Consider the following 55,422-nt stretch of genomic DNA (forward strand, 5'->3'; position numbering starts at 1 on the left):
ACCTCGGTGATGGTGGTGTAGCGCGCCTCGGTGATGCCGGTGCACAGACCCAGCGACGTCACCGGGTACTCGATCACGCCTTCGGCGACGACCGGCGAACCGATGATCTCCCCCTGCGCATCGGCCGGCGCGATATGCGTCACCGCAGCGACGGCGGCGATCACCGCCCGCTGGAAATCCGGCTGCCGACGCTCGCTGTCGTCCACCAGGTAGAAGCCGTCCGGAATCTCGCCGGGCTCGTACGGCTTGCCGTCGCGCGCCGCCAGCGCGGGACGGAACTCGCTCTCGTCGCTGTCGGTGGTCTCGTGCAGGTCGATGTGCATCAGCACACGGTCCTTCAGCGGCGCGACCAGCGCGATCAACGCCGCGGATTCCTGTGCGGGGCTGTCGGCACGGAACGAGCGGTTCGGGTCCAGCGCATCGGCGTTCCAGCGGTGGATGCGTTCATAACCCCACGGGCTGACGCACGGCGCGACCAGCAGATTGGCCTTGCCCGCGTAGTCGCCGGCGCGTTGTTCGAGGAACTGCAGGGCGCCGTGCACGCCGCTGGTCTCGTAGCCGTGCACACCGCCGGTCACCAGCATCGTGGGCAGCGCCTCGTCCCAGCCGCGACTGCGCACGGCGAACAGCGGATAGGTCTCGCCGGGGCCGTAATCGAGGGTGCCGTATGGTTGTACGTCGAAACGCTCACGCAGCGCGTCGATCGCGACGACGACATCGTCCACGTACCGGCGGCGCACGCGCTGCTGCGCGCGCCACTGCGCCTTTTCCGCCGCGCTCCAGGGCTGGCCCGGGGTGCCGATGGGATGGAAGCGGTCGAACGTGGTCATGGCAATCGCGGCAGCAGAACAAGGGGTCCGCACTATACCAGTGGGGTCCACAGCGCCCACTGGACTGTCTTCTGCGCACCAACGCGGCGAAAATGCCGGGACATTCCCTGCACGAACGCCCGATGCCCCGCTACACCGGTCCCCTGCTCACCCGCGATACCGCCACTGCCCTGCTCGCCGCCCGCGAGCGCGGGGAGGAACGCTGGACGGGCTCGCTCGATCTCGGCCGTTCGCAGGGCGACGCACGCCTGGAAGCCGACCGCTGGGACTGGGGCGGCGTCGCCTATCCGTATCCCGGCAAGCTCAAGGACCGCACGCTGTACTGGTGGGACGGCGAGGACTTCGAACCGGTATCGCGCTACCAGGGTTCGCTGATCAAGCTGGTGCCGACCGAATGGGGCGTACCCACCTTCGAGATCGACGGCATCAAGATGCTGCCGACCTCGAAGGAATCCCCGCTCGACGACGCGAAGCGCAAGGTCGCGCTGGTCGAGCCGCGCGGCAAGACCGTGCTGGATACCTGCGGCGGGCTGGGCTACTTCGCCGCCTGCTGTCTCGATGCCGGTGCCGCCCGCATCGTGTCGTTCGAGAAGAACGCCGACGTGCTGTGGCTACGCACGGTGAATCCCTGGTCGCCGGATCCGGACAGCGCCGACGCCGGCGGCCGGCTGCAGCTCATCCATGCCGACGTGTCGCAGGCGATCGCAGGGATACCGACGGCATCCGTCGACGCGCTGCTGCACGACCCGCCGCGCTTCGGCATCGCCGGCGAGCTGTACTCGCAGGCGTTCTACGACCAGCTCGCACGCGTCCTCCGCCGGGGCGGCACCCTGTTCCACTACACCGGCAGCCCCAACAAGCTGACCACCGGACGCGACGTGCCCGGCGAGGTAGCCAAACGTCTGGAGAAGGCCGGTTTCAAGGCGCAACGGGCGCTGGATGGCGTGGTGGCCGTGCGCCGCTGACCGCGTAGAGGCCGCCTTCACGCCACCTGAGCGCGGACGGGCGCACAACGTCGCCACCGACACCCTGGGAAGGAGGCGTTCCATGCACCGCACGACCCTGTTGTCCGTTGTTGTTTCGGTAGGACTGCTGGCGGCCTCGGCCGCTTGCGCACAGGACAAGAAAGCCCCGGCGATGACGCCCGAGATGCAGGCGCAGATGGAGGCCTACCAGAAGGCCGGTACGCCCGGCATCGAACACGGCAAGCTGGCCGCGATGGCGGGCAACTACGATCTGACGGTGAAGAGCTGGTATGCACCCGGTGCGCCGCCGAGCAGCGATCCCGGCACGGCGACGCGTCGCATGATCCTGGGCAACCGCGTGCTGGTGGAGGAAGTGACCTCGTCGATGATGGGCCAGCCATTCACCGGCCAGGGCCTGCACGGCTTCGACAACGTCACCGGCAAGTACTGGGCGACCTGGAACGACAGCATGAGCACCGGCGTCATGCTCAGCGAGGGCACCTGCGACGCGCAGCTGGCCTGTACCTACACCGGCGCGCACCACGATCCGGTGACGAAGAAGCCGCAGACCAGCCGCATGACCAGCCGCTGGACCGACAAGAGCACCGAGGTGTTCGAGATGTACGGTCCCGGCCCGGACGGCAAGGAGGTCAAGATGATGGAGATCACCTACAAGAAGCGGCCATAGACCCGCCTCTAGGCGTGCGCGGCCTGTCCCGTATCGGCCAGGCTGCGTCGCCATGCCGCGGGCGGCTGGCCGTATTCGCGCCGGAACGCGCGACTGAACGAGGTGTCGTTCTGGTAGCCGACTTCTTCGGCCACACGCGACAGCGGGGCATTGCTGCGACGAAGCAGGTTGGCCGCCATCACCATCCGCCACTGCGTGAGGTACTGCATGGGCGAGGTGCCGACCAGCTGCTGGAAGCGTTCGGCGAGCACCGAGCGCGACGTACCTGCCGCGCGTGCGAGGTCCGCCAGCGTCCAGTCGTGCGCAGGACGCGCGTGCATCGCATTGAGTGCGCCACCGACGACGCGGTCGCCCAGTCCGGCCAGCCAGCCGGCATGGCCCTCGCTCTGCTGGACGTGCTGGCGCAGCATCTCGATGAACAGCAGTTCGGCCAGCTTCGCGAGCAGGCCGTTGCCGCCCGGCCGAGGCGACGTCGATTCGGCCAACGCATAGCGCACCGACGACTCCAGCCAAGGACCGGCATGCGTGTCGCGCAGGTTCACGCGCACGACCGGTGGCAAGCCATCCAGCAACAGGCGCGCGAGTCGCGTATCGCAGGCCAGGTAGCCGCAGACGATGCGGGTCGGGGCGCCACCGCCGCCGTAGGCCAGCTTTCGTGGCCGGCTGGAGAACAGCTTCTTCAGGTTGGCGGCGGTGCGCGGCGGGGGCAGGCCCGGTGCGGACGCCATGCGGTGCGCGCAGCCGTTCGGAAACATCACCACATCGCCTGCGCGTACCGCGACCGGCGCGGCGCCTTCCATTTCGATCAGGCATTCGCCTTCGGTGATCAGATGGAAGATCACGACCTGTTCGGCTGACGGATCCAGCCACGGCGCGGCCAGCGCCGCCTTCGGCGACTGGTAGCACCAGGGCGCGCTGAAGCGCGCGTTGACGAAGAACGCCCCGGACATCTGCACCACACGCAGGATCTCCGACAGCGCGTCCATCTCAGGCCGTCCCTGCTTCGTCGACACTGACGGCCACCGTCATCGTCGGCTGGCCGGCGATCGCACCCTGCATCGGCGAACGGCGCAGGGCTTCTTGCACCAGCGCATGCAGGCGACCGGACGGCACGCCGGCCGCGGCCACGTTGACCTGCACCTGCACCGACACCGGCCCTGCCTGTACGGCGCCACCTTCGACATCGCGCATGCCCAGCAATCCGCGCGTGTCGGTGCGACTGCCGACCTCGACGTCGAGCCGATCGAGGACGATGTCCTGCTCGGCGGCCACCATCGCGATCGCGGTCGTTGCGCAGGCGGCGATGCCCGCGCGGAAATACCAACCCGGCGATGGGAGTTCGCCGCCGCCGCCGAGTTCGGCCGGCATGTCGGTACCGATCTGCAGGCCCGACGCGTGCGTAGCGGTGACGCACATGCCGCCCTTCCAGCACGCGCGGGCGCTGACATCGTCGTGCAGGCCCTTGTCGGGTCGGCGGGTGAAGACGGCAACGGCGCGCTGCAGGGCCGCGTTGATGTCGTGGTGCGTGTTCATGGCGGGAGGTTGATTCACGGTCTGCGGTACAGAGGCGGATTCTGCTCCCGATAACGCCACCCGCCGCCTGCCGAGGCCAGCCGTCGGACGCACGGCAAGGAATCCAGGCCGCCGGGAATGTCCGGAATCGGCCAAGGACGCGCGGCCAGTTCAGGCAGACGCGGCGTCAGGACGCCGCAGCGAGCGGACGGCAATCTGCGCCTCCCCAACCGGAGTGCCCCTGATGAACGCTGTTCCCGCTTCCCTCCCCGCTTCCCCCGACCTGGCCTCGATCAAGCAGCGCCAGCAGGCCGCCTGGTCCAGCGGTAACTACGCCGTGGTCGGCACCACTTTGCAGATCGTCGGCGAGCAATTGGCCGAGGCTGTCGACCTGCGCTGGGACGAACGCGTCCTCGACGTCGCTGCCGGCAACGGCAACGCCACGCTGGCAGCCGCCCGCCGCGGCGGGCACGTGGTCTCCACCGACTACGTGCCCGCCCTGCTCGACCTGGGCCGTGCCCGCGCCGACGCGGAGCAGTTGCAGGTCGAGTTCCTGCCGGCGGATGCCGAAGCGCTGCCCTTCGCGGACGACCAGTTTGACGTGGTGCTGTCCACGTTCGGCGTGATGTTCACCCCCGACCATGCGCAGGCCGCAAACGAACTGCTGCGCGTCTGCCGTCCCGGTGGCCGCATCGGCCTGGCCAACTGGACGCCGGACGGCTTCATCGGCCAGATGTTCAAGGTGCTCGGCCGTCACCTGCCGCCGCCGGCCGGCGTGCAGCCGCCTTCGCTGTGGGGCACGCATGCGCACCTGCATGCGCTGTTCGGCGACCGCGTCAGCGCCATCTCGGCCACGCCACGCCTGTTCAACTTCCGCTACCGCTCGGCCGCGCATATGGTCGATGTGTTCCGCACCTGGTACGGCCCGGTGCAGAAAGCCTTCCTCGCGCTGCCGCCAGAGCGCGCTGCGGAACTGGAAAACGACCTGATCGCGCTGATGGAGCGCATGCGCACGGGAAGTGGCGATGGCCTGGTCGTGCCCAGCGAATACCTGGAAATCGTGGTCACGCGCCGGTGAACATGCAGGCGAAACTGCAGCGGCGCATCCAGCGTTACGGCTGGGACCTGGCCGCGAGCCGCTATGAGGTGTTGTGGGAAGCCTCGCTTTCGGAGGCGCATCGCCGCCTGCTGGACCTTGCCGCGCCGGCGCGCGGCGAGGCCGTGCTCGACGTGGCGTGCGGCACCGGCGTGATCGCCCTGGCGGCCGCGCGCAAGGTCGGTCCCACCGGCCGCGTGCTCGGCACCGACATCTCCGAGCGCATGGTGGAACAGGCCACGCAACGTGCATGGGAGCAGGACGTGGCCAACGCCACGTTTGCCCGCATGGACGGCGAGCAACTCGACGCGCCAGCCGGCAGCTTCGATGTGGCGTATTGCGCGCTCGGACTGATGTACATGCCCGATCCCGGGCAGGCGATGCGCGAAATCCACCGGCTGCTGCGTCCCGGCGGCCGTGTGGCGATCGCCGTGTGGGGCCAGCGTGCCCGTTGCGGCTGGTCGTCGATCTTCCCGATCGTCGACGAGGAAGTCGCCAGCGAGGTCTGTCCGATGTTCTTCCAGCTCGGCCACGCCGGCATGCTGGATGACCTGTGCGCACGTACGGGTTTCGTCGACGTGCAGGAGCAGCGCGTCGACGCCGTGCTGAGCTACGCCAGCGGCGAGGAAGCCTGCGATGCCGCCTTCGTCGGTGGTCCCGTGGCGATGGCCTGGTCGCGCTTCGACGCGCCCACGCGCCGGCGCGTGCAGGCACGCTACCTGCGCGCGATCGCGCCCTGGCGCTGCGGCACGGGCTATCGCATGCCGGGGGAATTCGTGGTGGCCGTGGCGCGCAAGCCGCTGCGGTGACGCCGGGCTTCCGGCATCACGGCGGCGGCAGGATCTTCCAGAACATGCCGGTGCCCAGCTTCACCGACTGCAGCGGTTTGCGCTGCGCGGCGGGCTGGTTGGCGCGGAACATCTCGCGGATGTCGCCCATCACCTTGTCCGACTCCATGAAATAGGAATGGGCCAGCATGCTCTGGTCAACGCCGGATACGTCGATGGTGTCGACGCCGCCGACCAGCACCACGCCCTCGCTGGTGTCGCCGGCCCGCGGCCCGCGGTTCACCTGCTTGGACGCCTTCAGCGCCATGTCTTCGGACGAGGCGTACAGCGTCACCCGGCCACTGGCCGCACTCAGCGCCGGCGCCAGCTCGGTGCGGAATACCTTGGCGTCGATGTCAGGCGCCGCCAGGATGATGCCGCGGAAGCGCCCGCGCAGTTCGGGCCGCTTCGTCACCAGGTTGCGGATGGCCTGGGTGACGCCACGCGTGCCCATGCTGTGGCCGATGACGTACAGGTTCTGCGCGCCGGAGCGGTCCGCCATGTCGGCCAGGAACCCTTCGATCAGCGGCACCGAGCGCGCGATGCTCTGCTCGTCGGTGAAGTAGCCTGCCAGCGCCGCCTGCGACGGCCAGCTGTAGAACACCGGCGCACCATCGAAACGCAGGTCGTACGCCAGCTGCGCGGTGCGCCGCGCCGCGTCGCGGAAGCCGACGTTGTAGCCGTGCACGAACACGAAGGCATTGCTGCCGCGCGACTCGTCCACGCGTCCCCGCAGGCGGGCGAAGAACGGTGCCCGGTCCAGCCGCGCCACGTCCTGCAGGATGACGTGCTGCTTCGGATCTTCCTTGAACTCCAGCAGGTACCAGCGCGGGGATTCCAGTTCGCCCGCCACGTGCACCTTGGGAATGCTGATGCGCGCGGTGCCGTAGGTCAGCTCGCGCGCGACACCGGCGGTGAAGCGGTCGCCCGGCGCGGCGGTCGCGAAGGCGGTCGCAGGCATGCGGTTGGTGGCGTAGAACACATCGACGTTGACGAAGTCCGCCTTGGGCGGCGGCGTTACTCGCGGGGTCGGCGGCGGCGTACCGGTCGGCGGCGGCGGAGGTGGTGGTGGCGGCGGAGGGGGTGGCGGCAACGCCGGTACATCGTCCGGCGGAGGCGGCGGCATTTCCCTTACCTTCTTCGAACAGCCGGCCAGCAGCAACGCCACCATTACCAGGCAAAGAATCCGCCGCATCGATCACCCCGTGGAAGACGCCATGGACGCCCTTTCCCCGGGACGCCCGACGCCCGCGATGGTAGCGCAGCGCCCGCACCGTCCACGAGCGTCGCCCACCGCGCCGAAAGGCCCCAGCAGCCGGCGTCACGCAGGGTCGGCAGCACCCGGACACACCCGGAAAGCCGCTCATGGGCGACGTGCCGCAGGACACCCGCGTGGAAGCCGGCTATCGTGTAGGCCTTGGCGCCCGGCCTTTTCCGGCGCCCACCCCTCATTACAGGACCCCCCAGCATGGCCAAACCCAATTATTCGTTCGAGAAGCGCCAGCGCGAGCTGGCCAAGAAGAAGAAGAAGGACGAGAAGGACGCCAGGAAGCGTGCCGAACGCGACGCCGGCCGCGCCGACGGTGCCCCCGAGGCACCGGAATCCGAGTCCGACACCGCACCGGAATGACAGACGGTGGGGCCCCCGCCACCCAGGTCTGGGTGGATGCCGATGCCTGCCCCGCGCCGGTGAAGGACATCCTGTTCCGCGCCGCCGAGCGCGCCCGGGTGCAGGTCACGCTGGTCGCCAACCAGTGGCTGCGCACCCCTCCCTCACGCTTCATCCGCGCCCTGCAGGTCCAGGGTGGCTACGACGTGGCCGACGACGCCATCGTCGAACGCGCGCAGGCCGGCGACCTGGTGGTCACCCAGGACATCCCGCTGGCGGCGCGCGTGCTGGCCAAGGGCGCGCAGGCGATCAATCCGCGCGGCGACCGGTTCACCCCCGACAACATCGCCGAGCGCCTGTCGATGCGGAACTTCATGGACGAACTGCGCGGCGCAGGCGTGCAGACCGGCGGCCCGGCCGCGTTCAACGCGCGCGACCGCCAGGCCTTCGCCAACCAGCTCGACCGCTGGCTGGCCACGCACCCCTGAATCCGTCGTGCCCGATTTCGAGATCCGCGCCCCGCTCCACCTGCTGCTGCACGTCATCGTGCCGCTCGTGGTGGCGCGGCTGTGCTGGCCGAAGGACTGGAAGCGGGCGGCGCTGTGGATGCTGGCGGCATGGGTGATCGATCTCGACCACCTGCTCGCCGATCCCATCTACGCGCCCGGACGCTGCAGCATCGGTTTCCATCCATTGCACACGTGGCCGGCGGTCGTGGTCTACGCCGGACTCGCGCTGCCGAGGAAGACCCGCTGGTTCGGTATCGGCCTGCTGATCCACATCGCGCTGGACGGGATCGATTGCCTGCTGATGTAGGGCGGTGCCGGCATGACCCAGGTCAAGGCATGGCAGCGACGGACGCCGCATCCTCTCCGCCGTCCTCCCCGGAGCACCGTATGTCCACTCCAGTCCTCGACATCGAAGGCGCGCTGGTCGCGCGAGCCCTGTCGCTGGACGTGACCGACTTCCGTCGCCTGATGGACACCGGCAAGGTCACCGTGCTGTGCGAACGCGGCACCGGCGACGACAGCGGCTGCTACCGCGCGAGCTTCTACCATGCCGGCCAGCGGGCGCGCTTCGTACGCGGTCGCAGCGGCCAGTGGCGACCCGCCTGATCGCAGGTACTTCCCGCGCACCGATACGCGCTGCCTGACCGGGCCGTTCAGTTCGGGCCGCGTTCGTGCGCCCGATCACGTAGGATGGCCCCGCTTCACCGTCCTGCGTCCCGTCCGACCGCTCTCCTGTCGCCCGCTGCGCTGTTCTCCACGCGTCCCTCCCGGGGCGCCTCGCCAGGAGCGCTCCATGCCGGCTCGTCGGTCCCGCCCCTTCCACGACATTCCTGTGCCGCCATCCCGGCCGCTGTGCTGCGGAACGGTCGCGTGAACGCCGTCGCCGTCCCGCTGTGCGAACGCTGCGATGCCGTGTGCTGCCGGCTGACCGTGGTGCTGCAGCCCGAAGACCGCATTCCCTCGCACCTGACCACGCATACCGATGCCGGTCTGCACGTGATGGCCCGCGACGAGGAAGGCTGGTGCGTGGCCATCGACGCGGCACGCATGTGCTGCTCCATCTACGAGACACGGCCGGAGACCTGCCGTCGCTTCGTCATGTCCGGTCCTTACTGCCGCGATGTGCGCGCCGATTACATCGACCGCACGTCGCGCGGCATTCCGCTGACGCTGTACTGACACGACATCGCGTGGTATCAGCCACCCGGCATCCTCACGAACAGCGGCACGGCACCCACGTCCTGGAAGCCGCGGGCGGCCAGCACACCGGCGAGGTGCTCGCTGGCGCCATGCAGGCAGATGACCGCGGACGGTTGCGCGATGGACAGCAACGGCGTGACCGCGGCGATGGCGGCTTCGTCGTGGTCGTCCCAGGCGAGGATCGCGAGATTGCCAAGGGGATGGGGTTCACCCGAGATCAGGCGGAACCAGTCCGCATCGGCCACCCCGCCCTGCGGTTGCATGGCCAGCCGCCACAGGTGGTCGAGGTGGCCGGCGACACGCGCGCCGATCGTGTCGGCGCAGGCCGCGATCGACACGACGGGAGGCGATGACGGCATGGCGGGATTCCCTGCATGCGAAGCGAACGCTCAGCGCACGACCGCACACCGTGGGTGCGGCCCGCCGTGATGCCGATCGCCTCGAGGACCCCCTGCATCCCGATAGTCACACTGCCCAGCCCGGGACACAAGCCGGGACCGACCGGCGTCAGCTGGCGAACACCGGCTCCAGCATCCGGAACGTGCCCGCATCCGCATCCATCTCGACCTTGCCGCCGACCGGGACGATGAACTGCTGGCGGATGTGGCCGATCATCGCGCCGCGATAGACCGGCACCTTCAACGGCGTGAAGTAGTCGTCGAAGATCTGCGGCAGCGTCAGCGAGCCGTAGCCGCCGCCGGGATCGCAGTCGGTGCATTCGCCGAAGATGATGCCCTTCACCTTGTCCAGCGCGCCCATCAGCCGCAGCGTGCTGAGCATGCGGTCGATGCGGTACGGCGCCTCGGATACGTCTTCGAGGAACAGGATCTTGCCGCTGAAGTCCGGCAGGTACGGCGAGCCGGCGAGCGCCGTGAGCACGGTCAGGTTGCCGCCCACCAGTTCGCCCTGCGCCTTGCCGCCGGTGATGGTGACGGTGCGGTTGCGTCGCTGCACGAGTTCGTCGCCCTTGTCGGCGCTGTTCGCGTACTGCATCCGTTCGCGCTGGAAGAATACGCGGCGGAACTGGTCGGCATTGAACGTATTCCAGCTGCCGATGCCGATGGGACCGTGGAAGCTGACCAGCCCGGCCTGGGACAGCAGCGCGTTGTGCAGCGCGGTGATGTCGGAGTAGCCGAGCAGGATCTTCGGGTTGCGACGGATCGCCGCGTAGTCGAGCAGCGGAAGCAGGCGCGCGGCACCGGAACCGCCGCGAGCGCAGACGATCGCCTTCACCTCGCGGTCGGCGAACATCGCGTTGAGATCCCCGGCCCGTTGCGCGTCGGTGCCGGCAAGGTGTCCGTAGCGGGATGCCAGGTGCGGCGCCACCTTGACCTTCAGGCCCATCGCTTCCATCGCTTCCTGCGCGAGCTGCAGGTCGAACGGCTCGTCGGTGGCGCCCGACGGACTCACCAGCGCGACCGTGTCGCCGGGATTCAGCGCCGGCGGCAACAGGCGCGATCGCGGGGTCGCCGCCGACGCCGTGGAGCCGAGCGCGAACGGTACGGTGGACGCAGCGGCCATCAGTGCCGCACTGCCAAGGAAATGTCGCCTGTTCATGCCACCTCGATTGGACATCGCATGGATCGGAGCTTCATCCTAACCGCTGCGGACCGGTGGACGCATGCACGGCCTGTGTCCTTCGGACGCCGGCTTTGTCGTGAACCTCTGATAATCATGCGATGACACGAAGGGAGGGAAGCCCATGGCCAGGATCCAGCGGCCGTTCTATCCGATCATCTATGTGCGCGGCTATGCGATGACCCGCGACGAGGTGATCCAGACCACCTCCACGCCCTACATGGGCTTCGAGGCCGGTTCGACCAAGATCCGCCAGGCGCAGGACGGGCGCATCGTGAAGTTCGTGTTCGAGTCGCCGCTGGTGCGGTTGATGAAGGATTACGACTACCGCGACACCTATGCCGCCGGTGCCGAGAACGCCGGCAAGCTGTCGCCGCGCAGCATCGTGATCCATCGTTACTACGACGCGGCCGATCCTGCGTTCGGCGACGGCAAGGCGCTGTCGATCCCCGAGGCCGCCAAGGCGCTGGCCGCGCGCATCGTCGACCTGCGCGAACGCATCTGCGGCAACAACGAGGCCGACCGCAAGGCGTTCCGCGTCTACCTCGTCGCGCACTCGATGGGCGGCCTGATCTGCCGCTGCCTGCTGCAGAACCCCGACGTCGCCACCGCCGAGGTGCGCGGACTGGTGGACAAGGTGTTCACCTACGCCACCCCGCACAACGGCATCGAGGTCGGCGGCATCAACGTGCCCAGCCTGCTGTCGATCAACGACATGAACAACTTCAACCGCGGGGTGATGGCCAAGTACCTCAAGGTGCCCAAGGACAAGGTCAACACGCTCGGCGATTCCGGCTTCCCGCCGGAGCGCTTCTTCAGCCTGGTCGGCACCAACAGCCGCGACTACGCCGTCGCCCACGGGCTGTCCGCGATGGCCGCCGGGCAGATGAGCGACGGTCTGGTGCGGATCGAGAACGCCTACGTCGCCAACAGTCCGCGCGCCTTCGTCAACCGCAGCCACAGCGGCTTCTTCGGCATCGTCAATTCCGAAGAGGGCTACCAGAACCTGTCGCGCTTCCTGTTCGGCGACCTCAGCGCCACCGCGCGGCTGGACATCACCGCGCTGCCGTTCCCGCCGGAGATCGAACAGGCGCGCAAGCGCGGCAAGAAGATCGCCTCCTCGTACTACATCGAGACCACGGTGGCGCCGCGCGGCGCCTACACCTACGACCTGACCTCGCGCACCAAGGCGCACGAGAGCGCCGTGCGGCGCGAGTACGCGGAGCTGTTCGACCAGGACGGCAACCTGATCCGCAACGCCCGCGCACCCACGCTGTTCTCGGTCTACCTGGACAGTTCGAAGATCACCGCCGGCAGCGAAGTGTCGTTCTCGATCGACCTGGCCGTATCGACCGCCGGTTACGAAGTGGACGGTGCGCTGTTCCTCAAGCAGCACATCCCCGGCGAGTTCCTGTTCCGCGACACCCTGGTGCTGTTCGCCAAGCGCAACGACGACGGTACCTGGGCGCTGCGCTATGTCTGGGCCGACGAACACTGGGCGACAGGGCCCAAGAACGCGGCCGAAGTCGCCCGCATGGGCAAGAAGGCCGTCGGCGTGGCGCAGACCGCGCCTACGCTGTTCGCGGTCCCGGTGGCGTCGAGCAAAGGCTTCCAGGCCCAGCTGAGCATTGCGCTGTCGCCCTGGGTGTAGGCGACGTCCCGTCCGCCCGGTGCCGCCGGCGGCCGGATCCGGCAGCCGTGTCGATTCCCTCCGTGCCCGTTCGTCGCAGGGTGGAGAGGCGGACCTGACGATCCGCCAGGAAGCACGACATGAGCAGACTCATCGCGGCCGTCATGGTCAGCCTCGACGGTGTCATGCAGGCCCCGGGCGGTCCGGACGAGGACACCAGCGGCGGCTTCGCCCACGGCGGCTGGGTGTGGCCGTACGCGGGTGAAGACGAGGCGATGGACGGCCTGTTCGCGCAGCCGTTCGCGCTGCTGCTGGGACGGCGCACCTACGACATCTTCGCCGGCTACTGGCCGCAGGTACCGAGCGACGCCCCGCATGGCGGCATCGCCGATGCCTTCAACGGCGCCACCAAGTACGTGGCCACCCACCATCCCGACACGCTCGCCTGGCGGCACAGCCATGCGCTCGGTGCGGACGTCGTTTCGGCGGTGCGCGCACTCAAGCATCGCGATGGGCCGGACCTGGTGACCCAGGGCAGCAGCGACGTGCTGCACCAGCTGCTGGCCAGCGATGTCGTCGACGAGCTGCGCCTGCTGACGTATCCGGTCCTGCTGGGGCGCGGCAAGCGCCTGTTCGACGACCGCACGCAGGCCGCGTCGTTCCGGCTGGCCGCCTCGCGTACCACGAAGACCGGCGTGATCGTCAGCCGCTATCTGCGCGACGGCGACGTGCGCACGGGTTCGTTCGTCGACGACTGATCGACGCAGCTTTCACCCGACGTTCCCATCGGGGCGGGATGATCGCCCCACCTTCTGTCCCTCATCCGATCCCGGAGACCACCATGACCCCGAAGAACACGATCTGCCTCTGGTACAACAACGACGCCGAGGAAGCGGCGAACTTCTACGCGAAGACCTTCGCCGACAGCGAGGTGAAGGCCGTACACCGCGCGCCGGGCGACTACCCGTCCGGCAAGGAAGGCGACGTGCTGACGGTGGAGTTCACCGTCTTCGGCATTCCGTGCATTGGCCTGAACGGCGGCGGTGCGTTCACGCACAGCGAGGCGTTCTCGTTCCAGATCGCCACCGACGACCAGGAAGAAACCGACCGCCTGTGGAACGCCATCGTCGGCAACGGCGGCCGCGAGAGCGCCTGCGGCTGGTGCAAGGACAAGTGGGGCCTGAACTGGCAGATCACCCCGCGCGTGCTGACCGACGCCATGGCGAACCCGGATCGCGCCGTCGCCAAGCGCGCGTTCGCCGCCATGATGACGATGCAGAAGATCGACGTCGCGAAGATCGAAGCCGCCGTGCGCGGCTGACAGGCACGGTCAGCGCTGCACCGACGGCAGCGCGGCTTCCGTTCCGGCGTCGGCGCCCGCCTGCGCCCGGCAGGCCGCGCGGTACGCGCTGGGCGTGCAGTCCATCGCCGCCTTGAACGCGCGGTTGAACGGACCCAGCGACGCGAAGCCCGCATCGCCGCTGATGTCGAGGATGCTGTCGGCCGCCTCCGGCTCCGCCAGCCGGCGGCAGGCGTAGGCGATGCGGTACCGGTTGACCAGCTGGTTGAAGTTCTTCTCGCCCAGCGCCTGCGTGATGAGCCGGCTCAATCGATGCTCCGGCACGCGCAACCGCCCGGCCAGGTCCAGCACCTTGAGTTCCGGTTCGCGGTAGACCTGCAGCACCTCCAGCTGGTGCTGCAGGGCGGCCGCCAGTCGCGCGTCCTCCGCCGTCAATGGACCCTGCGTGCGCGGTGCCGGCGCCGCGTCCTCCTGCGCTCCCGACGCTGCCGGCGGCGGGATCCGTGTCGCCAACGGAGCACGCCGGCGGTAGTGCAGCGCGACGTGGGTGAACAGTACGATCGCCAGGACGCACAGCGCGATCGCACCGGATCGCATAGCCGCGACGGCGGGCCACGCCTTGCCCAGCGCGCCGATCAGCGTCGCCGACAGCACGCAGCCGGCGAATACCGCCATGAACCCCAGACGCAGCCGGCGCTCGGCACGCGGCAACCGCGGCGACCAGCCGCGCAAGGCTTCCACGAAGGTCAGCACCAGCAGGCTGGAACTGGCCAGCGTCAGCAGACTGTCCAGCGCCGAGGCCCATGGCGACATCTCACCCTGTTCGCCAAGGCTGGCGACGCGATACCCCGCGATCAGCAGGGCGACACCGGCGGCTACGCCCACCTGCACACGGCCCACGCCACCCTCGCCGCGGAACAGCGCCCGCGACACCAGCCAGAATCCGTTGCAGGTCGCGCTGCCGCCGATGGCGACCGCCCACAGCATCCAGGTGGGTGCGCCGTGCATCCAGGGCGACATCAGCGACAGCGCCATCGAGCCGCTGACGACCGCGAACAGCACCTCGGCGTCGCGCCGGGAGCGCTGCGCCAGCAGGACCAGCAAGGACATCGTCGCCACTGCGACCGCGACTCCCGTCGCCACTGCCTGCCACCGGTGCATCGCGTCGCCCTCCCGTGTTCCTGCGACAGCGTCGACGACCGGCCTGTCATCGGCAAGCGCCATCGGTCATGCCCTACCCGGGCGTGAACGACGATTTTCCATCGCCGATCCGGCTGGCCGAATCGCAAATCGGCGGGACGCGCGTTCTGGCGGTCGCCATGGTGCGGGCTTTCCCTCCCAGGAGACATCACGTGAATGCTTCGCTTCGCCTGCCCTCGCCGCCGCGCCTGCTGTCTGCAGGTGCCACGTTCTGGTTCGTCACCGCCACGCTCGGACAACTGGCGTTCGTCGTCTTCATCGCCGCGTTCTTCGGCGGTGCGCTGGCCACGGGCGACCTCGCCGGACTCAACGCGAAGCCGCACGTCACCGGCTACGTGCCTGGCGATATCGTCGGCAACACCCAGTTCCTCGGCCATGCGGTGCTGGCCGGGTTGGTGACCTTTGCCGGCCTCTGGCAACTGGTGCCCGCGCTGCGCCGTCGCTGGCCCGCCGTGCACCGCTGGAACGGGCGTCTCTTCCTTGGCGTCGCGCTGGTGGTGACGCTCACCGGGTTCTGGCTGGTCTGGGTGCGCGGTTCACGCCTGGGCACCGGGAGCGACCTGTCGATCAGCCTCAACGGCCTGCTGATCCTCTGCTTCGCCGTGCTGGCCTGGCGCAGCGCCCTGCGCCGCGATGTCGCCACCCACCGCCGCCACGCCCTGCGCGCCTGGCTGCTGGTCAATGGCGTGTGGTTCCTGCGCATCGGCATCATGCTGGCCGGGCTGGTACTGACCCCGCTGGGGATCAAGATCGACTACCAGGGCGCGACCTTCATCCTGGTCAGCGTCGGCAGCTGGGTGGTGCCGCTCGCCGTGCTGGAACTGTATTTCCGTGCCGAGCGCTCACCCCATGCGTGGGTGAAGACCGCCATGGGCACCGCGCTGGGCCTGCTCGCCTTCGCCACCCTGGCTGGCAGCCTGGCCGCCGCGGCATTCATGTGGTGGCCGGTGCTGTAACGGGGGCAAGCTCAGCGGGGTGGCTTTGCCGCCGCAGGATCGCTGTCGGCACGTTGGGCGCGTTGTCAGCCCTCAATCCTCGGCGAACGCCGCCGTTATCGAGGTTACTGATAGCATGGCGCGCCACCGGTGGGGGGACCGATGCCCGGAATTCCGCATGTTCCTTGATGTGCGGCGCGCCAGCGCCCTGCTCGTCGCCGCGCTGTGCGCGCTCCTGCTGTTTCCCGTCCAGGCGCTGGAAGCGCGGCGGGCGATCGGCCAGTTCACCCATGTCTGGTACGAGAACGAGCTGCCGCAGGGCACGGTGCTGTCCATCGCGCAGCAGGCCGATGGCGCGATCTGGCTGGCCACCTACGGCGGGCTGGCACGACACAGCGGCGACGGCTTCGAGACCATCGACCCGCGCGTCGCGCCGGCGCTGAAGAGCTCGGCCATCACCGCCGTCAGCGCGGACCGCAAGGGCGGCCTGTGGGTCGGCACCCTCAACGGCGGCCTGTACCGCCGGCAGGGCCGCACGCTGGAGCCGGTACCGATGCCCGACGGCATCGACAGCGTGTTCGGCATCGTCGACGACACGGAGGGCGGCCTGTGGCTGACCACCAACGCCGGCGTGGCGCGGATGGCGAATGGAGCCCCGCGACTGCTGGGCGATGCCGACGGCTTCCCGCCGCGTGGCTTCTACCGGGCCATCGTCGCCGATCGCGCGGGCGGCATCTGGATCGCGGCGGACGGCGTCGGCGTCGTCCACTGGCACGACGGCCACGCGCGGCTCTACGACGAACGCGACGGTCTGCCCAGCAACGCGGTGTACAGCCTCACCGTCGATGCGTCCGGCGCGGCCTGGGTCGGCACGCAGGCAGGACCCGCGTTCTTCCGCGATGGTCGTTTCCACCGCGATCCGCGCGCCGCGGCGATCGACGGGAAGCGCATCTACAGCCTGTACGGCGACCGCGACGGCAACGTCTGGTTCGCACCGCTGGACGTGGGCCTGTGCCGCCTGACCACCGACACCTTCAGCTGCGACAACACCCTCGCCGGCCTGCAGGGCGAGACGGTGCGGTCGATGTTCGAAGACCGCGAAGGCAACCTGTGGATCGGCACCACCTCCAGCGGCCTGCACCGGCTCAGCCCGTCCAAGCTGGTCACGGTGACCGGGCAGATGGTCTCCAACGCGGTGCGCGCGGTGCACCAGGTGCCCGGTGGGCCGCTCTGGGTCGGCACCGACGGCGCCGGCTTGTCCCGTTACCAGGGGTCGGCCCTGCAGCCGGCGACCGACTACAACCGCCAGCTGCCCAGCCAGCTGGTGCGCGCCATCCTCTCCGACGCGCAGGGCCAGCTGTGGGTGGCCGGCACCGAAGGCGTCACCCGCTTCGACGCGCGCGGCCACGCCCGCAATTTCGGCCTGGCCGACGGCCTGCCGGGCACCATCGTGTTCGCCTTCGCCCCCGCTCGCCAGGGCGGCATGTGGACCGGCACGCTGCAGGGCGTGGCGCGCATCGACGGCAGCAAGGTCGACGTGGTGGAAGGCACCCGCGGCGACGACACCCGTGCCCTGTACGAAGATCCCGATGGCCGGCTGTGGATCGGCCTGCGCAGCGGCCTGCGTTGCCTGACCCGCGGCACCGTGGACACCTGCGGGACCGATGGCCTGCCCGGCACCAGCGTGTTCGCCTTCCGCCAGGCCGCCGACGGCAGCGTGTGGCTGGGCACCAGCGTGGGCATCATGCGCATCCGCGACGGCAAGGTCACCCGCTACCTGGAGCGCGCCGGCTTCCATGGCGATGCGGTGTTCGCCCTGCTCGACGACGGAAGCGGCAACCTCTGGTTCAGTTCGAACCGCGGCATCGGCCGGTTGGCCAAGGCCGGTTTCGCCGCGCTCGACCGTGGCGAGGTGCAGCAGCTCGCCCCGCACTGGTACGGCATCAGCGACGGCATGCTCAATGCGCAGGGCAACGGCGCGTCACAGACACCGGCGGACCGCAGCGAGGACGGCCGGCTCTGGTTCGGCACCGCCAAGGGCGTGGTGATCGTCGATCCGGACCGCATGCAGGGCAATCCGCAACCGCCACCGGTCTCGATCGAGCGCCTGCTGGTGGATGGCGTGGACCTGGATCCGCAACGCGCCGGCCGGCTCGGTCCAGGCGTGGAACGGCTGGAACTGCACTTCGCCGCGATGAGCTACGTGGCGCCCTCGGCCGTGCGCTACCGCTACCGGCTGGAAGGCTTCGACCGCGCCTGGAGCGAACCCGGCGCCGGCCGCGCCGCCTACTACACCAACCTGCCGCCCGGCGATTACGTGTTCCGGGTGATGGCCAGCAACAACGACGGCGTGTGGAACGAGGCCGGTGCGCAGTTGCGCTTCACCCTGCTGCCGCAGTGGCACCAGACCTGGTGGCTGCGCACGCTGGTGGCGCTGCTCGCTCTGGGCCTGCTCGGCGCACTCGTGCGGCGGCGCCTGCGCTCGGCGCGCGAGCGCGAACGTGCGCTGACCCACGAAGTGGCGGTGCGCACCGACGCCCTGCGCGAAGCCAATGCCCGGCTCGAACTGCTGGCCGCCAGCGATGCGCTCACCGGCATCGCCAACCGCCGCGAGTTCACCCGCCGCCTGCAGCTGGCCTGGGACGACCATGCCGAACGCGATGCGCCGCTGGCCGTGCTGCTGATCGACGTGGACGAGTTCAAGGCCTACAACGACAGCTACGGCCACCTCGGCGGCGATACCGCCTTGGCCACCCTCGCCACGCATCTGGCCGACAGCCTGCGCAGTGGCGACGACCTAGCCGCACGCTACGGCGGCGAAGAGTTCGCCGTGCTGCTGCCGGATTGCGACGCGGACTGTGCGCTCGCACTCGCGCGCCAGCTGGTGGCCGACGTGCAAGGCCTCGCCCTGCCCCACCGCGCCTCCAGCGTCGCCGATGTCGTCACCATCAGCATCGGCGCCGCCAGCCAGCGTCCGGCGCAGGGCGGCACACCGGATGCACTGCTGCACGTCGCCGATGCCGCGCTGTACTGCGCGAAGGCAGACGGCAGGAACCGGGCGTTGCCGGCGAAGTGATCGGCTCACGCGGATCGCCGTAGGGCGGGCCTTGGCCCGCCATCACGCATCACACACCAAATGCGGTGGGCCAAAGCCCACCCTACGGCAGGCGTCAGAGTCCGAGGTGTGCGACCAACGCGTTCCGCACGCGCTCGGCATAGGCCTCGGAGCCGAAGCGCCCCGCATCGAACACGCCGCCCGCACCCGCGATCGCGGCCAGTCCGGAGACCGTCGGTTTCGGCACGATCACCACCTGCCACGGTGCGTCGTCGTGGTCGGCGTCCTCGCTCCGGCGTACTTCAACGGTGGCCACGTTGGCGGTGGTCAGGCGGGTCGTGGTGTGGCGGCCCCATTCGCGCCGCTGCACGCGGATCTCGTCGCGTGGATACGTCCACACATCCCCCCAGCCCGACAGGCCGGCGCGCATGAACTGCACGCCGACATAGCCCGCGCCGCCGATGATGATGGCGAAGAACGGCGTCAGCAGGTTGAGCGGCCACAGCGCACGCCCGAGTTCCCACAACGGCATCGCGACGGCGAACGCACCGGCGACGACACAGCCCACGCGGATCGGCCACGGGAACTCGCGCCGCACCAGCGGCAGGTCGGCTTCGAAGACATCGGCATCGTCGGCGGGCATGCCGCATCGTAGCCGGAACCGGCGCACGCAGGCCGCGTAACGATTTCGCAACGTTCGCGCCCATGACCTCTGCGCCATGGACACCGCGTATCGCTCTGTATACTCGGACCGGCATGGCGGGTGCCCCTTCCCGCCTTCGAATCACGGAGCGATGTCATGGGTCTTGTACAGGCGGTGGTGGGTGCGGTCGGTGGCGTGCTGGGCGACCAGTGGAAGGATTTCTACACGGTGCCGGCAGGCCTGCCGTCGACGGCGGCGCTGTTTGCCGCGGTGCCCCAGGGCACCAACGCCGGGCGCGGGTCCAACACCAGCGGTTCGTCCAACATCATCACCAACGGCTCGAAGATCGTCGTGCCCGAAGGCTACGGCCTGCTGCTGATGCAGGACGGCGCCATCACCGCGTTCGTCGCCGAGCCGGGCGGCTACGAGTGGCGCTCGGACGACATCAACTCCAAGTCGATCTTCGCCGGCGACGGCATCGTGTCGACCTTCATCACCCAGAGCTGGGAGCGCTTCAAGTTCGGCGGCCAGCCGGGCTCGCAGCAGGCGGCGTTCTTCGTCTCGCTGAAGGAACTGCCGGACAACCGCTTCGGCACGCAGTCCGAGATCTACTGGGACGACGGTTTCCTCAACACCCAGGTCGGGGCGGTCACGCGCGGCTCGTACACGCTGAAGATCGTCGACCCCATCCTGTTCGTGAAGAACTTCGTGCCGGCGGCTTACCTGCAGTCGGGCAAGGTGTTCGACTTCACCGACCTCGACAATGCCGCCGCCACCCAGCTGTTCAACGAAGTGGTCGGCTCGCTGGCGCCCGCCTTCAGCCTGTACACGAACGATCCGTCCAAGGGCAACCGCATCACCAAGCTGCAGCAGGATTCGCTGGGCTTCGCGCAGAGCCTGTCGGCCGCCGTCGAACAGGGCTACCAGTGGAGTTCCGACCGCGGCCTGGCCATCGTCAAGACCGCCATCGTCTCCATCGAGTACGACGCCAACACGCGTGAACTGCTGAAGACCGTGCAGCGCGCCGATGCGCTGTCCGGCGCGCGCGGCAATTCCAACCTGCAGGCCAGCGTCGCCCAGGGCATCCAGTCCGCCGGCGAGAACGGCGGCGCGGCGGGCCTGATGGGCGTGGGCATGGCCACCGGCATGATGGGCCTGGGCAACCTGCAGCAGCCGGCTGCGCCCGCAGCACCGGCCGCCGAGGATCCGGTCGCGAAGCTGAAGAAGGCCAAGGAAATGCTCGACCTGGGCCTGATCACGCAGTCCGACTACGACGCGCTGAAGGCGAAGGCCCTGGGCCTGTAAGCGGACGCACGCATGTCCACCCCGCACCGTCCGGCGCCTCCGCCGCTGCCGCCGGTGCCTCCTGCGCTGGGCCCCGGCTCGCCGCAGGAGGTGCCACCGTTGCCCGGGAGTTTCCCGGTCGATCCCGCCACCCTGCCCGATGCGATCCGTGAAGAACTCGAGGCGCCCGATCCGGTCGCCATCGATACCGCCGCGGCCGAGCTGAAGGACGGGCAGAACCGCTGCCCGAAGTGCGGCGCCACCGACATCCGCCACAAGCTGGGCAGCGACGTGCTGGTCTGCCTGTACTGCCGCAACGAGTGGGTCGGCGAGCGCGTCGAGGAAGCGTTCGGCTTCGGCGAAGGCATCGCCGAGCTGCGCGGCACCGTCATCGCCTCCGGCGCGCGCGACATCCAGGCCGACGCCGCCGTCCTGATGACCTTCAAGTGCACCGGCTGCGGCGCCGAGGTCACGGTGAACACGCAGAGCGCCATGACCGCGCGCTGCCACTGGTGCCGCCACGTGTTCGGCGTCAACGAGCAGATTCCCAACGGCGCCGTGCCCGACGCGGTGCTGCCGTTCCACATCAGGAAGGACGACGCGGTCGCGCGCATCCGCCAGTTCGTCGACAAGCGCAAGCTGTTCGCGCTGAAGGCGTTCAAGGAGCAGTTCTCGCCGGAGAACGTCGTCGGCGTGTACCTGCCTTACATGATCGTCGACGGCAACGCGAGCGCGGCGGTGGCCGGCAAGGGCGAGATCCAGACGCGCAAGTACACGCGCGGCACCGACAAGAACAAGAAGACCTACTACGACGCCGACATCTACCGGGTGGAACGCGCGGTCGACTTCACCGTCGACGACCTGCCGCTGGAATCCTCGCGCGAGCGCGGCAACCTCGACACCAAGGTCAACACGCAGAACATCATCAACACCATCCTGCCGTTCGACACCAAGAACGCGGTGAAGTGGAACGCCTCCTACCTGTCCGGCTTCACCTCTGAGAAGCGCGACACCGACGTGGAGCAGCTGCGTCCGCGGCTGGAGGACCAGCTGCTGTCGATCGCGCGCGCGCAGGTGGAAAGCTCGGTCGGCCGTTACGACCGCGGCGTGCGCTGGGAACAGGAACAGCTCGACGTGCATGGCACGCGCTGGGTGTCGATGTACCTGCCGGTATGGCTGTACTCGTACCACCAGCCCGGCAGCAACGGCGGCATGCTGCACTACATCGCGGTCAACGGCCGCACCGGCGAAACGATGGGCAGCGTGCCCGTGCAGCAGTGGAAGCTGCTGCTGACCGCGCTGACCGTGGGCACCTTCCTGGAGGGCATCGCCCTCTGGATCATCTGGGCCGGATCATGAGCAACGACACATGAGCGACGACAACGGCCTATGGCTGCTGGCCCTCGGCCCCACCGGCGCCGCGGCGCTGTACTGGGCGATCTACCGGTACTACCGCAACACCGACAAGTCGCATGCCTTCGAGCATGAGACCGACATCGAGGCCAAGCCGGTGACCGGCGACGACCGCAAGGTCGACACCGTCATCGGCACCCAGCGCACCCGTATCGACGGCGACAACGTGCGTGCGTACCGCCAGCGCGTGCAACGGGTGAAGCGCGACCCCTCGTAGGGCGGGCCTCGGCCCGCCGTCGTACGCCATCACCGCGCTTCCCGCATGCGTGAGCATCCGCACACCGGTAGCCCGGGATCCGAACGCCGCCTTTGCGCGATCACGCATCACGTGGCGGTGGGCCAAGGCCCACCCTACGCATTGCCAGCATCCCGTAGGGCGGGCCTTGGCCCGCCGTCGTGCGCCATCACGCTCCCGTCCGCTCCCCTGCGCCTGTGATAGCCGACGGATCGGCCGCCCAATCTTCCGCATACACGCCACGCGCCACCCAGCGCCCGAACGACGAGTGCGGCCAATCGACAGCGCGTGCAGCATGACCGTGCTTCACCGGATTGATATGCACGTAATCGACGTGGCGACGCAGATCGTCCTCGTCGCGGATCAGGTGTTCCCAGTACCGGCGCTGCCAAACACCCTGCTCTCGGCGCGCGATGCGCCTCGATGGCCGGGCGTCCTGCATTGGCAATCGCACGCTGAAAAACCCCTTGATCTGCGCCCACCGCCGTGCGTTGTCGGCATCGCCCTGCGGTAGCCGCCACACGCAATGCAGGTGGTCAGGCAACACCGCAATGGCGACAAGGTGGAAAGGTCGCGCCGCCTTGGTGATCCGGAAAGCCTCACGCAGCGACTCGATGTGTTCCACCAACAGGCCGCGATGACGTTCACGCAGATTCACGGTGAAGAAGTACGTGCCACCCGGCACAAGCACGCGACGATAGTTCGGCATGCAGGAAGATTGCCGAGACCGTCCTCGACATGATGTAGGCGCATGCCGCCGGCGCGTATCGGTAAGTACCGGGACTCGGGCGATTCGCGGTGCGGTGGGCCAAGGCCCACCCTACGATGCGCTGCCTCGCATTCCGTAGGGCGGGCCTTGGCCCGCCATCGCACGGCCGGACGGCGGGCCAAGGCCCGCCCTACGCCACCGCCCGTGCAACGTAACGCATGTACGGGACGCCGGTACCTGCACGCCGCGCCCGGTTCGGGCACACTGCGCGCCCGTCGCGTGCTCCGGCCGCGAGCCCGTTCACACAAGGATGCCGTGAAGACCCCTGCCAGCCTGCTGATGCTGATCGACGAAGGCGTCATCGACGAGGTGCTGCGACCGCTCAAGAGCGGCAAGGAGGCCTCGGTCTACGTGGTGCGCGCGGGCGACGACGTCCGCTGCGCGAAGGTCTACAAGGACATGGCGCAGCGCAGCTTCCAGAAGCGCGCGCAGTACCAGGAAGGCCGCAAGTCGCGCGGCAGCCGCGAGGCGCGTGCGGTCGCCAGCGGCAGCCGCTATGGCCGCAAGCAGCAGGAAGCCGAATGGAAGAACGCCGAGGTCGACGCGCTGTACCAGCTGCGTGAGGCCGGCGTGCGCGTGCCAGAGCCGTACGGCTTCTTCCACGGCGTGCTGGTGATGGAACTGGTCACCGACGCCGAAGGCTTTTCGGCCCCGCGTCTGGGCGAAGTGGAACTGACGCCCGAACAGGCCCGCGAGTACCACGCCGTGCTGGTGCGGCAGGTCGTGCGGATGCTCTGCTGCGGCCTGATTCACGGCGACCTGTCGGCCTACAACGTGCTGGTCGGCCCCGACGGCCCGGTGGTGATCGACTTCCCGCAGGTGGTCAGCGCCGCGGGCAACAACGCCGCGCGCACCATGCTGCTGCGCGACGTCAACAACCTCACCGCCACGCTGGGCCGCTGGGCGCCGGAGCTGCTCGATACCTGGTACGGCGAAGAGATGTGGGTGCTGTTCGAAGCTGGCACGCTGCTGCCCGACACGCCACTGACCGGCCAGTTCACCCCGGACGAGCGCAGCGTCGACCTCGACGGCGTGCGCGATGCGATCAACGACGCCCGCGAGCTCGCGCTGATCCGCCAGCAGGGGCGCGACGCACAGGACGAGGATTGAGTGCGCGGATGCCGTAGGGCGGGCTCAAGCCCGCCATCGCGGACCTTCCGCCATCGCGATATCTCGTTGAGGAGCACCGCATCGGGTGCATCCACGCGGCGGGCTTGAGCCCGCCCTGCACAGGCTGCATGGCCCGGCCATTCGCCAACCGGCCGTGGAAGCGATAGTGTGCCGGTGCACCGCCTTTCTCGCCGTCGCGTCGCGACGGTGCCCTGCCCACACGACGACGGGCCACGCTCATGAACGCACGCACGCTTCGCCGCTCCCCGCCGCTGCTGGTCACCTTCGGACTTCTCGCGTGCGTGTCGATGCAGGCGCACGCGCAAGACGCGCCACCACCGCAAGCGCGCGAGAAGTTCGGCGATCCGGCGCAGTACGAAGTGCGCAATCTGCCCGCGACCACCGACGATCTGAAGACACTCGAGCGCGCGGCCGCGTTGCTGCAGGACGAGTCCGCCTGGAACCGCAGCGACGACCGCCAGTGCGCCGACGATGAAGCGGCGAACAAGCGCAGCCTGTTCTGCGCCCTGCAGCGCGCCTCCGCCGATGTGTACGGCTCGCATGATCCCCGCCGGGTCGCCGATCACCGCCGGGTGGCCTTGCAGGAAGTGCGGTTCGCGGTGGAGGAAGCCACGCGCGGCCGCGAACTCTCGCACCGGCTGATGGAGTTCAACAACCTGCCCGAGACCACGTTGGCCGACATCCAGCGTGTGATCGCGCAGGCAACGGAACGCGTGCGGGCGCGCTTGCCGCCAGAATGATGCGGAAACCGCACCCGTAGGGCGGGCTCAAGCCCGCCATGTGGATGTATCCGCCATCGTGTTGCCGGGCGGAGTATCGCGATGCCGGACGGTCTGCGACGGCGGGCTTGAGCCCGCCCTACTCCGCCGAATAGATCGTCGCCTGCCGCAGCGCCAGCTTCCATTCGCCGCTGGCGTCGGTCCAGATTTCGGTGGTGCGGCGCTTGACCTGCTTGCCGGCGAACTTCGCCTTGCCGACCGCGTCAGGTGCTCCTCGCCCATCAGCACCACGTCGTGCGCGCCGCGGGTGGCGGCGTACTCGATCACGCGGTCCAGCGTGGTGTAGTCGATCAGGCCGGTGGCGAAGTTGGCCACGGCGTCGGGCTTGCGCGCGATGCGGTTGAACGGGTTGTTGACCACCGCGTCGTCGGTGAAGGTGTCGGCGAACACCTTCGCGTCGTGCGTCACGATCGCCTGGTCGAAACGCATCGCCGCGGCGATGGCGGCGGCGATGCGCGGTTGTTTCGCGGCGTCCTCGACGGTGGGATTGGCGGCTTTCCAGCCGGCATGGGCAGGTGCGGCGACCAGCACGCACAGCAGGACGGACAGCGTGGGGGCGAGGCGCATGGCATGACTCCGGGGGACGGTGCAGGGACACCTTTTCCCGATCCAACGCACCCGCGTCGAACCAGAGGTCAGACCGACAAGCGGCGGTTGACATAGTTAGACGATTAGCTAACTATCACATCATGAGCCAGGTCTTCCGCGCCCTTTCCGATCCCACCCGCCGCCAGGTGCTGCAGCTGCTGCGCAAGGGGCCGCTGAGTGCGGGCGAGCTGAGCGACCAGTTCGATGTCTCCAAGCCGACGATGTCGGCGCACTTCGCGGTGCTGAAGGAGGCCGACCTGGTGCATGCGGATAAGGTCGGCAAGTCCGTGATCTACCACCTGAAGCTGTCGGTGCTGGAAGACGCCCTGCTCGGCTTCGTCCATTCGTTCGGTGCGGGCAGTCCCGCGCCCAAGTCCAAGAAGGAGTCTGCGCGATGAACAGAGAAGTGATCACCAGCCTGGCGTGGGGCATCGGCATCGTGGTGCTGGCGCTGTGCGCCACGTTCGCACGCTCGCGGGGCTATATCGAGGGCGAGATGGTCGACCGCATCGTCATGGGCGCGGTCGGCCTGATGGTGGCGTGGTTCGGCAACCAGATGCCGAAGCGGTTCGTGCCCAGCGCCCGCGCGCGGCAGGCGCAGCGCGTTGCCGGCTGGTCGATGGCGCTCAGCGGGCTGGTCTATGCGGGCTTCTGGATCGCCGCACCTAAGGACATCGCCGTGATCGGCGGTTCGGCGGCGGTGCTGGCCGGCATCGCGATCACCGCCGCCTACTGTCTGTCGCTGCGGAACAAGGCGCCCACCTCGCACGCCTGAGCGACACCGCCGCGTGCCGCTGCTCCCTTCTCCCCGTGCCACGGGGAGAAGGTGCCGAAGGCGGATGAGGGGCGCTTTACCGTCCGCACACGCGATACGCCAGATTCCGTAAGGCGGGCTCAAGCCCGCCATCGCGACGTTTCCGACCTCGCGATATCGCATCGGGGAACGACACGGCGATGTTTCGCCGGGCAACACCGCAACGGATGCATCAACACGGCGGGCCAAGGCCCGCCCTACGCAGCTGGAGTTACGTCACGGCTCGCCCGACAGGCAGGCCTGCATCCACGGTTCCGCCTGCAAGGCAGCGCGCGCGTCGTCGGCCAGCGGAACGGACTGGTAGTCGGCGAAGCAGGAACCGTCCGCGCGCGTCGAGTCGGAGAGCACGCCGTCGCAGAGCCGCAGCGGTTTGTCGATGCGCTGCCAGCCGTCCTCGCATTCGGTATTGGACTCGACGCTCTTACGACCGCACACGTGCGTGCGCCGCGCCTCCGTGGACGAGTCCGCGCGCGCGACGATCCTGCCTCTGTACTCTTTTCCGGTGGCGAAATGGAACCAGGTACCGCAGACACGGTCGCCCCGTTGCAGCAGCACGTAGCGGCTGCACTGATCCGGCGGGGTCTCGCCGTGGCAGGCCGCCCATTCGCCGTCGAATGCACCGTTCGATGCGGATGACGCCGCATCGCTGCCCGTTCTCGCGCCCAATCCCGTGCAGGCCACCAGGCCCAGCACCATCACCACCGTCCACTTGCGCATACAGACTCCCTCCTGATCAGCGTTGTCCCATGGTACTTCGCCTCGCAGGGCGGGCCTTGGCCCGCCGTCACGGTCTTTCCGACATGGCGATATCCCGTCGAGGAATATCGCGGCGGAGGCATCAACACGGTGGGCCGAGGCCCACCCTACGTCACCGCCCGAACAACGTCATCGCATTCCCGCTGCGGATCTTCGCCTTCTCTTCATCGCTCAGGTCGAGGCGGTCGAGGGCCTTGGCGGTGACGTCGAGGCCGATCTGCGGGTAGTCGGAGCCGAGCAGGACGTGGTCGAGGCCGACGTTGCGCAGGGTCCAGAGGAATTCTTCTTCGACGGGGGAATCGGCCACGACCAGCACGGTGGCGGAGATGTCGAAGTAGAGGTTCTCGAAGCCGAAGCCGTCGGCGGTGCGTGCGAGGGCGAGGATGTTCCAGAAGCGGAAGTTGAGGCCGCCGATGTGGGCGAGGATGAACTTCGTCTTCGGTACGCGCACCACCAGGTTGAACAGCTTTTCGCTGTCGCCGGGCAGGATGTTGGCGTTGTCCATCAGCACGGTGACGCCAAGGTCGCCGGCGCGGCGTGCGAGGGTTTCGACGCGGGGATCGGACACATCGAAGCCCTGGGTGTGGGCGTGGATCTTCAGCACCTTCACGCCGGCGGCGGCGACGCGGGCAAGTTCGGCCAGGGCGGCGTCGCCGTCGTACGGGTGGACGGTGGCGATGGGCAGGACGTCGGGGTGTTTGGTCGCCAGGGCGATGACGCGGTCGTTGCCGGCGCGGATCTTGTCCAGGTCGCCCTGCCGGGCCTGGTGGGGGCCGCCGAACCACATCACGCCGATGCCGGACAGTTGCAGGCCGGCGGCGCGGACGTCGTCGCGGTACTGCTGCAGGGAGGTTTCGCCGTCGCGCAGGTGGACGTGGACGTCGAAGACGGGGTTCGCGGCCAGGGCATGGCCGGTGAACAGGCAGAGGGTCAGGGCCAGCAGGCGCCGCATCGGTCGTCTCACAGGTCTCGGGAGGGGCACAGGGTGCCACGGGGGAATGTGAGGGACCCGTTCGGGGGTCGGATGGCCCCGGGGGCGGCGTCACCGTCCGCCATGGGGTCCGGTGTCCGCCGGGTGTTTTCGATGCAACGTTGCATGTTTTCGATGGAACGTCGGGTCTTTGTGTTAGCTGAGCCGATGTTTTCGATGGAACGTTCCATCGTTTCGATCCAGCGTTGCATCGTTTTGATGGAACGGTGGATGTTTTCGATGGAGCGTCGAGTCTTTCTGTTAGATGAGCCGATGTTTTCGATGCAACGTCGGATCGCTTTGATGGAACGGCGGATGTTTTCGATGGAATGTCGGGTCGCGGGGATGGGCTAGGCGCCGGCCCACCGGCAACCCTGCGGCTTTGTGTGAGATGCGCCGAGGGGGTTCGGCCAGCTTCCGTAGGGCGGGCTCGAGCCCGCCATCCCGCACACCGCTCCCCCACCCAGGTGGCGCTCCAGCAGGTTGACGGTGAAGAAGTCGGCGCCGCCCGGCACCCATCCGCGCCGGTAGTTCGGCATGCCGGCAGCGTGCGTGGGAGCGCACATCATCACCGCCGCCGCAGACCGCACGCTCGTGTGGGCGTCCGGTCGACGCAAGCCACACGGTGGTGGGCCAGGGCCCACCTTACGCAGATGTTCTCGCTTCCTCCGAACCCCACCTCGGTCAACGTGGGCGGGCGTAGGGCGGGCAAAGCCCGCCTTACGAGTTGAAGCCCGCCTTACGGGCTACCCTCAATCATTTAGGCCCATCAAATTTAAGAACTTTCTCGAGATCAAACTCGTCGTTCTTCGCCACAACATGAATTGGCACCTTGTGCTTAGCTACAAACTTCTTTGTAAGCCGCTGCAAGCCAGTATCAAACCTCGGGTATCGCGCACAAACGACTAATCCCGCGAAAGGTCGCAACTCTTTAAGTTTCTCACATCCTTTTACATGCTCAAGCGTCGCATCGATCTGATCAACGGCATGCTCAACGTCAGTTCCCTTCAACTCCACGACCACACTGCCGACGCCCGGACAGGACACCATAAAATCCGCGGCAGTCTTATTTTTTATCAGACATCCATCAACGCGAACCCGATGATAGGCAGCTTTCTTAAGGTTCTTAAAAACAGCGCTCCGTGCGCCCTCAGCGACTTTTACATTCGAATCCTTTGTGACGTTGCGACAGTCTGCGCAAGTCATGAGGAATATTCCACGGAAAGTATTTTCGAAAACTCCTGAGCGATATCACCTGAAACATCATCAAGATAAGAAGCCTCGATCAACCCATCCTCAACATCCTGAATATTTATTACAACACCATTATTAATCGCGTAGGCGTTTACCCTGCTTCCATCTATCCAGTTAACTTCCGAAACTATTTTATCTACTGCAAGAAACTTCTTTGAACGTTTAGACCCAGCAACCTGCTTAGCCTTTATTAGATTGTTTATTTTGGCCAAAACGTAGGGGCTGTGCGTAGTAATAAATAGCTTTGACCTACCTTTTGACATAGATAGAAAAGACCCAAACACCTCAACCAATGAGCTTTGCGCAGATGGAAACAAGTGAGCTTCCGGCTCCTCAATAAAGACCAACTGCTGAAAGCGACGCGTGACATGGATACCCGCCCTACTCTTGATCGCAAGAACTAACGGCATTAGCTCCTGCTGGCCAGATGACAGTGCCGACAGAGGTATTCTCCTTCCATCCGAGGCCTGCAAATACTCGGCAGAACGATCTGCAACAAGTTTTCCGCACATTAGGTCATTTAGCTTGTTCAACCATTTTGTGTCGACGCCATCAGACCCATAATTAAGCGGCCCACGCTCTTTGAGAGCCGTATAAAGCCTACCAAACCTTACGGTCAGCGGATCCAATACGCGACCATGCTCAAACGCAGCAATACTTTTGCCAATACTGGTGAAGAAGGATCGACCCGCCGGCACAAAGGTTTGCAGCTCAGGGAAATCGCGCCCCAAATTCTCGCGAAGATTACCGGTAACCTCCTCTCTTACTTTCCAGAAAGCCTCAAGCGCCTGACCCTCGATCTCGGGCGAATTTGCCCTAATAGATTCGGTAAGCAATAGTGCTTTCCTGAACTGATCTTCGAAGTAAGAAGAAAACCAAATCCTTATGTTTTCTCCCAACTTCTTTCTGTATTCAATTCTCGTAATTCTTACCTGATATGCTCCAGCCTCGAACTCAATACAGAATTTCTTACCCCCCCATGCTGACACGGGAAACCATTCCTTGAACCTCTCTTTTACTAGCTCCTTGAAGGAATCCAACCCTTTGCTATCTTCAATCGCGTAGAACTGCTCGGCTAGCAGGCTATTAAAGAAGTAGGTGAGCTTGGATATGACGCTCTTGCCGCTGGCTGACGGACCAATAAGAACGGTCAGGTCCGACAACTCTACTTCCGCCTTCTTAATACATGAAAATTCAGAAACAGTTAGGCGAGTCGTCATCTAAAGCTCTCTTTGTATTGTTTTCATTGAAATATTATTAATCTCTATAAGAAATAATTTCCGCAGCCTAATTCAAGCGCAAAGGAACGAATTTCTTAGTTTGACGCGAAAATTCTAACAAACCATGTCAGGCGTCGGAACTACGTTTCCTGGTGACCGACCTTTGCCACTGTCTGCCACAATGTCTTGCCCCCAATAGCTCCGACTGCGCTCCGACAATAGCCTTTAAGTGGCTCACCGGGTAATGTCACGCCTTGCCCGGCACCTCGCACCATGAAGTCCCCCTTCCCCTTCCACCCCCGCCGCCCCCCCGCATGACCGATGCGCCAAGCCGCACGCGCGCGGCGTCGTTGAGTCCGCTGGACAGGGAAGACCGCCACATCAAACGGAACGAGCGCAGCATCGGCTCCCTCGTGAGCCTGCTGGTGCACCTGCTGTTCGTGGCCGCCCTGCTGTACTCCTCCAAGATGGAGCTGTCCCAGCCCGAGAGCAGCAGCGCCGGCGGCGCCCGGGTCAAAGTCGACTTCCTGGGCGAACCCACCGACGACGAACAGCGCGTGCCCGTGCCCCCGACCGGCACCCGCAATCCCAGCGAACGCCCCAAACCCCTCAAGCCGCTGGTCACCACCCCCGTCAAATCGCCCGTCGACGCCACCCGCGTGACCGAGGCCGAGAACCCCGTCGCCCCCGACGAATCCCAACCCCAGCCCCCGTCCAGCCAACAGGCCGTCGCCCCGCCCCGCCCGCAACCCCCATCCAGCCCGCCCGCCTGGCGCCGCTCCGCCCGCTGGGGCCAGCCCCCCGGCATGCTCGCCCAGGACACCGCCCCCGAAAACCTCGGTCCCACCGTCGGCGCCGGCCAACGCCAGGGCAACCAGCAAGGCAACGCCGCCACCCCCAGCATGGAAGTGGACGGCCACCAGATCTATTACGACCTGCGCAACGAACGCAAGATCGCCGAATGGCAACTGCAGGGCATGAAGGAAATCTCCTTCCCCCTGCCCGGCCGCGCCGACCTGATGGTCTGCGCCCTGGAGATCGTCGCCACCCGCGGCTCCGGCGGCTGCCGCCTGGTGCAACCCGGCGACCCCGACCTGGCGACCATCGGCGACGCCCGCGACGTGGTGGACGTGATGCGCATCTATCGCCGCGGCGAACTGATCTGGCGCGGACCGGGCGCGTACCGCTGACGCGCCGCTCCACGTTGCCGTAGGGCGGGCTCAAGCCCGCCGTCGCGGACCGTCCGACACCGTGGCACTTCGCCGGGGAACGCCGCAACGGATACATCAACATGGCGGGCTTGAGCCCGCCCTACGGAACTGCCGCACTTGGATCAGCGCGAGGCCTGTGCGCGCAGCATGTCGACGAAGGTGGCGTCCGCGCCGATCGCGTCCAGCACCGGCAGCACCGCGCGGTAGCCGTCCCGGCTGTTGGTCAGGATCACCGTGCCGCTGCGGGTCGACGGCGTCCAGTAAGCAAGGGCGAACGTGTCCTCGTCCATCCCGGTATGCAGGTAGTACAGCGTGCCGCCGAAGTCGAACAGCTCCCAGCCCAGCGTGAACCCCGCGCGGTCGGGACAGACCTGCGCGGGAATGCCGGCGCAGGTTTCGTCGCGGCGATCGGCCTGCACGCGATGCCGTTCCGCCAACAGCGACGGGCTGACGCCCTCGCCCTTCATCACCGACACCACGAACCCTGCGTAGTCGGCGGCGGTGGTCAGCAGGTCATCGGCGGCCGACGGGCGCCCGCGGAAAACCGGCGGATGCCATTGGCCTTCGCGCCGGCTGCTGGCGATATCGACGGCGCCCGCACCGGTGGCGGTGAAGGCGATGGCGCGCAGGCCCAACGGTTCGAACACGAGCCGTTGCGCCTGCTGATCGAGCCGGTCGCCCGTCAACGCCTGCACATAGCGCGCAACGTACTCGTAGCCCTCGCCCGAATAGCCCGGTGCGCCGCCGGGATCGGCGGTGAAGGCCAGCCCGGACGGACCGCGCCAGTTCGGGAATCCGGTCTGGTGCGCCAGCGCGAAACGCGGCGTCAGCAGGCCGTGCCGCGGATCGTGGGCGATGTCCGGATCGACCCAGGCATCGGCGATGCGGTCGTCGAGCGAGAACCGCCCTTCGGAGGCGAGCCGCAGGACCACCTCGGCGGCGACGGGCTTGGTCAACGACGCGACGTTGTAACGGGTGGCGCGGGTCGCCGCCTGGCCCGCCGCGCGTTCGCCCGCCACGCCCACCGCGACGATCCTGCCGTCCTCGATGCGGGCCACCGACACGCTGGGCACGCCCGTGTCCTTCACGATCGTGGCCAGCGTGGCGTCGAGATCGGCATCGCGGGACGGGGTGACGGGCGCTGCACTGGCGCAGGCCGCACAGGTGACGGCCGCCAGCACGGTGGCGCAACGCAGGAAGGAGAGCGACATGGAGAGCCTCGGACAGTCGGCGTGGGGGAATCGCGACGCGCGGGGCGCGTGCTGCGGCGTAACGTACCGACGCGCGCCCGACACCGACAGGCCGGCGCGCCGAACCGGCGCCATCGCCGACAAAGCCCCGGAATGACGGCGCGAATCGCAGGCCTCGCGGGGCGGACGTAGGGCGGACGTAGGGCGGACGTAGGGCGGACGTAGGGCGGGCGTAGGGCGGGCGTAGGGCGGGCTCAAGCCCGCCGTCGCGGACCGTCCAACACCGGGGCACTCCGCCGGAGAACACCACGGATGCATCCACATGACGGGCTTGAGCCCGCCCTACGGAACTAGATTTCGACGATGGGCCCCGACGCGGGCTCCATGGCCTGCCATCTCACCTCGGCACGGACGAACAGCCCCGCCCGCTGCCGCATCCCGGTTGCCGCCCAGAGCCCCGCGCTCTGCTCAAGCGACACCTCCAACAATCGCCAGCGCAGCGTCAACGATCCCGGGGCCAGCGCCGCCCAGCGTTCCGGCTGCGACAGCCCCTCGCCCAGCGTCGCGTGCGTGTGTATCGGAGGGTCGTTGAGCCATTGCAGTGCCGCGTCCAGCAGGGCCAATTCGGCCAGCGCTTCGCCCCCGAGCCCGGCGATCAGGTAATCCAGTTCCAGGTCCAGCGCAGGGAGGAATCGGGCGCCTCCTGCAAGCGGCACCGGCGCGCGATGGCGTAGTGCCGTCGATGTCGCAAGGCGCAGCGGATGTACGAACAGTCCCGGCATCGCGGGCGCGTCCGACGACGGCGCCCCCACGATGACCGTGACGCCCGCGGGCAACACCGACTGCAGCTGGCCACGCAACACATCCGTGACCAGCGCGATGGGTTCCGGTGACGACATGGCGATGCTCCTTCGCGCGGCACGGTGTGTGCCTCGATACTCGCCCGCCCGCCAGCAGGGGTCAAACACGCAAAGAAAACGCCCGCAATGGCGGGCGTTCTCGTCGACGCATGACGGACGGACTTACATGTTCCGCCGGTACTCGCCGCCCACGTCGTACAGCGCGTGGCTGATCTGCCCCAGGCTGTGCGTCTTCACCGCTTCGATGAGCGCGGCGAACACGTTGCGGCGCTCGCGCGCCGTGCGCTGCAGGTAGGCCAGGCCGTGGCCGTCGTGCACTTCCGGCTCGGCGTGTTCTTCCAGCGCCGAGGCGTGGCTGTGGTCGGTCTCGCCTTCCGGCGCCAGCGCATTGCGCGAGGCCTGCCACGCACGGACGTTGGCGATCTGCTGGCCCTTCTCTTCCTCGGTCGAGCGGATCAGTTCGATCTCCGTGGCGATCTCGCCGCCGTGCTCGCGCGGCAGGAAGGTGTTGACGCCCACCAGCGGCAGGCTGCCGTCGTGCTTCTTGTGCTCGTAGTACAGCGACTCTTCCTGGATCTTGCCGCGCTGGTACATGGTGTCCATCGCGCCCAGCACGCCACCGCGCTCGCTGATCGCCTCGAACTCCTTGTAGACCGCCTCTTCCACGATGTCGGTGAGCTGGTCGACCACGAAGCTGCCCTGCCACGGGTTTTCGTTGAAGTTCAGCCCCAACTCCTTGTTGATGATCATCTGGATGGCGACCGCGCGGCGCACGCTCTCTTCCGTCGGCGTGGTGATCGCCTCATCGTAGGCATTGGTGTGCAGGCTGTTGCAGTTGTCGAACAGCGCGTACAGCGCCTGCAGCGTGGTGCGGATGTCGTTGAACTGGATCTCCTGCGCGTGCAGCGAGCGACCCGAGGTCTGGATGTGGTACTTCATCATCTGGCTGCGCTCGTTGGCGCCGTAGCGCTCGCGCATGGCGCGCGCCCAGATGCGGCGGGCGACGCGACCGATGACGGTGTACTCCGGGTCCATGCCGTTGCTGAAGAAGAACGACAGGTTGGGCGCGAAGTCGTCGATCTTCATGCCACGCGCCAGGTAGTACTCGACGATGGTGAAGCCGTTGCTCAGCGTGAAAGCCAGCTGGCTGATCGGGTTCGCCCCGGCCTCGGCGATGTGGTACCCGCTGATGCTCACCGAGTAGAAGTTGCGCACCGCGTGGTCGACGAAGTACTGCTGGATGTCGCCCATCATGCGCAGGGCGAACTCGGTGCTGAAGATGCAGGTGTTCTGCGCCTGGTCTTCCTTCAGGATGTCGGCCTGCACCGTGCCGCGCACGGTAGCCAGCGTCTCGGCCTTGATGCGGGCGTAGGTCTCCTCGTCCAGCAGCTGGTCGCCGGTGATGCCGAGCAGGCCCAGGCCCAGGCCGTCGTTGGTCGGCGGCAGTTCGCCGTGGTACTGCGGCCGCTGCACGCCTTTCGAGAGCTGACCGGCGAAGAACGCGTCGATCTTCGCCTGCGCCTCGGTCCAGCGCGCGTCGTCGGCCTTCAGGTACTTCTCCACCTGCTGGTCGATCGCGGTGTTCATGAACATCGCCAGGATCATCGGCGCCGGACCGTTGATGGTCATCGACACCGAGGTGGTGGGCGCGCACAGGTCGAAGCCGGAGTACAGCTTCTTCATGTCGTCCAGCGTGGGGATGTTGACGCCGGAGTTGCCGATCTTGCCGTAGATGTCCGGGCGCGGCGCCGGGTCTTCGCCGTACAGCGTGACGCTGTCGAAGGCGGTGGACAGGCGCGCGGCCGGCTGGCCGACCGACAGGTAATGGAAGCGGCGGTTGGTGCGCTCCGGCGTGCCTTCGCCGGCGAACATGCGGATGGGATCCTCGCCGGTGCGGCGGTACGGATACACGCCGCCGGTGTACGGATAGCTGCCCGGCAGGTTTTCCTTCTGCAGGAACGTCAGCAACTCGCCCCAGCCCTGGTACGGCGGCGGCGCGATCTTCGGGATCTGCTGGTGGCTGAGCGATTCGCGGTAGTTCTCGATGCGGATGGTCTTGCCGCGCACCTGGTACTCGTTGACCGGATCGGTCACCGCCTTGTGCCGCGCCGGCCATTCGCGCAGCAGCTTCAGCGCCTCGGACGACAGCGACTGGATGGCGTCGTTGTAGCGCTGGCGTAGGGTCAGCAATGAACGGTCGACCTGTAGGGCGGGCCTTGGCCCGCCGTCGTGGACCTCGCCCGCATCCGGATGGCGGGCCAAGGCCCGCCCTACGAGATCGTCCGTAACGTACAGCTCCAACGCCTTCGGCAGCGCCGCATCATCTAGGTCCTTCAACGCATTCCAGTAATGCTGGGCGCGGCTGGCGGTCTCGGCTTCGGTCTCGATGCGGCGGTTGATGCCGCGGCCCTGCTCGGCGATCTCGGCCAGGTAGCGCACGCGGCTGCCGGGGATCAGCACGGTGGCGCGCGGCTCCTTCAGCTCGGTGTCGAGCGCGGGCGTCCACTTCTCCGCCGGCAGCTGCAGCTTCTCGCGCAGCAGGCGGCACAGGTTGGCGAACATCCAGCTGACGCCGGGGTCGTTGAACTGGCTGGCGATGGTGGGATAGACCGGCACCTCGGCATCGGGCGTCTGGAACGCCACGCGGTTGCGCTTCCACTGCTTGCGCACGTCGCGCAGCGCGTCCTCGGCACCGCGCTTGTCGTACTTGTTCAGCACGATCAGCTCGGCGAAGTCGATCATGTCGATCTTCTCCAGCTGGCTGGCCGCGCCGTAGTCGCTGGTCATCACGTACATCGGGAAGTCGACCAGGTCGACGATCTCCGAATCGCTCTGGCCGATGCCGGCGGTCTCGACGATCACCAGGTCGAAGCCGAGCGACTTCAAAAACGCGATGCAGTCCTTCAGCACGGCATTGGTCGCCACGTGCTGGCGGCGGGTGGCCATCGAACGCATGTAGATCCGCTCGCTGCGCAGCGCGTTCATGCGGATGCGGTCGCCGAGCAGCGCGCCACCGGTGCGGCGGCGGGTGGGATCGACCGAGACCACCGCGATGTGCATCTGCGGGAAGCAGGACAGGAAGCGGTTCATCAGTTCGTCGGTGACCGACGACTTGCCGGCGCCGCCGGTGCCGGTGATGCCGACCACCGGCGTGGGCCGCGCGGGGAACGGCGCGTGCGGGCCCTTGGCCCACTGCGCGCGCAGCTTCTCCAGTTCGGCGTCGGTGTAGCGGCCATCCTCGATGGCGCTGAGCACGCGGCCGATGCCGGCTTCGTCGGTGAGCCTGGGTGCGTTCGGTGCGGCGTCGCGGTCTTCGGCGGCCTGCACGCGGCCTTCCTCGGCGCGCTTGACCACGTCCTGGATCATTTCCACCAGGCCCATCTTCATACCGTCGTTCGGGTGGTAGATGCGCTCCACGCCGTAGGCCTGCAGCTCGGCGATCTCTTCCGGCGTGATGGTGCCGCCGCCGCCGCCGAACACGCGGACGTGGCCGGCGCCGCGCTCCTTCAGCATGTCGACCATGTACTTGAAGTACTCGACATGGCCGCCCTGGTAGCTGGACAGCGCGATGCCGTCGGCGTCTTCCTGCAGCGCGGCGCGGACGACGTCCTCGACGCTGCGGTTGTGGCCCAGGTGGATGACTTCGGCGCCTTCGCCCTGGATCAGGCGACGCATGATGTTGATGGCCGCGTCGTGCCCGTCGAACAGGCTGGCGGCGGTGACGAAGCGCAACGGCGTGGCGTCGGGCTGTGCGGCGGGAAACTGGCTGGCGGGTGTGCTCACGCGTGCCCTCACTCACGTGCTGATAGACCGCCGATTGTAGCCGTTCGCGTGTGGACACCTCACCAAAGGCATACCAGTGAACACGAGCCGCACACCCTACGGGGGCGTGCGGTCGCGTGCGTCAGCACAGGCCGAACGGCAGCTCGCGGGTGGAGACGACGCGCTGGCCGACGGCTTCGCCGCGCAGGAAACGCAGCGACGCGTCGAGGGTTTCCGGTGCGATGGTCACGCGGTGATGGCCCAGCCCGGTGGTGCTGACCAGCGTGGCCTGCGGCCAGTAGCGCGCGTATCGTTCGCCTTCGCACCACGGCACATCGGTGTCCTCGAGGTCGTGCACGATCAGGCCCGGCCGCGCGATCTGCGGCGCGGTCGCCTGCGCATGCAGGTCGCGGATGTCGTGCGCGGTGAGTTCCTGGTACTCGTCGAACAGGCGACGGCTGAGGAACTGCGCCAGCCCGACCATGCCGCCGAAACGGCGCGCGGCGTCGAAGGGGTCGGCCGCGGGCGCGAGCAGGATCACGCGTTCGGCCTGCAGGCCGCGCGCCATCGCGATCGCCGCCGCCGCACCGCCCAGCGAATGGCCGACGATGGCCGCGAGCGGGCCGATGCTGTCGGCGACCCGGCGTGCGGCCTCGGCGAACATCGGCAGCGTCGTGCGGCGGCCGCTGCTGCGGCCGTGCGCAGGCTGGTCGAACGTCACCACCGCATAGCCGGCACGGCGCAGCGGTTCGACCCATGGCAGGAAGCGCAGGCCGAAGCTGGACCAGCCGTGCACCAGCAGCACGGTCGGCTGATGCTGCGGATCGCCCCAGGTATAGGTGGCCAGGCGTTCGCGGCCGAAGGCGAGTTCGCCGAGGCGGGCACCGCCGGTTTCCGCCTGGCGCGCCCGGGTACGGGCTCCGGGCATCGGCGTGCAGAACAGGTGGAAGGCGCGCGCCAGCGTGCTGCGCGGCGCGAGCCAGCTGCCGACCGCGAAGCGCGCGCTCAGCAGGGACAGCATCCATGATTTACGAACGGTCGTGCTATTCCGGGAGACAGAGACAGCGGCCATGGTGGAGACCTCGGGGGAATCAGACGGGGGTGGAAACAGCGGGAGCGCCGTAGGACGCCAGCAGGCGGTCCAGCGAACGGCGGGCAAGCAACGGCGCCTGCTCGGCGTCGTAGAGGCGGGCGTCGTGCAGGCCCTGGGCGATGGCGAACAGTTCGAACGCCAGCAGGACGGCATCGGTATCGCGCGACAGTTCGCCGGTCTCCACACACATGCCGATCGCCTTCATCAGCTGCACGCGCAGCTGGCGCAACCAGTCGACGATGCGGTCGTGCAGCAGGCCCGGGCGGGCGTCGTACTCGTGGGCGGCGGCGAGGATGACGCAACCATCGGGGTTGTCGCAGACCCAGCCGAACCAGTTTTCCATGATGGCCCGCAGCCGCGGCAGACCACGGGGGAGGCCGACCGCCGGGACGATCACGGCGCGCGCGTAGCGCTCGGCCGTCCACTCCAGCACGGTCAGCTGCAGGTCCTCGCGCGAGCCGAAGTGCGCGAACACGCCGCTCTTCGACATGCCCGCCGCCGTGGCCAGCTCGCCGATCGACAGCCCTTCCAGGCCATGCTTGGCGGCGATGTCGTAGGCCCGCGCGACGATCATCTCGCGGGTGGCATTGCCTTTGTGGGTGGCGGCTTGCGGGCTCATGTAGATACAAATAGCACGGTCGTTCTATTCCAGCAATAGGCCGGAGGTCATCCGCTGCCCGCCCCCGCCTGTCATCTCGCCGGAGACCGATTGGATTAGACTGGCGCCCTGCGACGACCACGGCACGATCCGGAAACGTCGCTTTTTTCTTTTCTGACAACCCGTTAGCCGCCCAGAAGGCAAGCCCGCGCCGGCCCCACCCGCGCACCGGAGCCCACCCATGATCTTCGAAACCCTCGACACCTCCGGCCACGAACAGGTCGTTTTCTGCCACAACCCGGACGCCGGGCTGAAGGCCATCATCGCCATCCACAGCACCGTGCTGGGCCCGGCGCTGGGCGGCGTGCGCATGCGGCCCTACGCCGACAGCGCGCTGGCGCTGAACGACGCGCTGCGCCTGAGCCGCACGATGACCTACAAGAACGCCCTGGCCGGCCTGAACGTCGGCGGCGGCAAGGCAGTGATCATCGGCGACAGCAGCGTGGACAAGACCGAGGTGCTGTTCCGCAGCTTCGGCCGCTACGTCGACTCGCTGGGCGGCCGCTACATCACCGCCGAGGACGTCGGCACCGACGTCAACGACATGGAAAACGTCTACCGCGAGACCGAGTACGTGGTCGGCGTGCACCAGGTGCACGGCGGTTCCGGCGACCCCGCCCCGTTCACCGCCTACGGCGCGCTGCAGGGCCTGATGGCCACGCTGAACCGGAAGTTCGGCAACGAGGAGATCGGCAAGTACAGCATCGCCGTGCAGGGGCTGGGCCACATCGGCATGGAGTACGTGAAGCTGCTGAAGGAACGCGGCGCCAAGCTGTTCGTCACCGACCTCAACCCGGCGCTGGTCGAGCACGCGGTGGAGGAGTACGGCGCCGAGGCGGTCAAGCCGGACGAGATCTACGACCTGCCGGTCGACGTGTTCAGCCCGTGCGCGCTGGAGTACGCGATCAACGAACAGACCCTGCCGCGCCTGAAGGCCAAGGTCATCTGCGGCACCGCCAACAACCAGATGTCGCACGTCACCGGCGTGGAAGCGGCCAAGCGCGGCATCCTGTACGCACCGGATTACGCGGTGAACGCGGGCGGCGTGATGAACGTGTCGCTGGAGATCGACGGCTACAATCGCGAACGCGCCATGCGCATGATGCGGACCATCTACCACACCGTCGGCAGGATCTTCGATCTGGCGGAGAAGGAAAACATCGCGCCGCAGTACGCCGCCGACCGCATCGCCGAGGCGCGCATGACCGCGATCGGCAAGCTCAAGCTGCCGCTGGGCCGCACCGCCCCTCGCTTCATGGGGCACCTGCGCGGCGAGCACTGACGCAGGACGTTCCACACACAACCTGGAAGTTGGGCCGCAATAGGAGGGAGGACCGAATGCGACCGGATACCGTCAGCGGGTTTCCGCTGGGCGAAGAATTGGACGCGCTGCGCGAGGCCGTGCAGCGGTTCGCGCAGACCGAGATCGCGCCGCGTGCGGCACAGATCGACCACGACAACGCGTTCCCGCAGGACCTGTGGCCCAAGCTGGGCGAACTGGGCCTGCTGGGCATCACCATCGACCCCGAGTTCGGCGGCAGCGGCATGGGCTACCTGGCCCACCTGGTCGCGATGGAGGAGATCTCGCGGGCGTCGGGTTCGGTCGGCCTGAGCTACGGCGCGCATTCCAACCTGTGCGTCTCCAATCTCTACCTCAACGGCAACGCCGCGCAGCGCGCCAAGTACCTTCCCAAGCTGTGCAGCGGCGAATGGAAGGGCGCGCTGGCGATGAGCGAGCCGGGTGCCGGTTCGGACGTGGTCGGCTCGATGAGCTGCCGCGCCGAACTCAAGGACGGCGTGTGGGTCGCCAATGGCAACAAGATGTGGATCACCAACGGCCCGGAAGCGGACGTGCTGCTGGTCTACATGCGCACCGCCGGCAAGGACGCGGGCAGCAAGTGCATGACCGCCTTCATCGTCGAGCGCGGCATGAAGGGCTTCTCCACCGCGCAGAAGCTGGACAAGCTGGGCATGCGCGGCAGCAACACCTGCGAACTGGTGTTCGAGAACTGCGAGATTCCTGCCGAAAACGTGCTGGGTGAGGTCAACCAGGGCGTGCGCGTGCTGATGAGCGGCCTGAACACCGAGCGGCTGGTGCTGAGCGGCGGTCCGATCGGCCTGATGCAGGCGGCGCTCGACATCACCCTGCCGTACGTGCGCGAGCGCAAGCAGTTCGATGCGGCCATCGGCACGTTCGGGCTGATGCAGGGCAAGCTGGCCGACATGTACACCGCACTGCAGTCCAGCCGCGCCTTCGCCTACCAGGTGGCCCGCGGTTTCGACGAAGGCCAGGGCTCGCGCGCCGCGGCGGCAGGCTGCCTGCTGCATGCGTCGGAAGCCGCGGTGCAGGTCACGCTGGAGGCGATCCAGTCGCTGGGCGGCAACGGCTACATCAACGAGTATCCGGCCGGTCGCCTGCTGCGCGATGCCAAGCTGTACGCCATCGGTGCCGGCACGAATGAAATCCGCCGCATGCTGATCGGCCGCGAGTTGTTCGACGGGCGGGGCTGATCCGCGCCGCAATTCCGAAGCGGTGGACCTGAGTCCACCGCTTCGTTGATCCGTCGGGCGGCGGGCTTGAGCCCGCCCTACGCCTGCTTCTTCGGCACCGCGTCAGAACCCCACGCGCAACCGCGACGACCACTGCCGGTCGCTGCGCTCCGTGCTGCCATCGCGCAGGTCGTAACCGAACGACAGCATCGCCTTCCGCCAAGGCGACAATGCCACCGCCACGCCCATGTGCGTGCTGGTGCGCTCCTGCCTGGCCAGCGGCGCCCAGCTGTCAACGCCGACGAAGCTGGCGTCCACGTTGAGGCCGCGTCCGTCCAGCGTGCGCTGCCACTCGGCGTACGCCTGCAGCGACACGGCGCCCAGCGCCGGGGTTTCCCAGCCGCGGTACGCACGTGCGCCAGCCAACGCCTGCAGGCGGTCGGTGCGGCTGTCGCGCGTCGTCAGGCCGAAGCCCTCCGCGCCCAGCTCGATGAAGCCATCGCGCTGCAGGCGGGTGAACTCCATGCCGGCATACGGCGACAGCCACGCCCGGGCAGTGCCGATACGGTGGCCCGCCTCCACGCTCGCCGTGAAGTAGCGGCCGGCATAACCGCTGGCCACGCCCTGCATCTTGTCGCCGACCAGCAGGCCGCGATCGATCTGCCGGTCGAACCGGCCTGCGCCGAGCAGGCCGACCACATGCGTGCCGTTCCAGTCGCTGCCGGCATAGGCGAGCGCCTGGGTCTGGCGATCGCGGCCGCGATCCCGGCCCGCCTGCGCGCCACCGCTAGCGCGTGCCTCGCCGAACGCCATGCCGGCGAAACCCTGCCGACCCAGCTGCCCGTCACTGCCCAGCAGCCAGCCATCGGCCTGGTAACGCGCCACGCCCAGCGCACCCTGCCCCGGTGCGCCCAGCGACTGGTACCAGTCCTGGCCAGGGACCACGCCCGATGCGCGCGCTTCCGCACGCGCGCCCAACGCGCGGCGACCGGCGCCGATCACGTCATAGGTCATCGCATCGGCCACCGCATGCAGATCGCCGGACAGGCTGCGCAGCGAGGCGTCGGCGTGCGCGATGCTGCCGGTCTGCTGGAAAACCCCGGCACTGTCGATGAAGCCCTGATCGATGCCGGCTGCCGCTTGCCCGGCGAGTTGTCCGTCGATGGCCGACATGGCCATCTCCATCCGCACGGCCGCGGCCTGCGCCGACTTCGGCAGGGACATCCCCGCGATGGCGCGCGATACGTCGATGCGCGTGATGTCCAGGTAGACGTTGTTCGCGTCGTAGGCCAGCGCCGCCTCGAGGAATACGCTGGGCGCGGCCTTCAGACTGCTGAAACGGCCGATGATCTGCGACGAATTCAGCAACACCTCGCGCGCCGACGTGGTGTAGCCGCTCTTCACCCCCAGCACGCTGATCTGGCCATCGAGCCTCGCCTCGATCGACGCGCTGAACGGGTTGCCCAGCCACACGCCCAGGTTGCCGTTCGGCCCTTGGGAGAACCGGTACGCGCCGACCGTATTGTTCGCCCCCGCCAGATAGGTGCCGTTGTTGTTGACCGACGACGCATAGCCACCCGACCAGACCGTGGCGCCGGGACTGACATGGATGTTGGAAAAGCCATTGCCATTGACCAGGTACAGGCTGCCGGCTTCCACCCGCGTGTCGCCGGTATAGAACGCACGATCGGCCAGGATCAGCGTGCCGGTGCCTTGCTTGATCAGTCCTCCCGGGCCGGAAATCGCGTTGCGCCAGACCGATGTGCCGATGAAGGACACGGTGACGTCGCCCCAGGCGAACTGCGCCGGCCCGTTCGCCGCGCGCCCTACATCCAGCAGTCCCCAGCCGAACTCGGCATCCACGCCGGTCGCCCCGAGGTCCCGCGCGGTACCCAGCAATGTCTGTCGCACCAGGTCGTTGTTGAAGTACGGGAACGCCGACCACACCACCGCCGCCGCACCCGACACCTGAGGTGCCGCATACGACGTGCCGCCGCCCAGGTAGAGGCTGTAGCTGGTGTCGCCCGTGCGCGCCGCGGGGTCGATGAAGACCACGTTGCCCGGCGCGGCCAGACAGTAGTTCATCGCGATGCCGCAGGCCTGCGAGTAGTCGGTCAGGCGGGTGGGATTGTCCGGATCCAGGGCGGCAACGGTCAGCCAGCCGCGCTCCAGGTCGGCTGCCGCGGCGGAAAGACTGGGCAGCGCGGCGTTGTCGGACGGATTGCCGCGCAGCGCGGGAATGTCACCGGCATTGCCGTTGGCGAACACGATCAGCCCGCCGCGCCCGATGACGAAGTCGCGGTAGGCCGACGCCAGCTCCGTCGTCAGCGCCGCGTCGTTCCAGTACAGCCCACCCCAGGAATTGTTGATGATCCGCGCACCCGCGCCTGCCAACTGGGTGTTGATGTCGCGGAAGAAGTCGCCATACCCCTGCCCGGCGCGGATCTCGTTGCCCTCGCCGGTGCCGTCGTCGTCCGGACGGGTGTCGTTGATGATGCGCGAAGAAACGATGTTCGCGCCGGGCGCCACACCACCACCCCAGTTGCCGGTGCCGCGCCCGGCAGCGATCTGCGCCACGACGGTGCCGTGTCCCACCACGTCGTCGACGCTGGTGTTGTTGGTCGCGGGATTGACGTTGACGAAGTTGGCATTGACCCGTCCGCTCAAGGCGGGATGGTTGCGGTTGACGCCGGTGTCGACGAAACCGATGGTGACGCCCTGCCCGGTCAGTCCCGCGCCCAGCGAGCCTGCCGCTCCGATCAGATCGAGATGCTGGCTGTACTGCGGCAGGGCCGCCGGCGGAGACTGCGTCGGCACCGCGGGCGGATTCACCTGGGTCAACGAGCCATCGATGGCCACGTTCGGCGTGAAGCCCACGCCTGTCGGCGGCGGCGGATCCGGCCGTACCGTCGAGCCTCCCCCACCGCCCCCGCATGCGGCCAGCGCCAGTGCGAGCATCCCCATGCCTGCCGCGCGCGCGCGGACAGACGAGCCGTCATGCGATCCCTTCATCCCCGTTCTCCCTGATGGTGGCGGTGCACCCCTGCATCGCCCGAGCCGACTTTACCCGGTGACCTACTCCAATGCAGCCCAGCCGGACGCGTCCAGCGTCTCCCGGTAGCCGTGCCAACTGGCGTACGCCAGCCAGGGCATGAGGAGGCCCAGGCCCAACAGCGCCGTGGCGAAGCCGATCACCGTCAGCGTCACCAGCACCAGGCCCCAGAGGACCATCACGCGCTTGTTGCGCATCACGGCATGCACACTCGAGACGGCGGCCGTAACCATGTCCACGTCGCGGTCGGCGATCATCGGCAGCGAGAAGGCGGTGACGGCGAAGGTCAGCGCAGCGAACACCGCGCCTACCGCCGAGCCCAGCGCCAGGAACTCCCAGAACGCCGTCGGATCGCTGCCGTCGAACGGAAAGAACGCGCTGACCATCATGCCGGCGCGCGACCAGAGCAGGATGATCACGCCCTGCCCCAGCGCGTACACCCCCGCCTGGCCCAGTACGCGCTTCGACAGCACGAACGAGTCGCGCAACCGCGGTGTGCGCCCCTGTTCCAGCGCCCGGCTTACGCAATACAGGCCCACGCAGAGCAGCGGCGCCACGAACACGAAGCCCGACAGCAGTGTCGCCAGCAACGCGAACCGCCCAAGCAGGTAGGCCAGCCAGGAGATCCCCAGGCTGACCAGCACGATCACCATGCCGAACAGCAGGGTCAGTCCGGGTGCGCGGCGCACATCGCGCCATCCGGCCCGCAACCAGCGCCACGGTGCGCCGGCGTCGAGGTCCGCGCACGGCACGACGAAGGGCCGTGCGGCCGGTTCTGTCGATGATCCTTCCGTCATGCGTCCTCCCCTGGCCGCCAGCATACGCCCGGTGCGGCAGGGCGCGGGGGCCTGTACCAACGGCCGATTTGCCCGCTGTCGGGGCGGGACGGGATAATCGGGATCTCACTCCACGCGGGAAGTCCCCCATGTCCGACATCGTCATCGCCGCCGCCAAGCGCACCGCCATCGGCTCGTTCCTTGGCCAGTTCACCGGCGTCCCCACCCCGACGCTGGGCGCCGCCGCCATCGCGGCCGCGCTGGAACAGTCCGGCATTCCGGCCGCCGATGTGTCCGAGGTCATCATGGGCTGCGTGCTGCCGGCCAACCTCGGGCAGGCGCCTGCCCGCCAGGCTTCCCGCGCCGCCGGCATCCCGGACGCGGCCGGTGCCACCACCATCAATAAAGTCTGCGGTTCGGGCATGAAAGCGATCATGCTCGGCCACGACCTGATCAAGGCCGGGTCGGCCAGCATCGTCGTCGCGGGCGGCATGGAGTCCATGAGCAATGCCCCGCACATGATTCCCAACTCGCGCACCGGCAACCGGTACGGCAACTTCCAGGCGGTCGACCACATGGCGTGGGACGGCCTTACCAGCCCCTACGACGGCCAGCCGATGGGCGTGTTCGCCGAGGCCACCGTCGCCAAATTCGGCTTCACCCGCGAGGAGCAGGACGCCTACGCGATCGAGTCGGTCACCCGTGCGCAGGCCGCGCAGGCCTCGGGTGCGTTCAACGACGAAATCGTTCCGGTCAAGGTCGCCACGCGCAAGGGTGAGGTCGAGGTGACCACCGACGAGCAGCCGGGCAAGTCCGACATCGCCAAGATCCCGACCCTCAAGCCCGCCTTCAAGAAGGACGGCAGCGTCACCGCGGCCAGTTCGTCCAGCATCTCCGACGGTGCCGCCGCTACCGTGCTGCTGAGCGCAGAAGAAGCCGCCAAGCGCGGCCTGCAGCCGCTGGCGAAGATCGTGGGTCATGCCACCTATTCGCAGGCGCCGGAATGGTTCACCACCGCCCCGGTCGCCGCCATCGACAAGCTGCTCAAGCAGGTCGGCTGGACCGTGGACCAGGTGGATCTGTTCGAGGTCAACGAGGCGTTCGCTGTCGTGGCGATGGCGCCGATCAAGGAACTGGGCATCCCGCACGCCAAGGTCAACGTCAACGGCGGTGCCTGCGCGCTGGGCCACCCGATCGGCGCATCCGGCGCCCGCCTGGTCGTCACCCTGATCAACGCCCTGCGCGTGCGGGGCGGCAAGCGCGGCGTCGCGACCCTGTGCATCGGCGGTGGCGAAGCGACCGCGATCGCGGTCGAAATCGTCTGACGGTTTTTGCGCAGTTTCGTGGGCGGCGACGGACGTTTCCGTTCCGCCCATTCAATTTAACAACGGATTGACAAAGATAACCGGCCAGCCGCTTGACACGGGTAACGGGCTTGTCATCATGTTGCAGGCGCGCAATTGCGCGTTGCCTAACTAACGACGAGGAAATGCAACGATGACCATGAACAAGGCTCTGATCGCGCTGGCTCTGGGTTTCGCCCTGGCTGCGTGCTCGAACCAGGAACAGGCTGCCGACGCCGCTGCTGACGCCGCTGCGACCGCGACCGAAGCCCAGGCTGCCGCTGACGCCGCCGCTGCCGCTGGCGAAGTGACCGCCGACGCCGCCCAGCAGTCGGCTGACGCCGCTGTGACCGCCGCCGACGCCGCCGCCACCGCCGCGACCGACGCTGCTGCCGCCACCACGACGGAAGCTGCTGACGCTGCTGCCGACGCCGCTGCCCAGGCTGCCGACACCGCCGAAGCCGCGACCGACGCTGCCAAGGAAGCCACCAAGCAGTAATCTGCTGGTAGTTGCCTGATTTAGCGTTAGACTGAAAGAGCCGCCAGTTCGCTGGCGGCTTTTTCTGTATCCGGGCATGGCGTCCCGGTTCGCCCCTCGGTTCGAGGACGAACGGATAGCGCCACCCGGCGCCACCTTCTTCCACACATACCGATTTGGGGATCCGCATGAAGATCAAGACCACCGTCCTGCTGGCCGCCGCCGTCCTGGCCCTGAGCGCCTGCACGAAGAGCGAAACCGCCGACCAGGCCGCCGCCGACGCCGCTGCCGCCGCCGATCAGGCCGGCGCCGCTGCCGCCGACGCCGCGACCGCCGCCGGCGACGCCGTCGAAGCCGCTGCCGACGCCACCGCCGCTGCCGCCTCCGACGCTGCCGCCACCACCGAAGCCGCCGCGACCGACGCTGCCGCTGCCGCTGCCTCGGCCACCGCCGACGCCGCCCAGGCGACCGCCGACAAGGCTGCCGAAGTGGCAGACAGCGCCGAAGCCAAGGCTGAAGAAGCCAAGAAGTAATCGACTCGCGTCATCGCGAATCGGACAAGGCCCGCGCAAGCGGGCCTTGTCGTTTCCGGCGGACAGCCCCGCGCGACCGGACCATCGATACATCACGTCGAGAGGGAAAGCCGCCCGCTTTTTTTTTGCAGTGCGGTTTGGCGCATGAGGGGGCTTCGTGGTCTGATGCCGCCTTTCCTGCACCTGCGTGCCGCATGCCTGCCATCACCTCGCAACTCGATCCACGCTCGCCCGACTTCATCGCCAACGCCGCCTACCATCGCGTGCTGGTGCAGGAACTCGACCGTCGGCTGGCACGCGCCGCCGACGGCGGCGGCGAGAAGGCGCGCAACAAGCACACCGAGCGCGGCAAGCTGCTGGCGCGCGATCGCATCACCGCCCTTCTGGACCCCGGTTCACCGTTCCTGGAGATCGCGCCCCTCGCCGCCGAGGACATGTACGACGGGGCCGCGCCGGCGGCCGGCATGGTCTGCGGCATCGGCCGGGTATTGGGCAATGAAGTCGTCATCGTCGCCAATGACGCGACGGTCAAGGGCGGCACCTACTTCCCGATGACGGTGAAGAAGCACCTGCGCGCGCAGGAGATCGCACGCGAGAACCGGCTCCCCTGCATCTACCTGGTCGACTCCGGCGGCGCCTTCCTGCCGCTGCAGGACGAGGTGTTCCCCGACAAGGAGCACTTCGGCCGCATCTTCTACAACCAAGCCAGGCTCTCCGCCGAGAACATTCCCCAGGTCGCCGTGGTCATGGGCAGCTGCACCGCCGGTGGCGCCTACGTGCCGGCGATGTGCGACGAGAGCGTGATCGTCAAGGAACAGGGCACCATCTTCCTCGGCGGCCCGCCGCTGGTGAAGGCCGCGACGGGCGAAGTGGTGGATGCCGAAGCCCTCGGCGGTGCCGACGTCCACACCAGCGTCTCTGGCGTGGCCGACCATTTCGCCGAAGACGACCGCCATGCGCTGGAGATCGCGCGCGGCATCGTCGGGCACCTCAACCGCAGGAAGACGCTGCCGGTCGCCGTGCGGGAGGCGCGCGAGCCGCTTTACGCCGCCGATGAGCTCTATGGCATCGTGCCGAAGGACACCCGCCGCCCGTTCGACATCCGCGAGGTCATCGCACGCATCACCGACGGCAGCGAACTGGACGAGTTCAAGGCGCGCTACGGCAAGACGCTGGTCACCGGCTTCGCCCATCTGCACGGCTATCCGGTCGGCATCGTCGCCAACAACGGCATCCTGTTCGGCGAGAGCGCACTGAAGGGCGCGCACTTCATCGAACTCTGCAACCAGCGCGGTATTCCGCTGGTGTTCCTGCAGAACATCACCGGCTTCATGGTCGGCCGCAAGTACGAGAACGCCGGCATCGCGAAGGATGGCGCGAAGATGGTCACCGCCGTCGCGTGCTCGTCCGTGCCGAAGTTCACCGTCGTGATCGGCGGCAGCTTCGGCGCCGGCAACTACGCCATGTGCGGCCGCGCGTACGGTGCGCGCTTCCTCTGGATGTGGCCGAACGCGCGCATCAGCGTGATGGGCGGCGAACAGGCCGCCAGCGTACTGGCGACGGTGAAGCGCGACGGCATCGAGGCCGCCGGCAAGGCATGGAGCGCGGACGAAGAGGATGCTTTCAAGGCGCCCATCCGCGACCAATACGAATCGCAAGGCAGCCCGTGGTACGCCACCGCGCGCCTGTGGGACGACGGCATTATCGACCCCGCCGACACCCGCCGCGTGCTCGGTCTCGGCATTTCCGCCTCGCTCAACGCGCCGATCGAGCCGGCGAAGTTCGGCGTGTTCCGGATGTAACCGGTGGCGTCGCAGGTCGTCCTCGTCACCGGCGGCAGCCGCGGCATCGGCGCGGCGACGGCGCTGCTCGCGGCCCGGCACGGGTATGCCGTCGGCGTGAACTACCGGCGCGATGAGGCCGCGGCGGCCTCGGTTGTGGCGCAGATCGCGGCAGCCGGCGGCCGCGCTGTCGCGCTGCAGGCGGACGTATCGGACGAAGCGGACGTGGTGGCGATGTTCCAGCGGCTGGATGAAGCGCTGGGACCCGTGACCGCACTGGTCAACAATGCCGGCATCCTCGAGACGCAGATGCGCGTGGAGGCGATGGACGCCGCGCGTATCGGCCGCATCCTCGCCACCAACGTCACCGGCACCCTGCTCTGCTGCCGCGAAGCACTGCGCCGCATGTCCACGCGCCATGGTGGCCACGGGGGCGCGATCGTCAACGTGTCGTCGGTCGCAGCGAAGACCGGGTCGCCGGGCGAGTACGTCGACTATGCGGCGTCCAAGGGTGCGATGGACGCGCTGACAGTCGGCCTGGCGCAGGAAGTCGCGCAGGAAGGCATCCGCGTCAACGCGGTCCGGCCAGGCTTCATCTACACCGGCATGCATGCCGACGGCGGCGAGCCGGACCGGGTGGAACGGGTCAAGGCGTTCGTGCCGATGCGGCGTGGCGGCCAGCCGGGCGAGGTGGCGCAGGCGATCCTGTGGCTGCTGTCGCCGCAGGCGTCGTACACCACCGGCACCTTCGTCGATGTCGCCGGCGGTCGTTGAGCACCTGCCCACTTCAGGCATGTGAGCGGGGCGTCGACAACGCCATCTGGGACATGAACCGGTGCGCCACAGCGGCATCGCCATCACCGTTTGGCAGGCGTGATCACAGCGTGACGTTCCTTCAATTGGCGATAGTCCAGGGCCCTGCCACCCGGAGCATCCCCTGCATGTCCATCTGGAAAGACCAAGCGCCCGCGAAAAAGGACGCCCCCCTGCCCCCCGAGGCGCCTGCGGCGCCGTTGCGTGACGCCCCGGCGGCCGCCGACTTCTCGCCGGCCGTCACCGCGCCGCCGGGCACGCGTCCGGTCGAACGCACCGCACCGCAGGAGGCACTGAAGGAATCGCTGATCGCCGCCGACCTCACCATCGAGGGCAAAATCGAGGGCACGGGCCACATCCGCATCGCCGGCAGGTTCAAGGGCGACGTCAACGTGCAGGGCGACCTGACCATCGAAACCGGTGCCAAGCTCAATGGCGGCGTGCGGGCGAAGAAGGTGACCATCGCCGGCGAACTGGAAGGCAATATCGAATCCGCGTCGCGGGTGGAGCTGCTGTCGTCGGGCGTACTGGTCGGTGACGTGAAGGCAGGCGCCCTCACCGTGGCCGCCGGTTCGCGCATGCGCGGCAACGCCGAGTTCGGCTGGGACGACACGCCTGCCAAGGGCGGCAAGTCGAACGGCACGGAGCCCGGCGCCGCCGCATGAGCCAACCCCGCCCGGGCAGTGCCGGCGCCACCCGCACCTGTCCGCACTGCAAGGCGACCATCCTCGAAAGCGCGGCCGTCTGTCCGGGCTGCCGCCACCACCTGCGCTTCGAACCGGGCGCAGGTGCCAACGCCGCTCCGGCACTCACCCCGCTGCGGATCGAAGGCACGCTGCAGCCGCCGGCCGAGGGTGCCGCCTGGGAATACAGCGTGGTGCTGTCCATCCGCAACGAGCGTGGCGACGAAGTCACCCGCCAGGTCGTCGGTGTCGGCGCCATGCAGCCGCACGAACAACGCAGCTTCGTGCTGTCAGTGGAACTGAACCCCGCGACCGGCAAGGCGGCCGGGCGGCGCACGCGACACTGACGCCCTCCCCGCCGGCGGAGCGCCCGGCTACACTCGACGCCGACATGGACGCCAGCGGGGGACTGGATGATCGTCGGCATCGATTTGGGGACCACGCACTCGCTGATCGGGTATTACGGACCGGAGGGTCCTGTCCTGATCCCGAACGCGCTGGGCGAGCTGCTCACACCTTCCGTGGTCAGCGTGGATGCCGAAGAAGCCCTGATCGTAGGGCGACCGGCGGTCGACCGCCTCATCACCCATCCGCAGCGCAGCGTCGCCAGCTTCAAGCGCTGGATGGGCACCAACCGCATCACCCGCCTCGGCAAGCACGCCCTGCGTCCGGAGGAACTGTCAGCGATCGTGCTGCGCTCGTTGCTGGCGGATGCCGAGAGCCACCTGGGCACGCCGGTCACCGAAGCCGTGATCAGCGTTCCCGCGTACTTCGGCGACGCCCAGCGCAAGGCGACGCGGATCGCCGGTGAGCTTGCCGGTATCAAGGTCGAGCGGCTGATCAACGAACCCACCGCCGCCGCCATGGCCTATGGACTGCAGCAGCGCGACGGTGGCCGCTTCCTGGTGTTCGACCTGGGCGGCGGCACGTTCGACGTTTCCATCCTGGAGATGTTCGACGGGGTGATGGAAGTGCACGCCAGTGCGGGCGACAACTTCCTCGGCGGCGAGGATTTCCTGTCCGTCATGCGCGACGCCTGCCTGCGCGACACCGGGTTCGACCCGCAGAAGCTGACCGCCGCCGAGGACGCACACCTGCGCCGGCGCCTGGAGCTGGCCAAGCGTGAGCTCTCCAACACCACCAGCCAGGCTCTGACCGTGGACTTCACCCTGGGCGGAGAACCGCGCCAGTGGCAAGTCGACGAAGCCGCCTTCGCCCGCCTGTGCGAGCCCCTGGTGCAGCGCATGCGCGCGCCGCTGGAGCGCGCCATGCGCGACGCCCGGCTTGCCCCGGGGCAACTGGACGGCCTCGTGCTCGTCGGCGGCGCCTCGCGCATGCCGCTGACCGCCAGGCTCGTCTCGCGCATGTTCGGCCGGCTGCCGTTGCGCCATATCAACCCCGACGAAGCCATCGCGCGCGGGGCCGCCGTGGCAGCCGGCATGAAGGCGCGCGACGAGAAGCTCGAGGAAGTCATCCTGACCGATGTCTGCCCGCACTCGCTCGGCGTCGACACCGGCCGCGATGATGGCCACGGCCAGGTCACCACCGGTCTGTTCTCGCCGATCATCCACCGCAACGCCACGGTGCCGGTCAGTCGCGTCGAGCGCTACCAGCCGATGCGCGACCTGCAGACCCAGGTGGAATTCAACATCTACCAGGGCGAAAGCCCGCGCGTGGAGAACAACGTCAAGCTCGGCACGATCACCGTGAAGGTGCCGGCGAAAGCCGCCCACGACAACCCGGTCGATATCCGTTTCACCTACGACGTCAACGGCCTGCTGCAGGTGGAAGCCACCGTGCTGGCCACCGGCGAGACGCACGAGGTAGTCCTGGAGCAGAACCCCGGCGTGCTGTCGGCGGCCGAGATCCGCGAGCGCCTCGCCACCCTGTCCGAGCTGAAGGTGCACCCGCGCGACCAGCAGGAAAACCTCGCGGTGATCGCGCGTGCGGAGCGGCTGTACGAGGAACTGCTGTGGGCGCGCCACGACCTGCAGGATGCGCTGGTCCGCTTCCGCGCCGTCCTGGATGGCCAGGATCCGATGCAGATCCGCGAGCATCGTGCCGATTTCGCGCGGATGCTGGAGCACATCGAGGCGCAGGCGTGAGCGAATGGCCGTACGACCTGCTCGAGATCGATGACGACGCGGACGAACGCACCATCAAGCGCGCCTACGCACGGCTGCTGAAGGTCACGCGGCCGGACGAGGACCCTGCTGGGTTCCAGCGACTCAATGAAGCGTATCAGGCAGCGTTGTCGTACCAGCGCCACCACGAGCACGACCCTTCGGAGGACGATGCACGGCCCGACATGACCCCGCGCATATCGACGCACGTGGCCTCCCCTGCCTCTTCCGCCGTCGCGCCCAGCGCCGATCCCGTCGCACCGCCCCTCGACGAAGCCAGGCTACGCGACGAGTTGCTGGCACGCGCGGTGCACGAACTGCCCTCGGTGCTGCGACAGCACCTCACCCACCATCCGGACCTCTATGCGCTGGAGGTCAAGCGGCGGGTCGGTGCGGAGGTGTTCGATCAGATCGCCTACGAAGACGCGAGCGTCTCTCCCGGCAACCTGATCGTACTGGGCGAGTTCTTCGACTTCACCCCGCCGGCGTGGATCGAGCGGCGGACCCGGGTGTTGCGCGCGGTGGAGACCGAGAACACCGACGCGTTCGACGAGGACCGTCCGCTCACCATCCGCCAGTTGAAGCGTCCCTTCCGATGGCCGCTCGCACTGCTGCTGGCCTGCGTGCCCGGTTTCTCGATCCGCGCGGCCCGCCTGTCGCAGCGACTGGTGGCGGACTACGGCGACCATGTGCCCGGACTGGATGCTCGCCAGCAGACCTTCTTCAGCCAGCTGGCGGATCCTTTCTACATCGGCATCTGGCGCTGGGCCTCGGTGGTGCTCTCTGCGACGACCGCCACGCTGGTGATCGGCGCCCTGTGCCGCCTGACCGACGTTGCACCCGACCGTACAGCACGGGTGACCGGATTTACTTTCACTGCGGTGACCGGGCTGCTGTGCATCTGGTACGTGATGCTTGCGCTCACAGCGCTGCGTGAACGACCGGCCACGTCACGCAACCTTTGGCTGGCGTTGATGCCAGTCTGGCTCGCCTTGGCAGGCCTGCTGGTGGCCTTTTCGCTTCCCCAAGTGCCGGCGCTGGCCTTCGCGCTGGTGTTGCCGGCGGCCCTGCTGCATTTCCGGCAGTTCTTCGATGCGTTGCGCTTCGGTGTCGGTACGAGCTGGCTGATGCAGGCGCTGCCGACACCCCAGGCGCTTTCGCCCTGGCTCGCCGCGCTGGCAGGGGCTGCGATCGGGGTGACGCTCTGCGACTGGATCTACGCCCGTCGCCATCAGGTCGGGCTTGCGGCCGCCGTCGGCAATCGCTGGACGACGATCACCTCGTTCGTCGTGTTCGTCTCGACGGGCTTGTTCGGCGTGAGCCAGTGGCTACTGCGATCCTAGTCAGCCGCAGCCGTCGCATCCGCCGCAGGCTTTACCGCCTGTCGTGAGACCGGGGGGCGCGATCCAGCGCCCCAGCACGCGAACCCAGCCCGCGCGATCCTCGCGCAACAGCGGCAGCGCAAGCGCGACCCGCGCCTTCCGCAGCGGACCGGGGAACTGCTTCTTCAGCACGACCCATGCACTGACCACCACCGCGACCGCGATGATGGCGTACTGCAGGGCGAGCGAGACGTCCATGGCTCAGCCCGCGCCCAGCGCCTTGGCGACCTGGTAGGTCACCAGCGAGGCGAGGTAGGCCAGTGCGAACAGGTAGAACGTCGCGAAGCCCATCTGCTTCCACGATCCCGTTTCGCGCTTGATGGTGGCGAGCGTCGAGATGCACATCGGCGCATAGATGAACCACACCAGCAGCGACAGTGCGGTGGCCAGCGACCAGCCGTCGC

At 67.9% G+C, this 55,422-nt stretch carries 57 protein-coding genes (2 of these 57 running past the window's edge); 34 read left to right on the forward strand and 23 right to left on the reverse strand.

From position 1 onward, the window contains the following. Positions 1-830 carry the 5' portion of a M14 family metallocarboxypeptidase gene (locus IB230_RS02795; protein WP_192268509.1) on the reverse strand. The gene continues 97 nt to the left of window position 1, outside the view, so only the first 830 of its 927 coding nucleotides appear in the window; the start codon lies at positions 828-830; its stop codon lies beyond the left edge, outside the window. A gap of 122 nt (positions 831-952) precedes the next feature. Between IB230_RS02795 and IB230_RS02800 the strand changes: the two genes are divergently transcribed. Then, positions 953-1,795, forward strand: a complete 843-nt coding sequence (locus IB230_RS02800) for an MnmC family methyltransferase (protein WP_192268510.1) — start codon at positions 953-955, stop codon at positions 1,793-1,795. Positions 1,796-1,877: 82 nt separating this feature from the next. Continuing rightward, complete coding sequence (locus tag IB230_RS02805; RefSeq protein ID WP_192268512.1) at positions 1,878-2,483, forward strand: DUF1579 domain-containing protein; 606 nt, start codon at positions 1,878-1,880, stop codon at positions 2,481-2,483. Positions 2,484-2,491: 8 nt separating this feature from the next. On the opposite strand, the gene IB230_RS02810 is transcribed toward IB230_RS02805, so the two are convergent. Continuing rightward, on the reverse strand, positions 2,492-3,469 hold the full coding sequence (locus IB230_RS02810) for an AraC family transcriptional regulator (protein ID WP_192268514.1): 978 nt from the start codon (positions 3,467-3,469) through the stop codon (positions 2,492-2,494). A gap of 1 nt (position 3,470) precedes the next feature. Further along, complete coding sequence (locus IB230_RS02815) at positions 3,471-4,016, reverse strand: OsmC family protein (protein WP_192268516.1); 546 nt, start codon at positions 4,014-4,016, stop codon at positions 3,471-3,473. Positions 4,017-4,239: 223 nt separating this feature from the next. Here IB230_RS02815 and IB230_RS02820 point away from each other — a divergent pair, with 223 nt between their 5' ends. Beyond that, positions 4,240-5,073 (forward strand): class I SAM-dependent methyltransferase, encoded by an 834-nt coding sequence (locus IB230_RS02820; RefSeq protein WP_192268518.1) that lies wholly within the window; start codon positions 4,240-4,242, stop codon positions 5,071-5,073. 2 nt (positions 5,074-5,075) lie between these two features. Next, on the forward strand, positions 5,076-5,900 hold the full coding sequence (locus IB230_RS02825; protein WP_192268520.1) for a class I SAM-dependent methyltransferase: 825 nt from the start codon (positions 5,076-5,078) through the stop codon (positions 5,898-5,900). A gap of 16 nt (positions 5,901-5,916) precedes the next feature. On the opposite strand, the gene IB230_RS02830 is transcribed toward IB230_RS02825, so the two are convergent. Then, the gene (locus IB230_RS02830) at positions 5,917-7,044 is read right to left on the reverse strand and encodes an alpha/beta hydrolase (protein WP_225589154.1); all 1,128 of its coding nucleotides are present in this window, start codon (positions 7,042-7,044) and stop codon (positions 5,917-5,919) included. 342 nt (positions 7,045-7,386) lie between these two features. On the opposite strand from IB230_RS02830, the gene IB230_RS02835 reads away from it, so the two are divergent. The 5 genes from IB230_RS02835 to IB230_RS02855 all read left to right on the forward strand — a co-directional run bounded on the left by IB230_RS02835 (position 7,387) and on the right by IB230_RS02855 (position 9,215). Further along, on the forward strand, positions 7,387-7,548 hold the full coding sequence (locus IB230_RS02835; RefSeq protein ID WP_192268524.1) for a hypothetical protein: 162 nt from the start codon (positions 7,387-7,389) through the stop codon (positions 7,546-7,548). Beyond that, a complete protein-coding gene (locus IB230_RS02840; protein WP_192268526.1) occupies positions 7,545-8,015 on the forward strand; it encodes a YaiI/YqxD family protein in 471 nt (156 codons plus the stop codon). The genes IB230_RS02835 and IB230_RS02840 overlap by 4 nt, the downstream gene beginning before the upstream one ends. Positions 8,016-8,022: 7 nt before the next feature. Continuing rightward, positions 8,023-8,343 (forward strand): DUF6122 family protein, encoded by a 321-nt coding sequence (locus tag IB230_RS02845; protein ID WP_192268528.1) that lies wholly within the window; start codon positions 8,023-8,025, stop codon positions 8,341-8,343. An 80-nt stretch (positions 8,344-8,423) separates the two neighbouring features. Beyond that, positions 8,424-8,642: a DUF6522 family protein gene (locus IB230_RS02850; protein ID WP_192268530.1), complete on the forward strand. Its 219-nt coding sequence runs from the start codon at positions 8,424-8,426 to the stop codon at positions 8,640-8,642. A gap of 234 nt (positions 8,643-8,876) precedes the next feature. Beyond that, positions 8,877-9,215, forward strand: a complete 339-nt coding sequence (locus tag IB230_RS02855) for a YkgJ family cysteine cluster protein (protein WP_192271235.1) — start codon at positions 8,877-8,879, stop codon at positions 9,213-9,215. Between the two features lie 17 nt (positions 9,216-9,232). Here the strand turns inward: IB230_RS02855 and IB230_RS02860 are convergent, their stop codons facing one another. Both IB230_RS02860 and IB230_RS02865 read right to left on the reverse strand, forming a co-directional pair. Continuing rightward, on the reverse strand, positions 9,233-9,595 hold the full coding sequence (locus tag IB230_RS02860) for a hypothetical protein (RefSeq protein WP_192268532.1): 363 nt from the start codon (positions 9,593-9,595) through the stop codon (positions 9,233-9,235). A gap of 148 nt (positions 9,596-9,743) precedes the next feature. After that, positions 9,744-10,793, reverse strand: coding sequence for an LD-carboxypeptidase (locus IB230_RS02865; protein WP_192268534.1), 1,050 nt, complete (start codon positions 10,791-10,793; stop codon positions 9,744-9,746). A gap of 145 nt (positions 10,794-10,938) precedes the next feature. On the opposite strand from IB230_RS02865, the gene IB230_RS02870 reads away from it, so the two are divergent. From IB230_RS02870 to IB230_RS02880, 3 genes are all read left to right on the forward strand, one after another. Then, positions 10,939-12,465 (forward strand): hypothetical protein, encoded by a 1,527-nt coding sequence (locus IB230_RS02870; protein ID WP_192268535.1) that lies wholly within the window; start codon positions 10,939-10,941, stop codon positions 12,463-12,465. Between the two features lie 119 nt (positions 12,466-12,584). After that, positions 12,585-13,202 (forward strand): dihydrofolate reductase family protein, encoded by a 618-nt coding sequence (locus IB230_RS02875; RefSeq protein WP_192268537.1) that lies wholly within the window; start codon positions 12,585-12,587, stop codon positions 13,200-13,202. Between the two features lie 83 nt (positions 13,203-13,285). Next, positions 13,286-13,765 (forward strand): VOC family protein, encoded by a 480-nt coding sequence (locus tag IB230_RS02880; protein ID WP_192268539.1) that lies wholly within the window; start codon positions 13,286-13,288, stop codon positions 13,763-13,765. A 9-nt stretch (positions 13,766-13,774) separates the two neighbouring features. On the opposite strand, the gene IB230_RS02885 is transcribed toward IB230_RS02880, so the two are convergent. Beyond that, the gene (locus IB230_RS02885; protein WP_192268540.1) at positions 13,775-14,854 is read right to left on the reverse strand and encodes a helix-turn-helix domain-containing protein; all 1,080 of its coding nucleotides are present in this window, start codon (positions 14,852-14,854) and stop codon (positions 13,775-13,777) included. A 242-nt stretch (positions 14,855-15,096) separates the two neighbouring features. Between IB230_RS02885 and IB230_RS02890 the strand changes: the two genes are divergently transcribed. Further along, the gene (locus IB230_RS02890) at positions 15,097-15,900 is read left to right on the forward strand and encodes a DUF2306 domain-containing protein (protein WP_192268542.1); all 804 of its coding nucleotides are present in this window, start codon (positions 15,097-15,099) and stop codon (positions 15,898-15,900) included. Between the two features lie 157 nt (positions 15,901-16,057). Then, a complete protein-coding gene (locus tag IB230_RS02895) occupies positions 16,058-18,955 on the forward strand; it encodes a two-component regulator propeller domain-containing protein (protein WP_192268550.1) in 2,898 nt (965 codons plus the stop codon). Between the two features lie 94 nt (positions 18,956-19,049). Here the strand turns inward: IB230_RS02895 and IB230_RS02900 are convergent, their stop codons facing one another. After that, positions 19,050-19,577 (reverse strand): hypothetical protein, encoded by a 528-nt coding sequence (locus IB230_RS02900; protein WP_192268552.1) that lies wholly within the window; start codon positions 19,575-19,577, stop codon positions 19,050-19,052. A 156-nt stretch (positions 19,578-19,733) separates the two neighbouring features. Here IB230_RS02900 and IB230_RS02905 point away from each other — a divergent pair, with 156 nt between their 5' ends. Genes IB230_RS02905 through IB230_RS02915 form a run of 3 tightly spaced genes read left to right on the forward strand, consistent with a single transcriptional unit; the run spans position 19,734 to position 22,491 of the window. Beyond that, entirely contained in the window at positions 19,734-20,882 is a 1,149-nt protein-coding gene (locus IB230_RS02905; RefSeq protein ID WP_192268554.1) for an SPFH domain-containing protein, read from the forward strand. A gap of 12 nt (positions 20,883-20,894) precedes the next feature. Next, positions 20,895-22,220 carry a TFIIB-type zinc ribbon-containing protein gene (locus IB230_RS02910; protein ID WP_192268556.1) on the forward strand — a complete coding sequence of 442 codons (1,326 nt, stop codon included), beginning with the start codon at positions 20,895-20,897 and terminating at the stop codon, positions 22,218-22,220. 10 nt (positions 22,221-22,230) lie between these two features. Next, positions 22,231-22,491 carry a hypothetical protein gene (locus tag IB230_RS02915; RefSeq protein ID WP_192268558.1) on the forward strand — a complete coding sequence of 87 codons (261 nt, stop codon included), beginning with the start codon at positions 22,231-22,233 and terminating at the stop codon, positions 22,489-22,491. A gap of 187 nt (positions 22,492-22,678) precedes the next feature. On the opposite strand, the gene IB230_RS02920 is transcribed toward IB230_RS02915, so the two are convergent. Further along, a complete protein-coding gene (locus IB230_RS02920; protein ID WP_192268561.1) occupies positions 22,679-23,218 on the reverse strand; it encodes a transposase in 540 nt (179 codons plus the stop codon). A gap of 315 nt (positions 23,219-23,533) precedes the next feature. Between IB230_RS02920 and IB230_RS02925 the strand changes: the two genes are divergently transcribed. Further along, positions 23,534-24,388 (forward strand): PA4780 family RIO1-like protein kinase, encoded by an 855-nt coding sequence (locus tag IB230_RS02925; protein ID WP_192268563.1) that lies wholly within the window; start codon positions 23,534-23,536, stop codon positions 24,386-24,388. A 239-nt stretch (positions 24,389-24,627) separates the two neighbouring features. After that, positions 24,628-25,149: a hypothetical protein gene (locus IB230_RS02930; RefSeq protein ID WP_192268565.1), complete on the forward strand. Its 522-nt coding sequence runs from the start codon at positions 24,628-24,630 to the stop codon at positions 25,147-25,149. Between the two features lie 27 nt (positions 25,150-25,176). On the opposite strand, the gene IB230_RS02935 is transcribed toward IB230_RS02930, so the two are convergent. Beyond that, a complete protein-coding gene (locus IB230_RS02935) occupies positions 25,177-25,755 on the reverse strand; it encodes a nuclear transport factor 2 family protein (RefSeq protein ID WP_192268567.1) in 579 nt (192 codons plus the stop codon). Positions 25,756-25,877: 122 nt separating this feature from the next. Here IB230_RS02935 and IB230_RS02940 point away from each other — a divergent pair, with 122 nt between their 5' ends. Further along, positions 25,878-26,174, forward strand: a complete 297-nt coding sequence (locus tag IB230_RS02940; RefSeq protein ID WP_192268569.1) for an autorepressor SdpR family transcription factor — start codon at positions 25,878-25,880, stop codon at positions 26,172-26,174. Beyond that, positions 26,171-26,551 carry an ammonium transporter gene (locus IB230_RS02945; RefSeq protein ID WP_192268571.1) on the forward strand — a complete coding sequence of 127 codons (381 nt, stop codon included), beginning with the start codon at positions 26,171-26,173 and terminating at the stop codon, positions 26,549-26,551. The genes IB230_RS02940 and IB230_RS02945 overlap by 4 nt, the downstream gene beginning before the upstream one ends. Before the next feature lie 255 nt (positions 26,552-26,806). Here the strand turns inward: IB230_RS02945 and IB230_RS02950 are convergent, their stop codons facing one another. Both IB230_RS02950 and IB230_RS02955 read right to left on the reverse strand, forming a co-directional pair. Beyond that, positions 26,807-27,307 carry a hypothetical protein gene (locus IB230_RS02950; RefSeq protein WP_192268573.1) on the reverse strand — a complete coding sequence of 167 codons (501 nt, stop codon included), beginning with the start codon at positions 27,305-27,307 and terminating at the stop codon, positions 26,807-26,809. 151 nt (positions 27,308-27,458) lie between these two features. Beyond that, on the reverse strand, positions 27,459-28,298 hold the full coding sequence (locus IB230_RS02955) for an amidohydrolase family protein (protein WP_192268575.1): 840 nt from the start codon (positions 28,296-28,298) through the stop codon (positions 27,459-27,461). Between the two features lie 195 nt (positions 28,299-28,493). Here IB230_RS02955 and IB230_RS02960 point away from each other — a divergent pair, with 195 nt between their 5' ends. Next, the gene (locus IB230_RS02960; RefSeq protein WP_192268577.1) at positions 28,494-28,670 is read left to right on the forward strand and encodes a hypothetical protein; all 177 of its coding nucleotides are present in this window, start codon (positions 28,494-28,496) and stop codon (positions 28,668-28,670) included. 402 nt (positions 28,671-29,072) lie between these two features. Here IB230_RS02960 and IB230_RS02965 read toward each other — a convergent pair whose 3' ends face one another. Together IB230_RS02965 and IB230_RS02970 are read right to left on the reverse strand one after the other, a co-directional pair. Further along, a complete protein-coding gene (locus tag IB230_RS02965) occupies positions 29,073-29,522 on the reverse strand; it encodes a hypothetical protein (protein WP_192268579.1) in 450 nt (149 codons plus the stop codon). Further along, complete coding sequence (locus tag IB230_RS02970; protein ID WP_343227243.1) at positions 29,519-30,733, reverse strand: ATP-binding protein; 1,215 nt, start codon at positions 30,731-30,733, stop codon at positions 29,519-29,521. The genes IB230_RS02965 and IB230_RS02970 overlap by 4 nt, the downstream gene beginning before the upstream one ends. Before the next feature lie 371 nt (positions 30,734-31,104). On the opposite strand from IB230_RS02970, the gene IB230_RS02975 reads away from it, so the two are divergent. Continuing rightward, entirely contained in the window at positions 31,105-31,980 is an 876-nt protein-coding gene (locus tag IB230_RS02975) for a type II toxin-antitoxin system RelE/ParE family toxin (protein ID WP_192268583.1), read from the forward strand. A 143-nt stretch (positions 31,981-32,123) separates the two neighbouring features. Here IB230_RS02975 and IB230_RS02980 read toward each other — a convergent pair whose 3' ends face one another. From IB230_RS02980 to IB230_RS03000, 5 genes are all read right to left on the reverse strand, one after another. Beyond that, the gene (locus IB230_RS02980; protein WP_192268585.1) at positions 32,124-33,212 is read right to left on the reverse strand and encodes a serine hydrolase domain-containing protein; all 1,089 of its coding nucleotides are present in this window, start codon (positions 33,210-33,212) and stop codon (positions 32,124-32,126) included. Positions 33,213-33,541: 329 nt separating this feature from the next. Next, entirely contained in the window at positions 33,542-34,090 is a 549-nt protein-coding gene (locus tag IB230_RS02985) for a Pvc16 family protein (RefSeq protein ID WP_192268587.1), read from the reverse strand. 123 nt (positions 34,091-34,213) lie between these two features. After that, positions 34,214-37,834, reverse strand: a complete 3,621-nt coding sequence (locus IB230_RS02990; protein ID WP_192268589.1) for a methylmalonyl-CoA mutase family protein — start codon at positions 37,832-37,834, stop codon at positions 34,214-34,216. A 121-nt stretch (positions 37,835-37,955) separates the two neighbouring features. Beyond that, a complete protein-coding gene (locus IB230_RS02995; protein WP_192268591.1) occupies positions 37,956-38,834 on the reverse strand; it encodes an alpha/beta hydrolase in 879 nt (292 codons plus the stop codon). Positions 38,835-38,904: 70 nt separating this feature from the next. Continuing rightward, complete coding sequence (locus tag IB230_RS03000) at positions 38,905-39,525, reverse strand: TetR/AcrR family transcriptional regulator (RefSeq protein ID WP_192268593.1); 621 nt, start codon at positions 39,523-39,525, stop codon at positions 38,905-38,907. Positions 39,526-39,745: 220 nt separating this feature from the next. Between IB230_RS03000 and IB230_RS03005 the strand changes: the two genes are divergently transcribed. Both IB230_RS03005 and IB230_RS03010 read left to right on the forward strand, forming a co-directional pair. Then, the gene (locus IB230_RS03005; RefSeq protein WP_192268595.1) at positions 39,746-40,846 is read left to right on the forward strand and encodes a Glu/Leu/Phe/Val dehydrogenase; all 1,101 of its coding nucleotides are present in this window, start codon (positions 39,746-39,748) and stop codon (positions 40,844-40,846) included. 56 nt (positions 40,847-40,902) lie between these two features. Next, positions 40,903-42,075 (forward strand): isovaleryl-CoA dehydrogenase, encoded by a 1,173-nt coding sequence (locus IB230_RS03010; protein ID WP_192268597.1) that lies wholly within the window; start codon positions 40,903-40,905, stop codon positions 42,073-42,075. Between the two features lie 102 nt (positions 42,076-42,177). Here IB230_RS03010 and IB230_RS03015 read toward each other — a convergent pair whose 3' ends face one another. Next, complete coding sequence (locus tag IB230_RS03015) at positions 42,178-45,066, reverse strand: autotransporter serine protease (RefSeq protein ID WP_192268599.1); 2,889 nt, start codon at positions 45,064-45,066, stop codon at positions 42,178-42,180. A 63-nt stretch (positions 45,067-45,129) separates the two neighbouring features. Further along, a complete protein-coding gene (locus IB230_RS03020) occupies positions 45,130-45,903 on the reverse strand; it encodes a DUF2189 domain-containing protein (RefSeq protein ID WP_192268601.1) in 774 nt (257 codons plus the stop codon). 128 nt (positions 45,904-46,031) lie between these two features. Here IB230_RS03020 and IB230_RS03025 point away from each other — a divergent pair, with 128 nt between their 5' ends. The 9 genes from IB230_RS03025 to IB230_RS19665 all read left to right on the forward strand — a co-directional run bounded on the left by IB230_RS03025 (position 46,032) and on the right by IB230_RS19665 (position 54,979). After that, complete coding sequence (locus IB230_RS03025; protein ID WP_192268603.1) at positions 46,032-47,207, forward strand: thiolase family protein; 1,176 nt, start codon at positions 46,032-46,034, stop codon at positions 47,205-47,207. A 172-nt stretch (positions 47,208-47,379) separates the two neighbouring features. Further along, positions 47,380-47,724 (forward strand): hypothetical protein, encoded by a 345-nt coding sequence (locus IB230_RS03030; RefSeq protein ID WP_192268606.1) that lies wholly within the window; start codon positions 47,380-47,382, stop codon positions 47,722-47,724. Positions 47,725-47,891: 167 nt separating this feature from the next. Then, the gene (locus IB230_RS03035) at positions 47,892-48,236 is read left to right on the forward strand and encodes a hypothetical protein (RefSeq protein WP_192268608.1); all 345 of its coding nucleotides are present in this window, start codon (positions 47,892-47,894) and stop codon (positions 48,234-48,236) included. A 194-nt stretch (positions 48,237-48,430) separates the two neighbouring features. Beyond that, a complete protein-coding gene (locus IB230_RS03040; RefSeq protein WP_192268610.1) occupies positions 48,431-50,038 on the forward strand; it encodes a carboxyl transferase domain-containing protein in 1,608 nt (535 codons plus the stop codon). Between the two features lie 3 nt (positions 50,039-50,041). After that, complete coding sequence (locus IB230_RS03045; RefSeq protein ID WP_192268612.1) at positions 50,042-50,791, forward strand: SDR family oxidoreductase; 750 nt, start codon at positions 50,042-50,044, stop codon at positions 50,789-50,791. 167 nt (positions 50,792-50,958) lie between these two features. Beyond that, positions 50,959-51,495 carry a polymer-forming cytoskeletal protein gene (locus tag IB230_RS03050; RefSeq protein ID WP_192268614.1) on the forward strand — a complete coding sequence of 179 codons (537 nt, stop codon included), beginning with the start codon at positions 50,959-50,961 and terminating at the stop codon, positions 51,493-51,495. Next, positions 51,492-51,860, forward strand: a complete 369-nt coding sequence (locus IB230_RS03055; protein WP_192268616.1) for a hypothetical protein — start codon at positions 51,492-51,494, stop codon at positions 51,858-51,860. The genes IB230_RS03050 and IB230_RS03055 overlap by 4 nt, the downstream gene beginning before the upstream one ends. Before the next feature lie 66 nt (positions 51,861-51,926). Then, positions 51,927-53,618, forward strand: a complete 1,692-nt coding sequence (locus IB230_RS03060) for a molecular chaperone HscC (RefSeq protein WP_192268618.1) — start codon at positions 51,927-51,929, stop codon at positions 53,616-53,618. Continuing rightward, entirely contained in the window at positions 53,615-54,979 is a 1,365-nt protein-coding gene (locus IB230_RS19665) for a DnaJ domain-containing protein (protein ID WP_343227244.1), read from the forward strand. The genes IB230_RS03060 and IB230_RS19665 overlap by 4 nt, the downstream gene beginning before the upstream one ends. On the opposite strand, the gene IB230_RS03070 is transcribed toward IB230_RS19665, so the two are convergent. Both IB230_RS03070 and feoB read right to left on the reverse strand, forming a co-directional pair. Beyond that, positions 54,980-55,216: a DUF6587 family protein gene (locus IB230_RS03070; RefSeq protein WP_192268620.1), complete on the reverse strand. Its 237-nt coding sequence runs from the start codon at positions 55,214-55,216 to the stop codon at positions 54,980-54,982. It abuts the gene before it with no gap. A 3-nt stretch (positions 55,217-55,219) separates the two neighbouring features. Then, positions 55,220-55,422: the final stretch of a ferrous iron transport protein B gene (gene feoB / locus IB230_RS03075; protein WP_192268622.1), read on the reverse strand. The gene runs 1,660 nt beyond the window's last position; only the last 203 of its 1,863 coding nucleotides appear in the window; its start codon lies off the right edge, out of view; it ends in the stop codon at positions 55,220-55,222.

Source organism: Pseudoxanthomonas sp. PXM01, from assembly GCF_014851815.1.
GTDB lineage: Bacteria > Pseudomonadota > Gammaproteobacteria > Xanthomonadales > Xanthomonadaceae > Pseudoxanthomonas_A.

Excerpts from the sequence above, each read along its gene's own strand:
- IB230_RS02800 (WP_192268510.1), top strand. The coding sequence starts at position 953 with ATGCCCCGCTACACCGGTCCCCTGCTCACCCGCGATACCGCCACTGCC.
- IB230_RS02805 (WP_192268512.1), top strand. The coding sequence starts at position 1,878 with ATGCACCGCACGACCCTGTTGTCCGTTGTTGTTTCGGTAGGACTGCTG.
- IB230_RS02810 (WP_192268514.1), bottom strand. The coding sequence starts at position 3,469 with ATGGACGCGCTGTCGGAGATCCTGCGTGTGGTGCAGATGTCCGGGGCG.
- IB230_RS02815 (WP_192268516.1), bottom strand. The coding sequence starts at position 4,016 with ATGAACACGCACCACGACATCAACGCGGCCCTGCAGCGCGCCGTTGCC.
- IB230_RS02820 (WP_192268518.1), top strand. The coding sequence starts at position 4,240 with ATGAACGCTGTTCCCGCTTCCCTCCCCGCTTCCCCCGACCTGGCCTCG.
- IB230_RS02825 (WP_192268520.1), top strand. The coding sequence starts at position 5,076 with ATGCAGGCGAAACTGCAGCGGCGCATCCAGCGTTACGGCTGGGACCTG.
- IB230_RS02830 (WP_225589154.1), bottom strand. The coding sequence starts at position 7,044 with ATGCCGCCGCCTCCGCCGGACGATGTACCGGCGTTGCCGCCACCCCCT.
- IB230_RS02835 (WP_192268524.1), top strand. The coding sequence starts at position 7,387 with ATGGCCAAACCCAATTATTCGTTCGAGAAGCGCCAGCGCGAGCTGGCC.
- IB230_RS02840 (WP_192268526.1), top strand. The coding sequence starts at position 7,545 with ATGACAGACGGTGGGGCCCCCGCCACCCAGGTCTGGGTGGATGCCGAT.
- IB230_RS02850 (WP_192268530.1), top strand. The coding sequence starts at position 8,424 with ATGTCCACTCCAGTCCTCGACATCGAAGGCGCGCTGGTCGCGCGAGCC.
- IB230_RS02860 (WP_192268532.1), bottom strand. The coding sequence starts at position 9,595 with ATGCCGTCATCGCCTCCCGTCGTGTCGATCGCGGCCTGCGCCGACACG.
- IB230_RS02865 (WP_192268534.1), bottom strand. The coding sequence starts at position 10,793 with ATGAACAGGCGACATTTCCTTGGCAGTGCGGCACTGATGGCCGCTGCG.
- IB230_RS02870 (WP_192268535.1), top strand. The coding sequence starts at position 10,939 with ATGGCCAGGATCCAGCGGCCGTTCTATCCGATCATCTATGTGCGCGGC.
- IB230_RS02875 (WP_192268537.1), top strand. The coding sequence starts at position 12,585 with ATGAGCAGACTCATCGCGGCCGTCATGGTCAGCCTCGACGGTGTCATG.
- IB230_RS02880 (WP_192268539.1), top strand. The coding sequence starts at position 13,286 with ATGACCCCGAAGAACACGATCTGCCTCTGGTACAACAACGACGCCGAG.
- IB230_RS02885 (WP_192268540.1), bottom strand. The coding sequence starts at position 14,854 with ATGTCCTTGCTGGTCCTGCTGGCGCAGCGCTCCCGGCGCGACGCCGAG.
- IB230_RS02895 (WP_192268550.1), top strand. The coding sequence starts at position 16,058 with ATGTTCCTTGATGTGCGGCGCGCCAGCGCCCTGCTCGTCGCCGCGCTG.
- IB230_RS02900 (WP_192268552.1), bottom strand. The coding sequence starts at position 19,577 with ATGCCCGCCGACGATGCCGATGTCTTCGAAGCCGACCTGCCGCTGGTG.
- IB230_RS02905 (WP_192268554.1), top strand. The coding sequence starts at position 19,734 with ATGGGTCTTGTACAGGCGGTGGTGGGTGCGGTCGGTGGCGTGCTGGGC.
- IB230_RS02910 (WP_192268556.1), top strand. The coding sequence starts at position 20,895 with ATGTCCACCCCGCACCGTCCGGCGCCTCCGCCGCTGCCGCCGGTGCCT.
- IB230_RS02915 (WP_192268558.1), top strand. The coding sequence starts at position 22,231 with ATGAGCGACGACAACGGCCTATGGCTGCTGGCCCTCGGCCCCACCGGC.
- IB230_RS02920 (WP_192268561.1), bottom strand. The coding sequence starts at position 23,218 with ATGCCGAACTATCGTCGCGTGCTTGTGCCGGGTGGCACGTACTTCTTC.
- IB230_RS02930 (WP_192268565.1), top strand. The coding sequence starts at position 24,628 with ATGAACGCACGCACGCTTCGCCGCTCCCCGCCGCTGCTGGTCACCTTC.
- IB230_RS02935 (WP_192268567.1), bottom strand. The coding sequence starts at position 25,755 with ATGCGCCTCGCCCCCACGCTGTCCGTCCTGCTGTGCGTGCTGGTCGCC.
- IB230_RS02940 (WP_192268569.1), top strand. The coding sequence starts at position 25,878 with ATGAGCCAGGTCTTCCGCGCCCTTTCCGATCCCACCCGCCGCCAGGTG.
- IB230_RS02945 (WP_192268571.1), top strand. The coding sequence starts at position 26,171 with ATGAACAGAGAAGTGATCACCAGCCTGGCGTGGGGCATCGGCATCGTG.
- IB230_RS02950 (WP_192268573.1), bottom strand. The coding sequence starts at position 27,307 with ATGCGCAAGTGGACGGTGGTGATGGTGCTGGGCCTGGTGGCCTGCACG.
- IB230_RS02955 (WP_192268575.1), bottom strand. The coding sequence starts at position 28,298 with ATGCGGCGCCTGCTGGCCCTGACCCTCTGCCTGTTCACCGGCCATGCC.
- IB230_RS02960 (WP_192268577.1), top strand. The coding sequence starts at position 28,494 with ATGGAACGTTCCATCGTTTCGATCCAGCGTTGCATCGTTTTGATGGAA.
- IB230_RS02965 (WP_192268579.1), bottom strand. The coding sequence starts at position 29,522 with ATGACTTGCGCAGACTGTCGCAACGTCACAAAGGATTCGAATGTAAAA.
- IB230_RS02975 (WP_192268583.1), top strand. The coding sequence starts at position 31,105 with ATGACCGATGCGCCAAGCCGCACGCGCGCGGCGTCGTTGAGTCCGCTG.
- IB230_RS02980 (WP_192268585.1), bottom strand. The coding sequence starts at position 33,212 with ATGTCGCTCTCCTTCCTGCGTTGCGCCACCGTGCTGGCGGCCGTCACC.
- IB230_RS02985 (WP_192268587.1), bottom strand. The coding sequence starts at position 34,090 with ATGTCGTCACCGGAACCCATCGCGCTGGTCACGGATGTGTTGCGTGGC.
- IB230_RS02995 (WP_192268591.1), bottom strand. The coding sequence starts at position 38,834 with ATGCTGTCCCTGCTGAGCGCGCGCTTCGCGGTCGGCAGCTGGCTCGCG.
- IB230_RS03000 (WP_192268593.1), bottom strand. The coding sequence starts at position 39,525 with ATGAGCCCGCAAGCCGCCACCCACAAAGGCAATGCCACCCGCGAGATG.
- IB230_RS03005 (WP_192268595.1), top strand. The coding sequence starts at position 39,746 with ATGATCTTCGAAACCCTCGACACCTCCGGCCACGAACAGGTCGTTTTC.
- IB230_RS03010 (WP_192268597.1), top strand. The coding sequence starts at position 40,903 with ATGCGACCGGATACCGTCAGCGGGTTTCCGCTGGGCGAAGAATTGGAC.
- IB230_RS03015 (WP_192268599.1), bottom strand. The coding sequence starts at position 45,066 with ATGAAGGGATCGCATGACGGCTCGTCTGTCCGCGCGCGCGCGGCAGGC.
- IB230_RS03020 (WP_192268601.1), bottom strand. The coding sequence starts at position 45,903 with ATGACGGAAGGATCATCGACAGAACCGGCCGCACGGCCCTTCGTCGTG.
- IB230_RS03025 (WP_192268603.1), top strand. The coding sequence starts at position 46,032 with ATGTCCGACATCGTCATCGCCGCCGCCAAGCGCACCGCCATCGGCTCG.
- IB230_RS03030 (WP_192268606.1), top strand. The coding sequence starts at position 47,380 with ATGACCATGAACAAGGCTCTGATCGCGCTGGCTCTGGGTTTCGCCCTG.
- IB230_RS03035 (WP_192268608.1), top strand. The coding sequence starts at position 47,892 with ATGAAGATCAAGACCACCGTCCTGCTGGCCGCCGCCGTCCTGGCCCTG.
- IB230_RS03040 (WP_192268610.1), top strand. The coding sequence starts at position 48,431 with ATGCCTGCCATCACCTCGCAACTCGATCCACGCTCGCCCGACTTCATC.
- IB230_RS03050 (WP_192268614.1), top strand. The coding sequence starts at position 50,959 with ATGTCCATCTGGAAAGACCAAGCGCCCGCGAAAAAGGACGCCCCCCTG.
- IB230_RS03055 (WP_192268616.1), top strand. The coding sequence starts at position 51,492 with ATGAGCCAACCCCGCCCGGGCAGTGCCGGCGCCACCCGCACCTGTCCG.
- IB230_RS03060 (WP_192268618.1), top strand. The coding sequence starts at position 51,927 with ATGATCGTCGGCATCGATTTGGGGACCACGCACTCGCTGATCGGGTAT.
- IB230_RS03070 (WP_192268620.1), bottom strand. The coding sequence starts at position 55,216 with ATGGACGTCTCGCTCGCCCTGCAGTACGCCATCATCGCGGTCGCGGTG.